Consider the following 48,467-nt stretch of genomic DNA (forward strand, 5'->3'; position numbering starts at 1 on the left):
TCACAGCGGTCCCCGGAAGAGCGCGCCTGGCGACCGACACGGTTTCCTGGCACATAGGACTGCCCAGCAGAGCTTAGCCCAGCCTCGGTCACAAGTTTTGCAATCCAACCTGAAGTAACCACCATTAAACCAACCACCTAAACCGACCTGTAAAGGTGAGTTGACAAGAGAGCCGGTTTACGGCAGCTTAGTCCTCCGGAAAGAGAACCGTACAGAGAAGGCGGCAACGGAGAACGGCATGCGGCTCAAGATTGAATGTGAAGAGCGCCTGGGCATATGCGCCGAGGTGCTGGATATTCTGGTCAACCATCAGATCGACCTGCGAGGGATCGAGATCGACCCCGTCGGGGAAATCTACCTGAACTTCCCCAACGTCGAATTCGACGAATTTCAGCATCTCATGCCCGAAATTCGCTTGATTCCCGGCATCCACGATGTCTCATTGATACCGTACATGCCCACCGAGCGTGAACAGCAGGAAATGCAGACCCTGTTGCGGACCTTGCCCGAACCGGTGATCTCCATCGACAGCAAAGGCTATGTCGTGATCGCCAACGAAGCGGCGCTGGACATTTTGCAATTGCCCGAAGACGAAGTGCACGGCAAGTTGCTGAAGAACTGGGTCAAGGGCTTCAATTTCAACAACTGGTTGCATGATGACAATCCCGGCACCCAGTCGACGCATTTGCAGCTCAAAGGGCGTACCTTCCTGGCGGATATCTATCCCATTCGGGTGCCGGACGAGACCGATACCGGAGACGGTGAATTGTTCGCCGGCGGGGTGATTACCTTCAAATCACCGGAACGATTGGGCCGGCAAATGACGGCGTATCACCAGCAGACCGGTGAATTCGAGATGCTGATCGCCGAAAGCCAGTCGATGAAACGGGTGATCCGTCAGGCCAAGCGCATGTCCGGTCTGGACGCGCCCTTGCTGATTACCGGCGAGACCGGTACCGGTAAGGAACTGTTGGCGAAGTCCTGCCATCAACATAGCCTGCGCAAGGACAAACCCTTTCTGGTGTTGAACTGCGCGGCCCTGCCGGACAACGTGGCGGAAAGCGAGTTGTTCGGTTACGCGGCCGGGGCTTTCGAGGGCGCGACACAGGACAAAAAAGGCATATTGGAACTGGCCGAAGGCGGGACTGTGTTCCTGGACGAAATCGGCGACATGTCGAAAGTGTTGCAGTCCAAGTTCCTGCGTTTGTTGCAGGACGGTACTTATCGCCGTGTCGGGGACGAGAAGGAGTACAAGTCGGATGTGCGCATCATCTGTTCCACCCAGAAAGATCTTCTGGCCCTGTGCCAGGACGGAACTTTCCGCGAAGATTTGTATTACCGCCTGAATGTACTGACATTGCATATCCCGGCGCTGCGGGATCGCAAGTCCGACATCCTGCCGATGGCCGAACGTTTCATCGCCCGGTTCGCCGAACCCCAGCGGCGGCGAATCAAGTTGTCCAAGGCCTGTCAGAATGCGCTGCAGCAATATCCCTGGCCGGGGAATGTCCGTCAGATGGAAAATGCGTTGTTGCGGGCCGTGTCCCTGGCCGAAGGCGATGTGTTGGAACCCGAGCATTTGCAACTGCCGAGTTACACCAGCGGTTGGGGCTATGTGGACGAGAATTTCGAAGGGTCTCTCGACGAGGCCATGAAGCGTTTCGAATCCGAGTTGCTGCGACGGCTGTATCCGGCCTATCCGAGCAGCCGCCAGTTGGGCAAAAAGCTGGGTGTTTCACATACGGCCATCGCCAACAAACTGAGGGAATACGGCATCGGCAAGCATTCGAAACGCTAGCGGGAACATCGCGAGTGTGCCCACCCTTGGCTCCGTAGGGTGGGCACGGCCCACCAGAGGTAATCCAATACACCCCCGGAACCAACGTTGATTGATCCGGTGCAACCTGCCTGTTCGTCCTACCCTGATGGGCCACCAACGTCTCGGACCGCCTCCACCTCAAGTTCCTATTCCAGTCGGTGTAATCCAACCGGGCCACAGAGTCTGAATTATCCCTCCAGAAAACCCCTAAGCTTATGATTTATAAGGGAAAATAGCCCTCCGTAAAGATGTCCCAGCAACTTTACGAATTGCCGTTGCAATCGGTGAAAAGAGAATCACACCCCCCTCTGGCGAAAACCGCCATCCCGGTTCAAAGTAATTCTTCACAAGACACGCCCCGCGAATAACAACAGGCATTCGGGGCCGACGTTTATGGCATTCAACACCCTCATTGAAGTGGCGTTCCGAACGCCGACGGGTGACTTACAACCGATAACAAATCGCCTTTTTGTGGAGAGAGAACCATGGCCAACTTGCAAATGCAGGGTACAGAGAACCCCCTCGCGACCGACGGTTTCGAGTTCGTCGAATACACCGCACCGGATGCCAAGGGCATCGAGGATCTGAAAGAGCTTTTCCGGGGTCTGGGTTTTGCCGAGGTGGCGAAACACCGCAACAAGAACGTCTGGTTGTATCGCCAGGGCGACATCAACTTCGTTGTCAATGCCGAACCCAATTCCCAGGCCGAGTCTTTCGCACACGCACACGGTGCGTCGGTGAACGGCATGGCCTGGCGGGTGAAGGATGCGGTTCACGCGCTGGATCACGCGGTCAAGCAAGGCGCCAAGCCGTTCAAGGGCGAAATCGGTCCGATGGAACTGAATATCCCGGGCGTGTTCGGCATCGGTGAAAGCACCCTGTATTTCGTCGATCGCTACGGTCAGGATTCGATCTACGACATCGATTTCGAATTCTATGACAGCTGGGAAGAGGAAGTGGCGAAGAACAGCGTCGGTCTGGAAGTCATCGACCACCTGACCCACAACGTCCATCGCGGCAATATGGGTGTCTGGGCCGATTTTTACGAGCGCATCGGCAACTTCCGTGAAATTCGTTATTTCGACATCGAAGGTAAATTGACCGGTCTGGTATCCAAGGCGATGACCTCGCCCTGTGGCAAGATTCGCATTCCGATCAACGAATCCAGCGACGACAAGTCCCAGATCGAGGAATACCTGAAAGAGTACAAAGGCGAGGGCATTCAGCACATCGCCCTGTCGACGTCCAATATTTATGAAACCGTACGCGCCATGCGCGAGCGCGGTATGACATTCATGAATACGCCGGACACCTATTACGAGAAAGTCGACGAGCGGGTGCCGGGCCACGGCGAAGACCTCGAGGCGCTGCGCGATTTGAGTATTCTGGTCGACGGGGCGCCGGAAGACTCCGGTATCCTGCTGCAGATCTTCACCAAAACGGTCATCGGCCCGGTGTTTTTCGAGATTATCCAACGCAAGGGCAATGAAGGATTCGGCGAAGGCAATTTCAAGGCCCTGTTCGAGTCCATCGAAGAAGATCAGATTCGCCGCGGAGTGATCGACAATGCGTAAATGGATCGCCTTTCCCCATCGGGAGGGGCTGACCTCCCGTCAGGCGCACGCGGACCTGCCGGAGAAAGCCCCCTACGAACGCGAAGTCGGACGCAACGGTTTTTTCGGTCCGGCGACGCACATTCATCATCGTCATGCTCCGACCGGCTGGTCGGAGTGGGAAGGGGAGTTGCGTCCACGCGCCTTCGATTTGAACGAGTTGCCGGACTCGCCCGACTGCCCCTGGGATGCGCCAACGCTGTTGCACAATGCCCATTGCCAGTATCGGCTGTGGACCTGCCGGGCCTCGATGAAAAATCTGGTGCGCAACAGCGATGGCGATGAACTGTTGTTCGTTCATACCGGTGCCGGCGCCCTGTATTGCGACTACGGTCATCTCGACATTCGGGACGGCGACTACGTCGTGATCCCGCGTGGTACCCAGTGGCGCCTGGAAGTCTCCGAACCGATGCAGTTGCTGATGATCGAAGCGACCAACGATTATTACCAACTGCCCGACAAAGGTCTGGTCGGCAACCACGCCATCTTCGATGCCACCGTGCTCGACACGCCGGCCATCGACGATGCCTTTCGCGCCCAATACAGTGAGGACCCGTGGCAGGTACGCGTCAAGCGCCACGACCAGCAGAGCGTGATTCACTACCCGTTCAATCCGCTCGATGCCGAAGGCTGGCACGGCGATCTGAGCGTTGTACGCGTCAATTGGCGGGATATCCGTCCGTTGATGAGCCATCGCGTACATTTGCCACCCAGTGCCCATTCGACCTTTGTCGCCAGTCGGTTCGTGGTATGCACCTTTGTGCCGCGTCCGATCGAAAGCGACCCGGGGGCCTTGAAAGTCCCTTTCTATCACTCCAACGATGACTTCGACGAAGTCATTTTCTATCACGCCGGAGACTTCTTCAGCCGCGACAACATCGATACCGGTATGGTGACCTTTCATCCGGCCGGTTTTCCGCACGGCCCGCACCCCAAGGCATTCGCGGCCGGTCAGGCGCACAAGAAGACGTTCACCGACGAAGTCGCCGTCATGATCGACACCCGGGATGCGCTGCACATGGGTGAAGCGATCCGGCAAGTGGAAAACCCGGACTACGTCTACAGTTGGCGTGAAACAGGAGACCCATCATGAAGCTGGCAACACTGAAAAACGGCACCCGGGACGGTCAACTGGTGGTGGTCAGCACCGATTTGAGCCAGTGTGTGGCGGTGGCTGACATCGCCCCGACCCTGCAGGCCGCACTGGATCAATGGCACCAGGTACACGGTGATCTGGAAGCGGTGTACCGGCGCTTGAATGCCGGTCAGGCCGAAGACGCTCGCGCATTCGACATGACTCAGGCCCATTCGCCTCTGCCACGCGCCTACCACTGGGCCGATGGCAGTGCCTATGTGAATCATGTGGAGTTGGTCCGCAAGGCTCGGGGCGCGGAAATGCCGGAATCGTTCTGGACCGACCCCTTGATGTATCAGGGCGGGTCGGACCGGTTTCTGGCACCGACCGATCCGATCCTGATGGGCAGCGAAGAGTGGGGCATCGATTTCGAAAGTGAGATCGCCGTCGTCACCGACGACGTTCCCATGGGGACTTCGGTCGAGCAGGCCGACTCCCACATCCAGCTGTTGATGCTGGTGAACGACGTGTCGTTGCGCAATCTGATCCCGGGGGAGCTGTCCAAGGGGTTCGGTTTCTACCAGAGCAAGCCATCCAGTGCCTTCTCTCCGGTCGCGATCACGCCCGATGAATTGGGTTCCGCCTGGCATGAGGCCAAGGTGCACCTGCCACTGCGAACCTGGTTGAACGGCGAAGTGTTCGGCGCGCCGGAAGCCGGCGTGGACATGACCTTCGATTTCGCACAGCTGGTCGCGCACGCCGCCAAGACCCGGCCATTGGGCACCGGCACCGTGATTGGCTCCGGCACGGTCTCCAACTATGACCGGTCCAAGGGGTCGAGTTGCCTGGCGGAGAAGCGAATGCTCGAAACCATCGACCAGGGGAAGCCCAGTACGCCTTTCCTTCGCTTTGGCGATCGGGTGCGAATCGAAATGACCGACGATCAGGGACAGTCCCTGTTCGGTGCCATTGATCAGGTTGTCCAGCACTATCCGGGCACCTGATCCTGGAAGCGCCGGCGTTTAGCCGGCGTATATTCTTCAAGGAGGCGATGATGAAACTCTACGACTACTGGCGATCCTCGGCCGCCTACCGGGTCCGCATTGCCCTGAACCTGAAACAGCTCGACGTCGAACAGATCCCGGTCGACCTGCGAACCGGTGAGCAGCAGGGCGATTACAAAAGCATCAACCCCAGCGGCCTGATCCCGGCGCTGGATCTTCAGCCGGGAATTTTGCACCAGTCTCTGGCGATCATAGAATACCTCGACGAACGGGTAGCCCAGCCCAGGCTGTTGCCATCCGAGCCGCTCGAACGGGCGCGAGTTCGGGCCTTGAGTCAGGACATCGCCAGCGATATCCATCCGGTCAATAACCTGCGGGTGCTCAACCGTCTGCGTGAGCAGTTCCAGGCCTCGGAGCAACAGATCCTGGAATGGTACCGCCACTGGATCGAGACCGGGTTCCGGGCACTGGAGAGCGAAGCCCGCCGCTACGGCAGCGACGACTGGTTCTTCCGCAATCGCCTGAGTCTGGTGGATGTGGTTTTGGTGCCGCAGGTGTATAACGCCTATCGGTTCGATGTGGACATGAGTCGCTACCCGAGACTGCGACACATTTATCACAGCGCCAACACCCTTGAGGCGTTCGCCAAAGCGGCTCCCGAGCAACAGGCACAGCCGTAATCCGGATCCCTCTCTCTCCGGGAGAGGGTCTTTTCGCTCCTCTACACCCGCACGGCCACTTCCGATATACTAGACGGTTAAAATATAACCAGTGTTGCCGTACGATCTCCATGCAGTTGAAAACCCGCCTCCGTAATGTTGAAGACATCCTGGTGTCCCGTCTGGACAAATTCACCGGCTATAGCCTGGAAAAACGGCGTTTTCAAAGGGCGCACGGCTACCCGCTGAATCTGGATAACCCGACCAGTTTCAATGAGAAGATCTGCTGGAAAAAGATCCACGACCGAAACCCCTTGCTGAAAGAGCTGGCGGATAAATACCGGATGCGGGAGTACGTGAAGTCGATCCTGGGCGAAGAAGCGGGAGAAGAGCTGCTGATCCCCATGCTCCACGTCACTGATCGGCCGGAATCCATTCCATTCGATGAACTGCCGACTTCGTTTGTCATCAAGTCCAATCACGGCTCCGGCAACAACTGGCTGGTACCCGATAAAGCGAAGCTGGATCGGGCGGCGGTCATCAGGGAGTGTCGCCGCTGGATGGCCATGGCGTATGGCTGGCGTGCTCATGAACGTGCCTATCGCGGAACCGAACGCAAGATTCTGATTGAGCCGATGCTGACGGATGAGCAAGGCCATGTACCGGCCGACTACAAGCTGAACCTAATCCACGGAAAATGCCAGTTCATTCAGGTGGACCAGGACCGACAGACTCAAATCACCCGCACGATTTACGATCCCGATTGGAACCGGCTGCCTTTCAGTTGGAAACGGCCTCCCGGTGACGATGTTCCTCGCCCCCGGCGATTGGATGAAATGGTGGCTCTGGCCGAACAACTGGCCGGTGATCTGGACTATGTGCGGGTTGATTTTTATCACACGCCCGAGAAACTGTATCTGGGCGAGCTGACGAATTATCCGGCTCGCGGCCGTGGCGCGATCAGGCCGGCTGAATTCGATTTCAAACTGGGGAAGGCCTGGCGCGTCCAGTCCGCCTGATCGCAACCGGTGTGTTAGTTGTCTTCCTTCCCGGCCGCTTTCTGGGCGGCGCTCAACACCCCTCTCAGTAACCGCAGTTCCTTCGACGTCGGCTGAGCGCGCCGAAACAGGCTGCGCAGGTGATCCAGTGTCTGGCCCGGATGGTCCGGGTTGAGGAAGTCGATGTCTTCGAGCGTCGTTTCCAGATGCTCGTAGAACCGATTCAGGTCCTGATGCAGGGGGTAGGCATCGGTCGATCCTTCCCGTGCGTGTTTATCGCTCACCGCCTTGAACACTTCGTAGCAGATTAACTGCACAGCCTGACTCAGATTCAGTACCGGATACTCCGGGTTGGCGTCGATGTTGACCTGGGCGTGGCATTGCTGGATGTCGTCGTTATGCAGACCCATGCGCTCGCGCCCGAAAACGATGGCGACGGGGGATTGTTGCTGGCGCTGAACGGCTTCGCGGCCACATTCCTCGGCGGTGAATCCGGGCAATTTAATGCTGCGTTCGCGGGCACTGGTACCGATGACCAGGTTGCAGTCGCCGATGGCTTCGGCCAGTGAACCGACGATTCGGGCGTTGTCCAGTACATCGGTGGCCTTGCCGGCGCGGTTATAGGCTTCGTCGGAGGGAAAGTCGACGGGGTTAACCAGAACCAATTGGTCCAGTCCCATGTTTTTCATGGCCCGGGCGGCCGCGCCGATGTTGCCCGGGTGCCAGGTTTGAATCAATACGATGCGAATATTCAGTGACATGTGATAAAGCCCCCTCGATGAGGGGGCGCAGTGTATCCAACTGTGCGCATGGGCTCCAGTCAGATTCCCGGTGGCTCGTAATCGTAGATCTGGCAGCCGGCGATCCGCCATTCGCCCTCATCGTTCCGGGCCATGGCGTAATAGGCGATGTATTGTTCGTCGTTCTCGTTTTGCAGCCAGACGGGTTGAATCCAGACGTCGTCGGCCTGTTCGGCGTCGCGGAAACGGACCAGGGTGAAGTCGATCAGGGGTCGGTAGCCACGATCTACCATCTGGTAGAAGCGCTCGGCTGTGCCGAACTGGCGTTTGATGCTGGGATGGGCGAAGGCCCAGGCGCCTTCGGCGTCGCCATTTTGCAGGGCACCGAGTTGGCTGGTGATGATCTGCCGGAACTCGGTCGGTGCGGAAGAGTCCTCGGCCCGGACCGGAAGGGTGAAGAGCAGGACCAGGAGGGTGAACGCTAAGGATCGCATGGTGGTTCCCCGGTTTGGGTTGGTCCTGCAGTATACGTCGGATTTCGGGGGTTGGTTTACCGGTGTCGGGTCACCCTTGCCGAACCGGCGCCATCTCCCGTACCCGGGCGGCGATGACGGCGTTGTCGCGGATCTGGAGAATCTCGATCAGGTATTGGTCGATCTTGATGCTGATGTTGGCGTCGGGGATGTCCTCGACGTGTTCGAGGATGAGACCGTTGAGGGTCTTGGGGCCGTCGGTGGGCAGTTCCCAAGCCAGGGCGCGGTTGATCTCGCGAATGTTGGCGGTGCCGTCGATGACGAAGGTGCCGTCCCGCTGGGGGTGGATTTCCTTGTTGTCGGCGAAGTCGGTGGTGAATTCGCCGACAATTTCCTCGAGCAGGTCTTCGAGGGTGACCAGGCCCTGGATGTCGCCGTATTCGTCGACGACCAGACCCATGCGCAATTGCTGGGCCTGGAAGTTGAGCAATTGGGTGTGCAGCGGTGTGTTCTCGGGGACGAAGTAGGGGTCTTTGGCGGCCTTGGTGAGCATGACCTTGCTGGGTTCATCGGAGTAAAGGAATTCGGCGGCGTCTCGGATATGGAGGATGCCGATGACCTTGTCGAGGTCGCCTTTGTAGAGCGGAAAGCGGGTGTATTCGGTCCGGCGAATCTGGTCGGCGATGGTGTCGACGTCTTCTTCCATGTCCACGCCGACGACTTCGTTGCGCGGAACCATGATGTCGTTGACGGTGACATTTTCCAGTTCGAGGATGCCGAGCAACATGTTCTGGCGCTGTTGGGGCAGGGTCTCGCCGGATTCGTTGACCAGTGTTTTCAGTTCCTCGGCGGACAGGGCGTCTTTCGATTCCGCGCTGTGGCCGATGCGCATCAACCAGAACAGCCCTTTGACGATAAGGTTGATCAGCCAGATGGCGGGGTAAAGGACGGTCATCAACGGTCGGAGTATAAAAGACGCGGGAAAGGCGATGCGTTCGGGGTGCCGTTGGGCCAGAGTCTTCGGGGTCACTTCCGAGAAGATCAGCACGACGAGCGTCAGCAGTATGGTCGACAGGCCGAGGGCCAGGTCCTGCTGGTCGGGCATCAAACGGATGGCGATGATGGTCGCCAGGGAGGCGGCGGCGATGTTGACCAGGTTGTTACCGATCAGGATCGCGCTGATCAGCCGGTCCGGCATGTCGAGCAGGCGACGGGCCCTGCCGGCACCACGGTGTCCCTCGTTGGCGAGGTGCTTCAGTCGATACCGGTTCAGAGACAGCATTCCGGTTTCGGAGCTCGAGAAAAAAGCGGAACAAAGCAGAAGCAGGCCTAATAGGACAAAGAGCAGGCCCAAGGGTAGCTCGTTCAAGGGGTTAAAACCTCTATCACCAACAGAATGTGCTTTTTAGCGGCGCACCCCCCCTAGTGTCAAGAAAAGTGCGTCATTCTTCACACTATTTATGGAACCGGGTCCACTTCCCGACTCAGGAGGGAATGCCGAGGATGTATTCCAATACGAATTTGGAACCGAAAAAGGCCAGCATCAGGCAAACAAATCCGATGATGGTGAGCCGGCTGGCCATGGAGCCGCGCCAGCCCAGGTAAAAATGGCCGAACAGCAGGGTCGCGAAGAAGAACCAGGCGATGATCGTCAGAACGGTCTTGTGGACCAGGTGCTGGGCAAACAGGTTTTCGACAAAGAGGCCGCCGGACACCATGGCCGCGGTCAGCAGCACGAAGCCAATCATCAGCCATTCGAAAAGCAGGCGTTCCATGGTTTGCAACGGAGGCAGGAAGCGGTTCAGCCGACTGTCCAGATGGTGACGGTGCAACTGCCGGTTTTGAATGTCGAGCAGAATGGCCAGCACGGTGGCGATGGTGATGACACTGTACGCCAGCATCGACAGGAAGACATGCAACACCAGGCCCGGCTGATAGAGCCGTGGGACATAGTCTTCCGGGGCCAGTACCGCCACCACCATGATCGCGGCGGCCGCCGGGAAAACGAAGGCGAACAGACTGTGCAGCGGCTTCGAGCGACCGCTGATCAGCAGCACCGACACAACAAAGAAGGTGATGACCGAGGCGGCATTCAAAAAACCGATCTGCAAGGCACCGGAGACAATCACTTCGGACGCCAGTGTCGACAGGTGCGCCAGCGCGCCGATGGTGGCCGGCCAGAACAGTGCCCGCCGGTCGGGGATTTGAACGCGATAGAGGCCATGCAGAGCCACCACACCGCTGACGAAGTAGCCGAGAATAGCGATCCAGATCAGCATTCAGCAGGATTCCTTGTAAGCCGGGTGCCGGTCGGGGCCGGACACAGGCTTGTACCTATTAATGGAAAGCGCATTAGTCTCTCATAAATGATAGCTATTCCCAATAGGGAGGTTCGGGGGTTGAGTTCGAGCCGCCGCGCCCATAGTACAGGATGCCCTTGCGCTGATATACTCCCGGCCATTGCCAACCCACGGAAGCAACGATGTTTAAGAGCCTTACCGAACGTCTGTCGCAGACACTGAAACAGATTTCCGGTCAGTCCAAACTGACCGAAGACAACATCAAGGCCACACTGCGCGAAGTTCGCATGGCCCTGCTGGAGGCCGACGTGGCGCTGCCCGTGGTCAAGGAATTCGTCGATCGGGTGCGTGAGCGTGCCGTCGGTACCGAAGTTTCCCAGGCCCTGAACCCCGGTCAGCAGTTCCTGAAGGTCGTCCACGCCGAACTGGTCCATGTCATGGGCGAGGAAGGCGTGCCGCTGAACCTCAGCACCCAACCCCCGGCCGTGATCATGATGGCCGGTCTGCAGGGTGCCGGTAAAACCACCACTGTCGCCAAGTTGGCCAAATATCTGGCCGAACGCGAAAAGAAAAAGGTGATGGTGGTCTCGGCGGACGTCTACCGCCCGGCCGCGATCAAGCAGTTGGAAACCCTGGCCAACGATGTGGGCGCGATTTTCCACCCGAGCGACGCGAACCAGAAACCGGTCGACATTGTAAACGGCGCCGTTGAGGCCGCCCGCAAGCAATACGCGGATGTCCTGCTGGTCGATACCGCCGGCCGCCTGGCCATCGACGACACCATGATGGCCGAGATCAAGACCCTGCATCAGGCCATCGATCCGGTCGAAACCCTGTTCGTAGTCGACGCCATGACCGGTCAGGACGCGGCCAACACGGCCCGGGCGTTTAACGAGGCCCTGCCACTGACCGGTGTTGTGCTGTCCAAGGCCGACGGCGACGCCCGGGGCGGTGCCGCCCTTTCGGTGCGCCACATCACCGGCAAGCCGATCAAGTTCCTCGGTATGGGCGAAAAGACCGACGCCCTGGAAAGTTTTTACCCGGACCGGATCGCCTCGCGCATTCTCGATATGGGCGACATGCTGTCGCTGATCGAGGAAGTTGAGCGCAAGGTCGACAAGAACCAGGCCGAGAAGCTCGCTAAAAAGCTCAAGAAAGGCAAGGGCTTCGATCTGGAAGACTTCCGCGAGCAATTGCGCCAGATGGACAACATGGGCGGCCTGATGGGCATGGTCGACAAGCTGCCCGGCATGGGGCAGATGGGTCAGGCGATGAACCAGATGCAGGGCGCGGAGAAGCAGTTCAAGCAGATGGGCGCCATCATCGATTCGATGACGCCACTCGAGCGCCGTTTCCCGGACAAGATCAACGGCTCGCGCAAGCGCCGCATCGCCACCGGCTCCGGCACCCAGATTCAGGACATCAACCGTTTGCTCAAGCAGCACAAGCAGATGTCCAAGATGATGAAGAAGGCCGGTAAGAAAGGTGGCATGCAGAAGATGATGCGCGGCATGGGCGGCATGATGGGCGGTGGCGGCGGTATGCCCGGCGGTGGTATGCCTCCGGGCGGCTTTCCGGGTGGTCGTGGGCCCTTCGGCTGATCGGCTTCTCCTACTTCAGTGCCTTGGGCGAGGTAGGGGTAACCCTGTTTAGGGTCGCCATAAACCCGTCCATGGGGGCTTGGCGGCAGCCATCCATGGCTGCCGACATCCCTGAATAGGCCAACCCCCACCCCTGCCTGAACGCTGGTAGCCAGCTCCCGTAGGGTGGGCACCGCCCACCAAAAAACCGAGCCGGTGGTTAGGCCAGTAGGTTGGATCGGTCCGACGGTTCGGTAGACGAAGTCGTAATCCAACATCAGACCTGCCCGGCCAGGGTGTTGGATTACGCTGCGCTAATCCAACCTACAGACTTACGAATACGCCTCTCACAAGCACTCGACTCAGCCCCGCCTTGCTTTCTCAGCCTCAATACGTATAATCCAGCGGCCTTGAAAACCGGGGTGGGCCCGGTTTTCGGTTCAACCTTGGGTTAGGGATTCCTTTGGGATTCCGCATTCGTGGGTAACCCCCGCGGAGATCCAAAACGGCAGGTGATTTCAAAGCTTGCCCAGACAGGAGGACGCGATGGTAGTCATTCGACTCGCACGTGGCGGTTCCAAGAAGCGCCCATTTTATTACATTTCCGTAGCCGATAGCCGTAACGCCCGCGATGGCCGTTTCATCGAGCGTGTTGGCTTCTTTAACCCCGTAGCCCGTGGTCAGGAAGAGCGCCTTCGCGTTTCCCTGGATCGCGTCGACTACTGGGTAGGCAAGGGTGCACAGACTTCTGATCGTGTCGCCCAGCTGGTTAAAGAGTACCGGAAAGCCCAAGCCTGATTCGTCCAGTCAAGGGTGGTGGTATGACGCCGTTTGATCCGGAAAAGATGATCGTTTTAGGCCGGGTGTCCTCGGTTTACGGTGTGAAAGGGTGGGTCAAGGTCTACTCCTACACCGAGCCGATGGATCGCATCCTCGACTACGGTCAGTGGATGCTCAACCAGAATGGCCAGTGGAATCTGGTGACCGTCGATAAGGGGCGCAGTCATGGCAAGGGGATGGTGGCGCACTTTGAAGGGTGCGACGACCGTGAAATCGCCAAGCAGTACTGCGGTGCCGAAATCGCCGTACCCAGGGACCGGTTGCCGGAACTGCCCGAAGGGGAGTTCTACTGGTTCGAACTGGAAGGTCTGACAGTCGTCAATCTGGACGGTGTCAACTTCGGTAAAGTGGATTACATGATGAGTGCGGGCCCCGGCAACGATGTGCTGGTGGTCAAGGGCGGTGCCGACAGCATCGATCGTCAGGAACGCCTGATCCCGTACGTGCCGGATGTCTATGTAATGGATGTGGATCTGGATATAGGCCGCATCCTTGTGGATTGGGATCCGGAGTTTTGACAATCGAGCAGTCTCGATCCGAGGCCCGGTTACGGGTCGGAGTGGTCACGCTCTTCCCGGAGATGTTCAGTGCTTTTATCGAGCAGGGCGTCATCGGACGGGCGATCAGGAAAGGGGTGATCGAGGTCGGGTTCTGGAACCCGCGCGATTATACCCATGACCGCCACCGGACGGTGGATGACCGGCCCTTCGGGGGCGGCCCCGGAATGCTGATGAAGGTGGAGCCGTTGCGCGACGCCATTCGTGCGGCCAAAGCCGCCAGCGCAGACCGGGCCAAGGTGATCTATCTGTCGCCCCAGGGGCGCAAGCTGGACCAGGCCGGGGTGCATACCCTCGCCGAAGACAGCGACCTGATCTTCGTCTGTGGCCGCTATGAGGGCATCGACGAGCGGGTGATCGAGACGGAAGTGGATGAAGAATGGTCGCTGGGCGATTTTGTGCTCAGCGGTGGCGAGTTGGCCGCCATGGCGTTTATCGATGCCATCGGTCGTCAGCAGCCGGATGTGCTGGGCCATGAGGCCTCGGCCGCCGAGGATTCGTTCATGGACGGTTTGTTGGACTGTCCGCATTACACACGACCCGAAGTTTTGGATGGATTGAGTGTGCCGGAAGTGCTGTTGAGCGGTCATCACGAGAACATTCGTCGATGGCGGTTGAAGCAAGCCCTGGGGCGCACTTGGCAACGTAGACCAGACCTGTTGGCTGACCGGGAAATGACCGCAGAACAGCAGGCGCTTTTGGACGAGTTTAGGCGTGAGCTGGACTCGCGCAATTGATCAGGAGCGGATTGATGAGCAACAACAACTTGATTATTCAGCAGCTTGAAGCTGAACAGATGAGCAAAGAAATCCCTGCCTTCGGCCCGGGTGACACCGTGGTTGTGCAGGTTAAAGTGAAAGAAGGCGAGCGTGAGCGTCTGCAGGCGTTCGAAGGCGTGGTGATCGGCAAGCGTAACCGCGGTCTGAACTCCGCGTTCACCGTACGCAAGATCTCCAGCGGCGTTGGCGTCGAGCGTACCTTCCAGACCTATTCCCCGCTGGTCGACAGCGTCTCTGTCAAGCGTCGTGGTGACGTTCGTCAGGCCAAGCTGTACTACCTGCGTGAGCGTTCTGGTAAGTCCGCGCGCATCAAAGAGAAGATCGATCACAAGAGCTGAGGCTCGCACTGATTCGATTAAAAAGGCAGCTTCGGCTGCCTTTTTTTGTTCATGGGCGAAATAATGTCGCATACTGCGTTCGCTCTTGCCGTAGGCGCGTACGAGGTGCGCGATCCCTGAAACAGCCCATTGCAAAATATTCACGGCCCAAATCCCGTCAAAACCCCGCCGTTCCGGCCTTTCACGTTGACACCCCGGCCCCCCCTCAGTATGTTTCGCAGAACACTTCCTCATCCGAACCCGACAGGGTTGGGCGTTTTATTTTCACTGGACTACTAAAGAGGCGAGCTTTGAAATCAGTCAACGTGGGTTTATGCGGTCTGGGTACGGTCGGTAGCGGTACCTTCAATGTCATGCAGCGCAACCTGGAAGATATTGCGCGTCGCGCTGGCAAGCCGGTTCGAATTACCCACATTGGCGCTCGTCGCGACAATCCCGCCTGCGAGGTCGGCGAGGATGTCAAAATATCCCGCGATATCTTCGATGTGGTCCGTGACCCGGACGTTCACATCGTCGTCGAACTGATTGGCGGCTATGACACCGCCAAGGCACTCGTGCTCGAGGCCATCAGCAATGGCAAGCACGTGGTCACCGCCAACAAGGCCCTGATCGCGGTACATGGCAACGAGATCTTCAAGGCGGCCGAAGCCAATGGCGTGGTCGTCGCCTACGAGGCTGCCGTTGCGGGCGGTATCCCGATCATCAAGGGCATCCGCGAGGGCCTGGTCGCCAACGACATCAAGTGGCTGGCCGGCATCATCAACGGCACCGGCAACTTCATCCTGACCGAGATGCGCGAGAAAGGCCGCGTCTTCGACGACGTTTTGAAGGAAGCCCAGGCGCTCGGCTATGCCGAAGCGGACCCGACCTTCGACGTGGAAGGCATCGACGCCGCGCACAAACTGACCATTCTGGCGTCCATCGCCTTCGGTATCCCGTTGCAGTTCGACAAGGTCTATACCGAGGGTATTTCGCGCATCACCCGCGAAGACGTCCAGTACGCCGAGGAACTCGGTTATCGCATCAAGCACCTGGGCTTCACCCGCAAAACCGCCGAGGGTGTCGAGCTGCGTGTGCACCCGACACTGGTGCCTGAAAAACGTCTGCTGGCCAACGTCAACGGTGTGCTGAACGCGGTTCTGGTCGAAGGCGATGCCGTCGGCCCGACCATGTACTACGGCCCGGGCGCCGGTTCGGAACAAACCGCTTCCTCGGTGATCGCCGACATCGTCGATATCGCCCGCGAGATCGACAACGCCGGCAATGTGCCGCACCTGGGGTACAGCACCGAGACCGAGAACCTGCCGGTGCTGCCGGTCAGCGAAATCGAGACCGCCTACTATCTGCGCATCACTGTGAAGGACGAAATCGGCCAGATGGCCCAGATCGCCAGCATCATGAGCGAGAACGGCATCAACATCGAAGCCATCCTGCAGAAAGAGCCGGAAGAGGACGCCTCCACGGTGCCGTTGATTCTGCTCACCCACCCGGTGCGCGAGAAGCACATGGACAAGGCGATCGAGGCTCTGCAGGGACTGGATTCCGTGATCAAACCGATCGTGCGGATTCGTGTCGAGCAGCTCGATGGTTGATAGATTACCGTAGGGCAGAAGAGCCGTAGGCGATATCTGCCTTCGTTCATAGCCGTTGGCAGCGACGATGTCAGTGCCCCGGCCGCAACGGCAGATAACGCCCTTCGGGCTCTTCTGCCCTACGATTGAAAAGCATAACTGGCACTTAATAACCGGCCCCAGGCCCGACAGAGACCAATCCCGTGAAATACATCAGCACCCGTGGTGAAGCCCCGTCCCTGAACTTCGAAGATGTCCTGCTGACCGGCCTGGCGTCGGACGGCGGGCTCTATGTCCCCGAGACACTGCCCGAGTATTCCCTGGACGAAATCCGCAGCTGGCGCGGTCTGCCGTACCACGAGCTGGCATTCCGCATTCTCAAGCCGTTCGTCGACGGTGCCATCCCGGACGACGAGTTCGCCACCATGCTGAAGGACACCTACGGCGTGTTCGGTCACAAGGCCGTCGCGCCGCTGGCGCAGATCGACCACAACGAATTCGTACTCGAACTCTTTCAGGGGCCGACGCTGGCCTTCAAGGATTTCGCGTTGCAATTGCTCGGCCGGCTGCTCGACCATGTGCTTGAAAAGCGCGGCGAGCGTGTCGTCATCATGGGGGCGACCTCGGGCGATACCGGCTCGGCCGCGATCGAAGGCTGCAAGCGCTGCAAGAACATCGATATATTCATCCTGCACCCGCACAACCGTGTGTCCGAGGTGCAGCGCCGCCAGATGACCACCATCGCCGGCGACAACATTCACAATCTGGCGATCGACGGCAATTTCGACGACTGCCAGAGCATGGTCAAGGCGAGCTTCGGCGACCAGAGTTTCCTGCGCGGCGAGCGTCGCCTGGTGGCCGTGAATTCCATCAACTGGGCGCGCATCATGGCCCAGATCGTCTATTACTTTTATGCGTCCCTGAATCTGGGCGGGCCGGATCGCGAAATGGCCTTCTCGGTGCCGACCGGTAACTTCGGCGACATTTTCGCCGGCTATCTGGCGCGCAAGATGGGACTGCCGATCGGCCAATTGATCGTCGCCACCAACCAGAACGACATCCTGCACCGGGTAATGAGCAACAATGTCTACGAGAAGCACCCACTGGCGCACACCCTGTCGCCGTCGATGGACATCGTTGTTTCCAGTAACTTCGAGCGGCTGCTGTTCGATCTGTACGATCGTGATGGTGCGGTATTGAACGATCTGATGCGGCGTCTGAATACCGACGCCGTGACGCTGGACGAGGCGCGTCTGGCGAAAGCGCGCGACGTGTTCGACAGCTATGCGGTCAATGACGACGTGACCGTCGAGACTATACGCACCGTCTTCGATGAGACCGGCTACCTGCTCGACCCGCACACCGCCATTGGCGTCAAGGCCGCACGCGAAACCCGTCGCAGCGCGATCAATCCCATGATCACGTTGGGCACGGCCCATCCGGTGAAATTCGCCCCGGCCGTGGAGCGGGCCGGTTTGAAGACGCCGGAGCTGCCGCATCACCTGACCGACCTGATGGAGCGCGAAGAGCGCTACACCGTGCTGCCGAACGAGTTGCAACGGGTGCAGGCCTACGTCACCGACGCGGTCTTTGGGTAAGTCGGAATGACCCGACCGCTGCCGGAGATCATCACCCGGCCAGTGGCCGGGGACGCCCCGCTTCACGACCACCCGTTGCTGGACCGGTTGTACCGGGCACGCGGTGTTCGACAGGCCGGCGACCTGGATACGGGCCTGGCGAGCCTTACGCCCTGGCAATCGCTGAAAGGGATCCAGGCCTCCGTCGCGCTGTTGGAAACGGCGCTCAAAACGGGGCAACGGGTCCTGATCGTCGGTGATTACGATGCCGACGGCGCCACCAGTACCGCCTTGACCTATCTGGCCCTGCGGTCGCTGGGCATGGATGTTCGCTTTCTGTTACCCAATCGCTTTGAATACGGTTACGGCCTGTCGCCGGAAATCGTCTCGCTTGCTCTGGAACAATCGCCGGATCTGATCATCACGGTCGACAACGGCATCGCCAGCATCGACGGTGTCCGCGCCGCGCGAGAAGCCGGCGTGGCGGTTCTGGTGACCGACCATCACCTGCCCGCGGACGAGTTGCCCGAGGCCGACGCCATTGTGAATCCCAATCAACCGGGATGCGACTTTCCGAGTAAAGCCGCTTGCGGCTGCACGGTTGTGTTCTACCTGCTGATCGCTCTGCGAGCGTCGCTGCGGGAGCAGGGTTGGTTTCAACACCAGGGCATTCCCGAGCTCAACCTGGGGCAATGGCTCGACCTGGTCGCGCTGGCCACTGTGGCGGACGTTGTTCCGCTGGATGCCAATAACCGCCGGCTGGTTCAGCAGGGGTTGCTTCGAATCCGTAACGGTCAGGCCCGGCCCGGTGTTCTGGCGCTGTTCGAGGCGGCCGGTCGCGACTGGCAACGCGCCCAGAGCCAGGATTTCGGCTTCGCCGTCGGCCCGCGCCTCAATGCGGCCGGCCGTCTGGACGACATGACCCTGGGCGTGCGCTGCCTGATCACCGACGACCCGATCGAAGCCCGCGCCCTGGCCACCCAACTGGAAGATCTGAACCGCGAGCGCCGCGCCATCGAGCGTTCGATGGTCGTCGACGCCGAGCGCCACCTGACCGACCTTGAGGGACTCGACAACCGCCTGGGTCACGTCTTGTTTCAGCCGGACTGGCACGAAGGTGTCATCGGTATTCTCGCTTCCCGCATCAAGGACAAGACCTATCGCCCGGTCATCGCCCTGGCGGAATCCGACAAGGGTCTGCTCAAGGGTTCGGCGCGGTCGATTCCCGGGTTTCACCTGAGAGACGGCCTGGACTGGATTGCCGGCCAGGCCCCGGGCCTGTTGCGCAAGTTCGGAGGCCACGCGATGGCTGCGGGCCTGTCCATCGAGCAGGGTCGGGAAGGGGAATTACAGACCTGGTTCGAGAAAGCCGTCGAGACACTGTGCGAACCCGAAGCCCTGGTGCCGCAACTGGTCACCGATGGGACCCTGGGCGCTTCGGACCTGACACTGACCAATGCCCTGGCGCTGGAACAGGCGGGTCCCTGGGGGCAGGGCTTTCCGGTGCCGAGCTTTCACGGTGAATGGCGCATCGAAAGTCAGCGCATCGTTGGCGAGCGCCATTTGAAACTGCAATTGGTCGATGAACAGGGAGTGGTTATCGACGGTATCGCCTTTAATATCGATGTATCGGAATGGCCGACGGATAAATCCCGGTTAAGGGGCGTTTATCAACTCAGTTGTAATCGATATCGTGGGCGGGAAACCTTGCAATTGATATTCGAGGCGATTGAAGCGATATAGAGCGAAGCCCGTAATGCGTATTCCCGGCGGCAGCCGTGCCACCGGGGAATACCCCGAATACCCAATGGGTTGATTCTTAACCTGTTAAATAGCCGTTTCCGAATACCGGACCCAGCCCCGATTACCCGAAATTATTCCCCCGGTCTCCGATAATATCACTACCTAACACTTTGAATTTTCGATAAAATGCGCGCCCCGCCGGGAATTCACACTTTATTTGAAATCAGGAGCGGTTAGTGGAAATCAATCCGATCAAAGAACAAATTAAAGACCTCCAGGCACGCACCGACGTGCTTAGGGGGTATCTTTGACTTCGATACCAAGAAAGAACGGTTAGACGAAGTCGAACGCGAACTGGCCCAACCCGATGTCTGGAATGATCCCGACCGGGCGCAAAAGCTGGGTCAGGAACGCAGCACCCTGGAAACCGTGGTCAATACCCTGAATCGGCTGGTTGATGGCGTCGGTGACGCCGGCGATCTGCTGGACATGGCCGCGGAAGAGGGCGACGAGAGCACCGTCAATGACATCATGGCGGATCTCGACGCGCTCGAAAAAGAGCTGGAAGGTTTGGAGTTCCGCCGGATGTTCAGCGGCGAAATGGACTCCAGCAACGCCTATCTCGACATCCAGGCCGGTTCGGGCGGCACCGAAGCCCAGGACTGGGCCGAGATGCTGCTGCGCATGTATCTGCGTTGGGGCGAAGAGAAAGGGTTCAAGACGGAGCTGATGGAAGCCTCCGACGGCGAAGTGGCCGGCATCAAATCCGCCACGGTGCGCTTCGAAGGCGAATACGCTTTCGGCTGGTTGCGTACCGAGACCGGTGTGCATCGTCTGGTGCGCAAGTCGCCGTTCGATTCCGGGAATCGCCGGCACACGTCGTTCTCGTCGGTGTTCGTGTCTCCGGAAGTGGACGACAACATCGCCATCGAGATCAATCCGGCCGATTTGCGGATCGACGTCTACCGGGCTTCCGGTGCCGGTGGTCAGCACGTCAACCGGACCGAATCGGCGGTGCGGATCACGCACAACCCGACCGGCATCGTCGTGCAATGCCAGAACGACCGGTCCCAGCACAAAAACAAAGACCAGGCCATGAAACAGCTGAAAGCCAAGCTGTACGAGCTGGAAATGATGAAGCGCAACGAAGCCGCCCAGGCTGTGGAGGACACCAAGTCCGATATCGGCTGGGGCAGCCAGATTCGCTCCTATGTGCTGGACGACTCGCGCATCAAGGATTTGCGCACCGGCGTCGAGACGCATAACACCCAGGCCGTGCTGGACGGTGGCCTGGACAAGTTCATCGAAGCCTCGCTGAAGAAAGGGCTTTAATCCATGCTCCCGGCGTCGGCCGGGCGCCTTGAACCGGAACCGGAACCAAGATGACGGACAAGCATCACTCTAGCGAAGAGAACCACATCATCGCTGAGCGTAAGCAGAAGCTGGCTCAGTTGGCCGACTCCCGGCCGCAGGCCTTTCCGAACGATTTTCGGCGTGAGCACCATGCCGGCGACCTGCAGAACGAGTACGGCGACCTGGAAAAGGAAGCCATTGTCGATCTCGGCATCAAGGTCAGCGTGGCCGGCCGGGTCATGCGTCGCGGCGGCCCCTTTGTCGGGTTGCGCGATTCAACCGGTCGCATTCAGTTCTACATGCCCAAACCCCTGCAGAAAGAAAGTCGGGATTGGGAGCTGCTCGATATAGGCGATATCGTCGGCGTTACCGGCACCCTGTCCAAATCCGGCAAGGGTGAGCTCTATGTGGCGGTGGATTCGGTCGATGACATGACCATCCTGACCAAATCGCTGCGGCCGCTGCCGGACAAGTTCCACGGCCTGGCCGATCAGGAGCTCAAATACCGCCAGCGCTACGTGGATCTGATCACCAGCGACGACACACGCCGTGTCTTCGAGGTGCGGGCCGGCGTTATCAACGGCATCCGTCGCTACCTGACCGAGCGTAACTTCATGGAGGTGGAAACCCCCATGTTGCAGGTGATACCGGGCGGTGCCGTGGCGCGGCCCTTCATCACCCACCACAATGCCATGGACATCGACATGTACCTGCGCATCGCGCCGGAACTGTATTTGAAGCGCCTGGTTGTGGGCGGTTTCGAGCGGGTTTTCGAGATCAACCGCAACTTCCGCAATGAAGGCGTGTCGACCCGACACAACCCCGAGTTCACCATGTTGGAGTGGTATCAGGCCTACGCCGACTACAACGACCTGATGGATCTGACCGAGGACATGCTGCGCACCCTGGCCAAGGATGTACTCGGCACCACGGAACTGCACTATCAGGGCGAGACCTTCGACCTGGGGCCGGCCTTTGAGCGGTTGTCGCTGTTCGACGCCATCCTCCGGTACAACCCGGACCTGACCGCCGATGACCTGAGTTCACTGGAGGCCGCCACGGCCGTGGCCCGGCGACTGGGCATCGATGTGCAAAACGGTTGGGGTCTGGGTCGGGTACAAACCGAAATCTTCGAGGAAACCGCCGAGGAGAAACTCAGGGGCCCCGTCTTTATTACCGCCTACCCGGCGGAAGTATCGCCTCTGGCGCGTCGCAACGACGACAACCCGGAAGTGACCGACCGATTCGAGTTTTTCCTCGGCGGTCGCGAAATCGCCAATGGCTTTTCGGAGCTGAACGACCCGATCGACCAGGCCGAGCGTTTCCAGGCCCAGGTGGCCGAGAAGGACGCCGGCGACGACGAAGCCATGTTCTACGACGAAGATTACATCAACGCCCTGGAGTATGGTCTGCCACCGACGGCGGGCGAGGGCATCGGTATCGATCGTCTGGTGATGTACTTCACCGATTCACCGTCCATCAAGGACGTTATTTTGTTCCCCCATATGAAACCTCGTCAACAGACGGATTAATCACAGGAGAGACCTTATGATAGACCAGGATCTGGACCAGAAGATCAAAGAACACGAAGCGAAGATCGAAGAGCTGCGTCAGCAGAAAGAAGCCCAGGCCAAGCGTATGGAAGGCTTCGAGAAGTACGACGACCAGATTCGCGACCTGTTCGACGAGTACGGCATTTCCGAGTACGACGTTTTCACCATGCGCGCCGGTGCCATCGTCGAATGGATCAAGGCCCAGGGCAAGAAGAGCGACAAGCCGGAGTTCTACGAAGAGCTGCAAACCTACTTCGCGCGGGTTAACGGTGCCAAGTCGGGCAAGCGCAAGGGCAAGTCGGCCAAGGCGTCCAGCGGCCCGAAACTGGCCATTGGCTGGTACGAGCACCCGCAGACCGGCGAGCGCATCGAGAAGAAGCGCCGTAACCCCAAGACTCTGGATCAGTGGGTCGAAGAGTTTGGTGCCGAGGAAGTCCAGAACTGGCTGGTGCGGGAAGAAGAAACCGCTGAAGCCTGATTCCGGATGGATGGTCAGACGAAAAGCCGGCTCAGCCGGCTTTTTTTTATGCGACGGCGGCTAAAGCCAACGTCGAAGCACATCGCCACTCTGTAATGCCCCCGGCCTTTTTAAACACCGGCCGAGCCGGTTCTTTACAAATTGATACATGATTCTCGGAATCTTCATCTTGAAGGGTTCAGAAAAAGAATATATACGATCTATCCCCAAAGCGGTCTAACCAATCGGCAGCGGGCCCGAACGACGATCAACCCACCTCAATGGCCGCTTCCTGGCAACCTGAAAACCTGTAACTCGTTGAAAAATAAAGAAAAATATTAATTGATCAAAAAATGATCAATCTGTAACGAGCGCCCTTGTTTCGGCGTCTTGCGCCCCTCTCCCGCTTCTTTTTCACAGAGATATCCACAGATTTTGTGGACACCCTTTGAGACCCCCGATTCCCACTGGGATGGGTATAACCCGGTGGGTTCCGTCAATGAACTGTCACATTGTTGTTGCTTGGCTTGAACTTTCATAGTCCTCTGCTTGGGTGGTCATGGGACGCTCAATCGCGTCAGCAGGCCTGGCATTCGGACCGGTGGTCGAACCGGCGATTGATTTGTCGGTGGACAGCCCCATTTTTTTCGCGACAATCTCCATGGAAGTGACTTCATGAATGATCAAGAAAAGCATCTGCCAGAAATCGTAACCCTGTCCGACCAGCGTTCCGCCCTGATGCGGTCCAGTGATCACCTTCCAGACAAACTGTATTTGATACCCGTTCAGAACCGCCCCTATTTCCCGGCGCAGATCATGCCGATCATGGTCAACGCCGATACCTGGCGTGAAACCTTGAAACGGGTGGAGAACACACCGCACAAAATGGTGTGCCTGTTTTATGTGGATGACTTCGACCCGGACAGCATCCGGCCGGACCAGGTGCCGGACACCGGCACGGTGGTCCGGGTTCATCATGTGAAGGAACGGGACGGTGCCATACACTTCCTGGCCGAGGGGCTGCGTCGCGGTTGCATCCGTTCCTGGCTGTCGCACAAACCGCCGTATCTGCTGGAAATGCGGTATCCGCAGGAACCGGAAGAAAACGAGAACGAAGTGCGGGCCTACGCCATGGCTGTGATCAACTCGATCAAGGAGTTGTTACCGATCAATCCCTTGTACTCCGAGGAACTGAAGCAGTACCTGAACCGTTTCAGCCCGAACGAACCCTCGCCGCTGGCCGATTTCGCGGCGGCCATCACCTCGGCGGAACCGAAGCAGCTGCAGGGGGTTCTCGATACCGTGCCACTGGTGCGGCGCATGGAGAAGGTGTTGCAGTTGCTCAAGCGGGAGCTGGAAGTCGCCCATTTGCACCTGGAGATCAACGAAGAGGTCAACAAGGGCATCAGCAAGCATCAGCGGGAATTCTTCCTGCGCGAGCAACTGAAGTACATCCAGAAAGAGCTCGGCATCAGCAAGGACGATCGGGAAAGCGATGCCGATGAGTTCCGCAAACGACTGGAAGGCAAGCGGTTGCCCGCTGAAGCGCAAAAACGCATCGACGAAGAGTTGCACAAGCTGACGTTGCTGGAGACGGGGTCGCCCGAATATGGGGTCACCCGGAACTACCTCGACTGGGCGACCCAGATTCCCTGGGGGGTCTACAGCCAGGACAAGATCGATCTGAAACAGGCGCGCAAGGTCCTGGACCGGCACCACAGCGGTCTCGACGACGTCAAGGACCGCATTCTGGAGTTCCTGGCCGTCGGAGCTTTCAAAGGAGAGATTTCCGGCTCGATTCTGTTGCTGGTCGGCCCGCCGGGGGTGGGTAAAACCTCCATTGGCCGATCCGTGGCCGAGTGCCTGGGGCGTCCTTTCTACCGTTTCAGTCTGGGCGGCATGCGGGACGAAGCCGAGATCAAGGGCCACCGGCGCACCTACATCGGCGCCATGCCGGGCAAATTCGTCCAGGCGCTGAAAGACGTGGACACCATGAATCCGGTCATCATGCTCGATGAGGTCGACAAGATCGGCGCGTCCTTCCAGGGCGATCCGGCCTCGGCCCTGCTGGAAACCCTGGATCCGGAACAGAACAGCGAATTCCTCGATCACTACCTGGACATGCGGGTGGATCTGTCCAAGGTCCTGTTCATCTGCACCGCCAACCAGCTGGACAGCATCCCGAGCCCATTGCTCGATCGGATGGACACCATCCGCCTGTCTGGCTACCTGGCCGAGGAAAAACTCGACATTGCCAGCAAACACCTCTGGCCGCGCCAACTGGAACGGGCCGGCGTCAAGAAGAGCCAGCTCAAGATCACCCGTAAAGCCTTGCGTCAGGTGATCGAGGGCTATGCCCGGGAAGCCGGGGTGCGCAATCTGGAAAAGCAACTGGCCAAAATCATCCGCAAATCGGTGGTCCGTTTCCTGGAGCAGCCCGAGGAGACGCTGACCATCAAGCCGGAAGACTTGCAAGGCTTGCTCGGTGCCCCGATATTCCGGCACGAGAAACGGCTCCGGGGCGTCGGCGTGGTCACCGGTCTCGCCTGGACCGCGATGGGCGGGGCGACCTTGCCGGTGGAAGCCAACAAGTTGCACGACCAGCAGCGTGGCCTGAAACTGACCGGCAAATTGGGTGACGTCATGCGCGAGTCCGCCGAGATCGCCTACAGCTATATCGTCGGCTCCGTCAAACGTTACGGCGGCGACCCGAAGTACTTCGATCGCGCCCAGTTCCACGTTCATGTCCCCGAAGGGGCGACGCCCAAGGACGGCCCCAGTGCCGGCGTCACCGTCTCCACGGCGTTGCTGAGCCTGGCGCTGAACAAATCGCCCAAGGCCAACCTGGCGATGACCGGCGAAATCACCCTGACCGGACAGGTGCTGGCGGTCGGTGGTATTCGGGAAAAAATCATCGCGGCCCGTCGGCAGAAGATCAGGAACCTGATCCTGCCCGAAGCCAATCGCGGCGACTTCGAGGAACTGCCCGAGTACCTGAAGAAAGGGCTGACCGTGACCTTCGCCGATCATTTCGACGATGTGGTGAAGGTGGCCTTCGGCCGGTGATTCAGTTTCGGTTCATGGCCCATGGGTATCCTGACACTTGTCAACTAAGATAACGCTCACAAGGACGACATTGGAGGATGCCCTTATGAAACGAACCCTGATCATCGCTATGGCCCTTGCGCTGGCGACCGGTGGCGCACTGGCGGATCATCGCGATTCGGATCGTTACGACGACCGGCACCGCGATAGCCAGCGCTTTTACGCCGAAGGCCGCGTCATCTACGCCGAGCCGATCTACGAAACCTACTACTACCGGGAAAGCCGCAGCTCACACGATCGCATCGAGATCTGTCGCACCCGGGACGTGGAAATCGAACGTCACAGCCGTGGCGGCAACCCCGGGGCCACCATCATCGGCGGTGCCATCGGTGCGACCGTTGGCTCGCACAGCGGCAATTCACCCGAATCCCAGGTGCTCGGCGCGATCGCCGGCGGCTTGATCGGCGGCGCTATTGGCCATGAACTGGGCGGTCGCGGTGAAACCACCATCCGCTACCGTACCGAACGCGAGTGCGAGGTCGAGTACCGACACCGGCGCCGCGAACTGATAGGCTATGAGGTTCGCTACCGTTACAATGGCCGCGAATTCATCACCTTTATGGACCGTCACCCGGGTCGCTATATCGAGCTTCAGGTGGAGGTGACGCCCAGATAATGAAGAGGCAACTCCATGTCGAGGCTGTTTGGGCCCCGTTGGCTGACACTTCTGTTCGGACTCACGCTGGCCGTGATGGTGCGAGCCGAAACAGCCGACCGGCCGGATACGCACCCCTGTACCGGGGCTCCCATTCCACTGTCCACCGAGCGAGCCGTCGTACAGGCGGCGGAATGCCTGTTCAAGGGGCGAGTGGTTAAAGTCGAGCGAGCCGGTGGCGGTGATGACTGGGTCTACCGGCTGCGCATCCTGTTGAACGAAGGACGGGTCAAAACGGTCGATCTTCATCCCCAGACCGGCCTGCCCACCGACCCGGTGGTATTGGAGGAAGTCTATGAGGCTCTTGGTCGTTGAAGACGAAAGCGGATTGCAAACCCATCTGTTGCAGGGGTTCAAAAAGGAAGGGTTCGCGGTGGACGTCGCCTCCGACGGTCGCGAAGGACTCTTCATGGGTAAAGAGCATGATTACGACGCCGCCATCGTCGACCTCGGCCTGCCCGAAGTGGACGGCATCGACCTGATCAAGCAGTTGCGCGCCGAGGGTCGGACCTACCCGATCCTTATTCTAACCGCGCGCGGCCACTGGCAGGACAAGGTGACCGGCCTCGAAGCCGGCGCCGACGATTACCTGGCCAAGCCCTTCATGTTCGCCGAATTGCTGGCGCGGGTGAAAGCCCTGCTGCGCCGCAGTGTCGGTATGGCCTCGCCGACGCTCGAGGTCGGCCTGTATCAGCTCGACACCGCCTCCAAGACGGTCCGGGTCGACGGCGCACCGGTCGAGTTGACCAGCTATGAATACAACACCCTCGAGTATCTGATGCTGCATCGGGACAAGGTCATCTCCAAAACCGAGTTGACCAACCATCTGTATGAGCAGGATTTCGACCGGGACAGCAATGTCATCGAAGTGTTTATCCGGCGACTGCGCAAAAAGCTGGATCCGGACGGTGTACGCAACCCCATCCTGACCCAGCGGGGCCTGGGCTACCGGTTCAACGCCGCCACCGACGCCTGAGAGGTCCCGAGTGAGATCGACCTTTTCACTGCGTCGACGCTTGTTGGTGTCGGCGACCATCGTCCTGCTGCTGTTCCTTGGTCTGACCGGTCTGGCGCTGGATCGGGCTTTCGAGCGCAGTCTGGTGTCCGGCCAGGCCGAGCGGTTGTTTCTGCGCGTGCTGAACCTGCTGGCCGAATCCGAACTGGAAGGCCAGACGCTCTGGTTACCGCGTTACTTGTCCGAGGAACGCTACAATTCCCCCGAATCCGGACTGGTGGCCCTGGTGCTGAACGGCGAAAGGCACATCGTCTGGGAGAGCCTCTCCAGCGAATGGCTGGATGTGCACGACTGGATACGGGCCCAGCCCGCCATCGAACCCGGCCAGGAACAATTCGGCGAACAGGGCGGCTATGTGTACGAGCGCTATGCCGTCGTCTGGGAAAACCGGGACGGCACCGACCAGTTGTTCGAATACTGGGTTCTGGAGGACGCCACCCCTCTGAACAGCACGCTGCAGACCTTTCGACGGCAGCTCTGGGGCGGCTTGTCCGGGGTCACCCTGGCGTTGCTTGTGGCGCTTTGGGCGGTCGCCCGCTGGGGGCTGAAACCGCTGCGCACCGTAGCGGAAAACCTGCGCCAGATCCGCGCCGGGGACAAGGCCCGGCTGGAAGGCCACTATCCCGACGAACTGCGTCCCCTGACCGACAACCTGAACCGACTGCTGGAAGCCGAACAGGGGCAACGCGAGCGCTACCGCCAGGCCATGGCCGATCTGGCGCACAGCCTGAAAACACCGCTGGCGGTCATGCGCACCCTCTCGCCCGGCGATGAGGCCGAGCTGAACGACCAGGTCAACCGCATGGATCAGATTGTCCGTTACCAGCTTCAGCGGGCGGTCACCGAGGCACGCACGGGACCGGTGCTGGGGCAGCGCAGCTCCCTGAACCTGGCGCTGGACCGGCTTGGTAAAGCCCTGGAAAAGGCCTTTCTGCATGAAGACAAGGTGCTCGACCTGCCGGAGACCGGAGAAGCCCAATGGGATGTTTCCCTGGATAACAACGACTTGCTGGAAGTGCTCGGTAATCTGCTGGAAAACGGCTTCAAGTACGGACGGTCGGTGATCAGTGTCAGTGTGGGCGAACTTGAGGGCGAGCCCGACCATTGGGTGGTCGACATCGACGACGATGGCCCGGGAATATCCCGAGAAAAACGCGAGCGGGTGCTGGCTCGCGGCCAGCGACTGGACACCTTGCAGCCGGGGCAGGGCATCGGCCTGAGCATGGTCAAGGATATCCTGGCCAGCTATGGCGTGAGCCTGAGAATCGACGACAGCCCGCTCGGCGGCGCCCGTTTTCGGCTGGTTTTACCCAAGGCCTAGGGTGGACGGTGTCCACCCTAGGGAACGTGGGCCAGATAAAACCACGTAGAACCCGCGATCAGCACCACCAACAGCCACAGATTCCAGCCGGGCCCGTCCAGTCGGCGTCTTGCCCGATAGTGGGTCAGCCACAACGCAAGTACCGAGAGCAGGGCGCACACGCCTAATGCCAGCGGCATCCAGGGGATAAAACGGAGAATCCAGTCGGTTCGGATGTCGATGCCCAGATAGCGGATCAGGCCGGTATCCATCTCCGGCATCGCCAGCCACCACAGTATCTGGAAACCGAGCAGCGACAACCAGGCCAGGGCGGTCAGGCTGTGCAGCAGTTTGAGCCAGATGTCGGGGCCGGTTCGGCGTCTCATGGTGGAGCCTCCCTGTTGCCCGGATGTCAGTGTAGTTCGGGGGCGCGGTTCGGGCCAGAGCGGTCAGTTGGCCGGCCGATTCACAGAAACAAACGATGCCCGTTCTCGTGCAGCCATTTTCGGTCCTGTCGCCACTGCGGGTGGCTGCGTTCGACCTCGGCCCAGAACTCGGCGCGGTGGTGCGGGTGCAGCAAGTGCGCCGTCTCGTGCGCCACCAGGTAGTCGACGATGCGCTCCGGTGCCTGCATCACCAACCAGTTGTACTGGATGCGACCGGCGCTGGTGCAGTGGCCCCATTTCGTCTTGGTACGACGAAACCGGATATCGGTCAGCCGACCCTCCCAACCCCGTTTCAGTACCAGTTGCAGCGTCTTCTCGGTCAGATAAAACCGGGCCTGGGCCTTGTAGAAGTCCGCCATGACGGCGTGGACCCAGTCTTTCTCGACCCGTTCCACGCTGACGTAGAGCCGGTCTTCGGTCAGTTGCCAGGCATTGCCGGGCCCCGGGTTGATCACCAGCTCCAGCTGTCTATCCATCAGCGGGCAATGACTGGCCCGGCTGAAATCCGGCTGTTCGCTTTGGTGTCGGGCCTGTTCCAGGCGAACCCGTGTCAGCCAGTCCTGACGGCTGCGAACGAATTCGAGCAAATCGGCCTGGGGGACGCGTGGCGGCACCCGCAGTTCCACCTGGCCGTCACGGACGTGCAGCGCCATCGTCTTGCGACGGGAGCGTTTGATCGGGATCTGTTCGCCCTGCCATTCGATCGCTTCAGTCACGAGAGGTGTCGTCCCATCAGTGGATGGATCAGCGATTCCAGGCCTTCCCGCCGGATCAACAACGCCAACGCCATCAATTGCCCGAGGCGGCCGTTCGGCCAGCCCTTGCCCTCGAACCAAAGTAAATACTCCTCGGGGAGGCGAATCAGCGGGCGTCCGCTATATTTACCAAAAGGCATGGTCGTATTGGCCAGTGCCACCAGATCTTCTTGCTGAAAGGACATGCTGTGTGAGTTCCTCTTCTCAAGCTATCCGCGAATTACCCGAATTCGTGCAAAAGCAGGCCCAGCAGGCGCTGCATCAGTTTCTGAATCACCGGCCGAATGCCGTTCAGCTGGACGGTAACCTTCACCGTTCGGCCATTGTCGTCTACGAAGTCACTCCCCATCCGCTCACCCGGGAGCAGGTGCGCTTGCCGATCGGCTTGCTCAATTGGCGGGACAATCGCTGGCGACTGTATTTTCGCGGCACGCGCGGTCGCTGGGTCGCCTATCCGGACACGCCCTCGGTGCAACGGCCGGACCCGTTGCTGGACTGCATCGCTCAGGACGAACTCGGCATCTTCTGGCGCCAATAGGCCTCAAGCTGGGTCAGAGCCCGCTCCAGAGTGCTGCGGTCCGTCCCGAAATTGAGACGAACGGCCGTCGGATCGCCAAACTCCTTGCCGTCGCTGGGCATCAGACCGGCCTTCACGAAATGCCGCATGGCGGCGCCGACCTCGAGATCCGATTCGATCCAGGCCAGAAACGTCGCCGGTTGGGGCCGGTACCGAAGGCCCGGCAGACTGTTGAACACCTGTGCCACATGCTCCCGGTTGGCCCGCAGGTGACCGCGCAGCGCCACCAGCCAATCCTTGCCATCGCGAAACGCCGCCTCCGCCGCGCAATACCCCAGGAAATTCGGATGCGGCACCAGATCGCGTCCTACCGCCTGAAAACGCAGGCGCAGATCGGCATCCGGAATAATTGCGAAAGAACAGCCCAGACCAGCTACATTGAACGTCTTGCTCGCCGCCATCAGTGTCAGGCTGTTGGCCGACAGAGTCGGTACCCGTCCGGCGGGAACGTGCTGACACTCCGGGTCCAGCCGCAAATCGCAATGAATCTCGTCCGAACACAAGACCACCTCATGCTGTTCGCACAGGGCGCCCAATCGCTCCAGATCGTCCGCCGTTAAAACCGTACCGTGCGGATTCATCGGATTGCACAGGATCATCAGGTGGCAATTCGGATCGGCCAGTTCGGACTCCAGATGAGCCCAATCCCAGATCCAGCGTTCACCATCGAACACCACCGGCAACCGGACCGGCACCGCGCCGCGATGGGCGGGTGCATGCCTCAAGGGTGGGTAATTCGGTTCCTGTACGATCACCCGACCACCACTGGCGAACGCCTGAATCGCCAGATTGAAACTCGGCACGACGCCGGGCAACCAGACGATCCAATCCGGCTCAATGGCCCAGTCGTACTCCCGGGCGCACCAGTCCACAACGGCCCGGTTCAACTCCGGCCAGGGGTGGGTATAGCCGTATACCGGGTGCGCCATTCGGTTGTTGAGGGCCTGTTGAACCACGGGCGCGGTGGCGAGGTCCATATCGGCGACCCAGAGTGGGATGACGTCCTGATCCCGGTAGCGGTCGATCTTGATGGCATGGGTGTTCTGGCGGTCGATGGCGTCAAACATACTGTTCGGTCGTTGCGTGATGTGCGGTGCATGCTGCCCCAGCTTCTTTGTTTGCGCAAGGCTCGCTACTAAGGTGGCAACTGGTATAATTCCGCGCTTTCGTTGGGTTGGCTTGGGTGCCAGGAACCCGCGGTCGTTGCCGGGTAAGGCCATCAGGGGTCGCTGTAAATACATCCATGTACGCTTGACGCCAGCCATCCATGGCTGCCGACATCCCCTGATGACCTCACCCGACACCGACCGCTCGTCTGCGGTGGTGCCCCTCCAAGTGCTGAGTTTTTGCGCGGATTGGACTTTTGCGGTTTGGTGGCCAAGGCGCTGCGCGTTCAACCCCGAGGTAGGGGGGGACACCCTCCAGGGACGTCTGCAGCCATGTAGGGTGGGCATTGCCCACCATGGAAGGATAATTGGCCTTGGTCTGTCTCCTGGTTGACCTTAGTCTCCCTTGGCCGAATGCAGCAGGCTGGGCTGGTGGGCGGTGCCCACCCTACTCGTTTCAGCGTTCGGAGGGAATTGGTGGCTGGATAAATTGGCACCGTAGGTTACCCAGCCAGGTTTAGCCGAGGCACATGATGATATTTAGGCAACATATAGAACCTGAGAGGTGATAGGCAGTACATGGTATCTGAACGATTTGGTGGGACCGAGCGACTCTATGGACGGGATGAGACGGCGTGGCTGGCCTCCCGGCATGTGGTCGTGGTGGGGCTCGGCGGGGTCGGTAGCTGGGCGGCCGAGGCGTTGGCGCGGACGGCCGTGGGTAAACTGACCCTGATCGATCTGGACGAGGTCTGTTTGTCCAACACCAATCGTCAGTTGCACGCCATGAACGGCACCGTCGGCCGGATGAAGGTCGAGGTGATGGCCGAGCGGATCCGCTCGATCAATCCCGATTGTGAGGTCGAGCCCGTGATGGACTTTCTGACCGCCGATAACCTCGACCGCTACCTCGACCCGAAGCCCGACATGGTTCTGGATGCCATCGACAGTGTGAATGTGAAGGCCGCGCTCATTTATTATTGCAAGCGCAACAAAATTCCTGTCGTGACCACCGGCGGGGCCGGCGGTCAGGTCGACCCGATGCAGATCACCGTCGCCGACCTGAGCAAGACCACTCAGGACCCGCTCGCCGCCCGCACGCGCAGTCTGTTGCGGTATCGGCACGGCTTCAGCCGCAACCCGAAACGGCGGTTCGGCATCGAATGCGTCTACTCCACCGAACAGTTGGTCTATCCTCAGTCGGATGGCACCGTCTGCGCCGCCAAGCCGGACGAGGAGGGCAGTACCCGACTGGATTGCGCCAGCGGTTTCGGCGCGTCCATGATGGTGACGGCCAGCTTCGGCATGATCGCGGCCAGTCGGGTGGTGGACAAACTGTTGAAGCGCAGACTACGAACTATCTGCGTTGCGTCACAGAGTGTGGCATCCAAGGGCTGACGTCCGGTCCGCCCGGCCGTACACTGATCCGAAACCCCATGCGTGAGGGAAACCATGCTGAGTCAATTGTTAAGCTTCTTCAAAGCCCTGAATTCGGACGCCGGTCCCTGGCAAATGGCCTTCGCCGGAGGATTCGCGTTGATTATCGGGCTGACACCGTTGTGGTCCGTACACAATCTCATCGTACTGCTGTTGGTGTTCGTTCTGCGCACCCACATTGGCACCTTTTTCGTGTTCTGGGCGATTTTCAGCGGCTTTGCCTATCTGCTGGATCCCTGGTTCGATCAACTGGGCTATGCCTGGCTGACCCAACCCGGTTGGCAGTCGTTCTGGACCTCGCTGTATCAAAACGACTGGTGGCAGGTGGCGCGCTTCAACCACACCATTACTCTGGGCAGCCTGGCGGTGTCCCTGGTGTTGTTTGTTCCCGTGGCGGTCGCGCTCCGGTTCTCGGTGGTGAAATACCGGGCGAAGTGGATGCCCATGATGAATAAACTGAAGGTGGTGCAGGCGCTTAAGGCAACCCGTTTGTACGACCTCTACTCCAAAGTGAACTAAGGACGCAGGGACATGAAAGCATTTCGTTGGAGCGGTTTGATCGGTTTCGCGGTGATTCTGGCCCTGGTCCTGGTCATCGGCCTGTTTTTTCTCGATAACTGGGCCAAATCGGGTCTCGAGGCCGGGGGCACCCGGGTCAATGGCGCCGAGGTGAACGTCGGCGATGTCGATCTGACCCTGAGCCCGGTGGGGTTCAACATCCGTAATGTCCAGATCACCAACGTTCAGCGGCCCGAACGCAATCTGTTCGAGATCGAGCAGGCGCGGCTGGACATTAATCTGGCTCAGCTCTTCCTCGGTCGGGTCAATATCGATCAGTTGGTGGTCGACGGCATGCGGGCCGATACCGAACGCGAACAGCCCGGTCGGGTGTTGGAGCGGAAGACGTCGGAGGACGATGGCCCCGGGTTGGGTGACCGGGCCCGCGCCGGTGCCGCCGAGCGCGTGGACGCCATCCGGACCGAGCTGCCGGATGCCGGAAGCGCCGCGAACGATGCCCTGACCCGGACCCGTGAGGCGGTCGAAGCGTCCGAAACGGAGCTGGCCGGAGCCCTGGAGCGCGCCCGGAACGCGGTCGATCAGTTGCCGAACCAGGCGTCGCTGGACGATTACGACCGCCGCATCGAATCCTTGCGTAACCGCGAGGTCAATTCCCTGGAGGCGGTGCGCCAATTACAGTCCGACGTCGAGGCTCTGCAAAAAGAGGTCGCGGCCGATCAGCTCAGCATCGCCGAAGCGCGCCAGGCCGCGGGCAACGCCGTCGACACCGGGCGGCAGTCCCTGCAACGGGTCAGCCGCGCACCAGCCGAAGACTGGGTGGCTCTGCGCGCGGCCTACCCGTTGAACCGGGCATCCGCCCTCAAGGCCGGCCGGCTGTTGCTGGGCGATGCGCTGTTCGATCGCATCGATCAGTATCAGAACTACTATCGCCAGGCCGCGCCCTGGTTGCGCCGACTGGCACCGTCGAGCGGCGATGAAGACGCCGGTCCCGAGCGTCTGGACGGTCGCTTCGTGCGCTTTGATCACCCGAACCCGGCGCCGGATTTCCTGCTGGATCAGGCCCGTGTCGGATTCGAGGCCGATGGTTGGCCCTGGACTCTGACCCTGGCCGATGTCACCGGCCAGCAGCGGCTCACCAACGAACCGGTGACGCTCGAATTGACACGTGGGGAAGGCGACAACGCAGCCCTGCGGGTCGAAGGAACACTGGATCGCCGGCAGGACGAAGCCCGGGACCGATTCCGGATCAGCGGCCGCGATCTGGGTCTGGGCCCGCGCCAGGTCACCATCGCCGGAACCGATCTCGATTGGCAGCCCGGCCAGGTCGATCTGGGCGGTGACATTACCGTGACCGGCGGTGAACTCGATGGGGGGCTGAACCTGACCTTCGCCGGGACCGATTTTCAGACCCAGGGCAGCGGTCGCACCGTCGAATTGCTGCAACGCGCGCTCGCCGATATCAGTGATTTCGAACTGGGCATCAAGCTGAGCGGCACCGTCGACAGCCCGGGCATCGAGATCACGTCCGATCTCGACAACCGTCTCAACGACGCGCTCGCCGCCGTTCTGCGCCAGGAATATGATCGCTGGCTCGCCGAGGCCCGGTCGGCGCTGGATGCCGAAGTCGACCGTCTGCGCGAACCGCTCGAAGCCGAACAGCAGCGCATTGTAGAACGCCGTGACGAGGTGCAACAGCGCGCCGATGAGTTCCAGCAAGAAGTCGTCGCTAAGTTGGAGGCGCTCAAAGACGACATTGCATCCGAACGGCAACGGCTGAACCGTGCCCTGGAAGAACAGAAGCAGAAGGCCGAGGACAAGGCACGGGAAGAAGCCGAAGACGCCATCGAAGGCTTGGATCTACCGAGTTTTTAAATCCGCAACCGGAATACCGCATGCAAATTGACGTAGTACTGGAAGCCGAGGCGGGGGACCGTCTCATCGCTATCGACTTCCTGGTCGATAACATCGACCTGTCCAAATCCAGGCTAAAGGACATGATGAACAAGGGCGCGGTCTGGCACATCGACGGCAAAGGCCGGCGTGTGCGCCTGAGACGCGCCATGAGTGATCTGAAAGTGGGCGATCGGCTGGAAATCTTTTACGACGACGAGCTGCTCGCCATCAAGCCGCCGTTGCCGCACCTGGTCGCGGACCTCACGCACTACAGCGTCTGGGACAAACCAGCCGGACTTTTAAGCGAAGGCACCGATTGGGGTGACCACTGCGCGCTTCCGCGCCTGGTGGAGCTGTATTTCAAGCCGCGCCGGGAGGTCTTTCTCGTCCACCGGCTGGATCGTGAAGCGTCCGGCCTGATGATGGTCGCCCACAGCCGTAAGGCCGCCGCTCTGCTGTCCGAACGGTTTGCCGACGGCGAGATCACCAAGCGCTACCGCGTCGAAGTCCTCGGCGAACCGACTGAGGAGGAGGGGGTTATCAACAGCCCCATCGAAGGCAAAACCGCTCACACCCGCTACAAGAAGTTGAAATACGACCCGCATCCCAACCGGTCCACACTGGATGTCTGGATTGACTCCGGGCGCAAACACCAGATTCGTCGCCATCTGGACAGCATTGGACACCCGGTGATCGGCGATCCCCGCTACGGTGAAGGCAACAAGAGCCACGAAGGCATGAAGCTCAAAGCGGTTGAAATGCGCTTCGAATGCCCAATTACTCATGAGACGCAGCATTTTACGTTGCTATAATGATCGCCCACCCAACCACAGGTAAGGAAAACAGCCGTCATGTTTGAACGAGTCTCAGCCGCCCCGGCCGACCCCATTCTGGGCCTCAACGAAGCTTTCGCCTCCGACCCGCGGACTGACAAGGTCAACCTGGGCGTCGGCGTCTTCATGAACGACGACGGAGTGACCCCGATCCTGGCAACCGTCAAGGAAGCCGAAGACCGGCTGTTGAAGGGCGAAACCACCAAGAGTTACCTGGCCATTTCCGGCGACCCGGAATACGACGCCCAGGTCCAGGGCTTGCTGTTCGGCAAGGACAGCGAAATCATCGCCAACAATCGTGCCCGGACGGCCCAGACACCGGGCGGCACCGGCGCTTTGCGCATCGCCGCCGATTTCATGCGGCGCGAACTCGGTGTCGAGCGCATTCATGTCAGCGACCCGACCTGGGCCAACCACGGCAACATCTTCAAGAGTGCCGGGCTGGAAGTCGTCAGCTACCGCTATTACGATTCTGACACCATGGGGCTTGATTTCGACGGCATGCTCGAGCACCTGGAGAACGTGCCCGAATCCGAGGCCGTCCTGTTCCATGGCTGCTGCCATAACCCGACCGGTATCGACCCCACATTCAATCAGTGGCAGCAACTGGCCGACCTGGCCAAACGCCGCAACTTCGTGGTCCTGTTCGACTTCGCCTATCAGGGTTTCGCCCGGGGTATGGATGAGGACGCCGCCGGGCTGCGCGCCTTCGCCGAACAGGTTCCCGAATTGCTGATCGCCAATTCCTTCTCCAAGAACTTCGGCCTCTACAATGAACGGGTCGGTGCCATGACGCTGGTCGCCAGCGACCGCCACACGGCCGACAACGCCTTCAGCCAGGTCAAGACCATCATTCGAGGCAACTACTCCAACCCGCCGGCGCATGGCGCGAAGATCGTTGCCACGATCCTGACCGACGACGCATTGCGTGCGGCCTGGATTCAGGAAGTGGCGGACATGCGCGACCACATTCAGGTTTTGCGCGATCAGATGGTGCAAAAACTGGCCGATCGAAACGCCAAACGTGACTTCGGATTCATCAGCCACCAGAACGGCATGTTCTCCTTCACCGGACTCACCCCCGATCAGGTGAAAAAACTGAAGGAAGATTACGGCATCTACATGGTCGGCAGTGGCCGGATCAACGTCGCCGGGATGTCGAAGAAGAACATCGACGCTGTGTGTGACGCGATCGCGGCGGTTGTGTAAATCGACGAGAGCCGATGAAAACATTCAAGGTTAAATCCAAGTACGAACCGGCGGGTGATCAACCCAAGGCCATCGACCAACTGGTGACCGGCCTGGAGGCCGGTCTGACCGCCCAGACCCTGCTCGGCGTGACGGGCTCGGGCAAAACCTACACCATGGCCAAGGTGGTCGAGTCCGTGCAGCGGCCGACCATCGTGATGGCCCACAACAAGACGCTCGCGGCCCAGCTGTATTCCGAATTTCGCGAGTTCTTCCCCGACAACGCCGTCGAGTACTTTGTTTCCTACTACGATTACTACCAGCCCGAGGCCTATGTCCCGTCATCGGACACCTTCATCGACAAGGACGCCTCGGTCAACGAACACATCGAACAGATGCGGCTCTCCGCCACCAAGGCCCTGCTGGAGCGTCGCGACACCCTCATCGTCGCGACGGTCTCCGCCATCTATGGTCTGGGCTCGCCGGAATCCTACCTGAAGATGATCCTGCACCTGAAAAAGGGCGATGAAGTCGACCAGCGCTACATCCTGCGTCGACTGGCCGAACTGCAATACAAACGCAACGACGTCGACTTCGGTCGCGGGACCTATCGGGTACGCGGTGACATCATCGATGTCTTCCCGGCCGAATCCGAACTCGAGGCCGTACGCATCGAGCTGTTCGATGACGAAGTCGAAAACCTCAGCCTGTTCGACCCGTTGACCGGTGAGGTGCTGCAAAAGCTGACTCGCTACACGATCTACCCCAAAACGCATTATGTCACCCCGCGTGAAACCATTCTCGGGGCGATCGATCAGATCGAAGTGGAACTCAAGGACCGGCTCAAGACACTGGAAGAGAACAATCGACTGGTCGAAGCCCAGCGGCTGGAGCAGCGTACCAAATACGATCTGGAAATGATGCGCGAGCTGGGGTACTGCAACGGCATCGAGAACTACTCCCGATACCTGTCCGGTCGACTGGCCGGCGAGCCACCGCCGACCCTGTACGAATACCTGCCGGACGACGCCTTGATGTTCATCGACGAGTCCCACGCGTCGATTCCGCAATTGGGCGCCATGTATCGCGGCGACCGGTCGCGCAAGGAAACCCTGGTGGAATACGGCTTCCGTCTGCCGTCGGCGTTGGACAACCGCCCGTTGAAATTCGAGGAATGGGAGCGTCTGGCGCCGCAGGCGATTTATGTATCCGCCACGCCGGGCCCGTACGAGGCGGAACATGCCCAGCAGGTCATCGAACAAGTGGTGCGTCCGACCGGTCTGGTCGACCCGCGGGTAGAGGTGCGACCGGCTTCGACCCAGGTGGACGATTTGCTGCATGAAATCCATCAGCGACTGCAGGTCAATGAACGGGTCCTGGTCACGACGTTGACCAAACGGATGGCCGAGGACTTGACCGATTATCTGGCTGAAAACGGCATCAAGGTGCGGTATCTGCATTCGGACATCGACACGGTCGAGCGGGTCGAGATCATTCGCGATCTACGGCTCGGTGAATTCGATGTGCTGGTGGGCATCAACCTGTTGCGGGAAGGTCTCGACATGCCGGAAGTGTCTCTGGTGGCCATTCTTGATGCCGATAAAGAAGGGTTTCTGCGCAGCGACCGGTCATTGATCCAGACCATTGGTCGTGCCGCCCGAAACCTGAACGGTACGGCCATACTCTATGGCGACAGGATCACCGGGTCCATGCAACGCGCCATCGATGAAACCAATCGACGTCGCGAGAAACAGGTCGCTTTCAACGAGGAAAACGGCATTACGCCAACGGCCTTGAAGCAAGATGTACAGGACATTCTGGAAGGTGCTGTCGCGCCGGGCCGCAAGGGCAAGATCGCCAGCCGTCGCCAGAAGGTGGAACGCATCGAAGCCGAGGCGAGAGACTTCGCCCACATGACACCGTCCGAGTTGTCCAAGGCCATCATCAAACTCGAAGACGATATGCACCGGGCCGCCAAGAACATGGAATTCGAAAAAGCAGCCGCCCTGCGCGACGAAATGCTGGAAGCCAGAACCATATTGAAAGCCCGATAAAGCCACAGCAGTAACGGAGAGCCAAGATGACTTTGCCCGTCGTCAGGGTCGACGCCTTGATGGGAAACCGTAACGAAGACGCCTTCCGGCAAGAGGCCGAACGTCTGGGAGAGGCTTGTGCCCGTTGGGGTTTTGTGCGATTGCAGGGCTTACCGCGAGATCTGAATCTCGATCGCATGCTCGACGACGTCCGGTCCTTCTTCAGCCTGGACGAAAACATCAAGCATCGCCTGGCTACCCGACACTTTCGAGCGGACAGTTTGAACCGTTATCGCGGTTTTTTCCCGGCCGAGCCGGGCGAACACGCCTTGAAAGAAGGGTTCGAACTCGGCTGGAGTGATTTCGAACCCACCGACAGCCTGGATTTTCTGCAGGAAAGCAATGTCTGGCCCGACGTGCAACCCTATGACGGCTGGCAGTCGTCGGTGTCTTTGTATTTCGACCAGATGCTGGAAGTCGGACAAGTATTGCTCGACGGCCTGGAAACCTATTTCGGCCTAACGCCCGGTCGACTGACACGGCATTTCAATAATAGCCTGTCCACACTTCGCATGGCGTACTACCCGGCTATCGATGGACGGACAAATACCGGCAAGCTGGAACGGGACGGCGATCAGGTCTTCACGACACCCACTCATACCGACTCCGGCATACTGACGCTTCTGCTGCAAGACAGAACCGGCGGCCTGCAGGTGCGAAATCGGCAAGGGGAGTGGATGGAAGTGGAACCCGAGCCCGATACCCTGATCATGAACATCGGCGCTTTGCTGGAGCAGTGGACCGGACACCAGTTGGTCGCCACGGAACACCGCGTTCGGGCGCCCGATCGATCTCGCTACTCCGTTCCGTTTTTCCTTGAACCGGCACCCAATGCCGAAGTCGCACCCCTGACGGATAAAGCGGATTTCACGCCGTTTCTATACGAGCAGTACCTCAAGCGTAAACTGAGTCAATTCGTGGAATACCAAGGGCTCGCAGGTGCTTGACCGGGTAGGGTTTCGTTTCGATCTGATGGGGTGATTCCTCGTCCGTTCCATGATATTCGTATCCTGTTTTCCTCGCGTGCCCGCGCATGAAATCCCAATGTGATGTCGGATGCAACCCTCCGAATTCAAAACCATTTTTCTGTTGAAATTCTTGTGATTGCAATCGCAAAAAGTGATTGCTGTTGTCGACGCCATGGACCCTCATCGTTAGTCTTCGCGCCGCCTCACGAAGAGGCGGCGGGAATCGGATGGACGTGTCTGAACGATTCCCGGGATGATCATTCAAGTAAGGAGATACACGATGAAAAAAGTACTGCTGACCGCCGGTTTGACCATTGCTCTGTCCGGTACCGCCATGGCGCAATCCGGTCCGGGTTGTGGTCTGGGCTCCATGCTTTTCAAGGGTAAGAGCGGCACCGTAAACCACGTACTGGCCAGCATCACCAACGGCATCTATTCCAACCAGGCGTTCGGCATGTCGACCGGTACTCTGGGTTGCGATACCAGCCAGCCGATCGAATACACCGAAGTCGCCGCTTACATGGACGCCAACCTGGATCAGGTCGCGGTGGACATGGCTCGTGGTGAAGGCGAGTCCCTGGACGGTCTGGCCACACTGCTGGACGTACCGGCGAGCGAGCGCGCCGCTTTCGCAGCGACCGCGCAAGCCAACTTCACCCGCATTTTCCCGTCCGCGGAAACCACTCGTGAAACCGCCGTCGAAGAACTGATGGCCGTTCTGCGTGAAGATGAGGCACTGGCGGAATACGCTCTGAACGCCTGATTGTCTTTCGAGGGTGAACGTTCGTTCACCCTCTATTTTCAAGATTTTTCCCTCATGAACATTAAGGCACAGTGATCGTGAACCTTAACTTCGGACGGACGCTGATGCGTTGTACGGCCATCATGGTTGCCGGGTCGTCATGGGTGTGTGCATCCATCACCACCGCTCAGCCGGACTGGATGGCCTGGGTAGAGTGGCATCGACTGTACGAACAGGATGAGTGGCACAAGATTCTCTACTACGAATCGACCCGGGGCGGTGTCCGCAGTCAGGCGGATGACCCGGCCTTTTTCCTCGCCAGGGAAGGGGCCACGCAACCGAAATCCGAACTGATCGCCAGTATCGAGCATTTCTTGGCCGAACCCTCGGGGAGTGATAACCCCGTTCATTGTCGTTTTCCACGTCGCTATGACTGGCTCAAATCACAGTTACCTCGGACGTTGACCTGGCCGGACGTTGAATGCCCCGAATTGTCCGCTTTTATCGAACAGGCCGCACCCAAGGGCATGACCTTGGTCTATCCGGCGTCCTATTTGAACAATCCCGCTTCCATGTTCGGGCATACGTTCATACGGGTCGATGCGGAAGAAGAAGGCGGGCAACGCAATGACTTGCTGGCGTTGACCGTCAGTTATGGCGCTGATGTCAAACCCAACGAGAACGGATTTGTCTATGCGTTCAAGGGGCTGACCGGGCTTTATCCGGGCTCCGTTCGGTCCCATCCGTACTATCTGCAAGTGCAGAACTACAACGAGCTGGAATCCCGGGATATCTGGGAATACCCGTTGCACTTGACGGCCGACCAGACCGAGACCTTCATCAAGGCCGCCTGGGAGCTGAAAGACATTAATTTCCACTACGCCTATTTGTTGAAGAACTGCTCCTACCGTTTGCTCAGCGTTTTGGAAGCGGCCTTTCCGGAATTGGATCTGGTATCGGAATACGACGCCTACGCGGTACCCATCGATACCTTACGCACCCTGGAACGGGCCGATTTGCTGGATGAACCCCACTACCGGCCGGCCATCGCCAGTCGCATTGCGTACTTGCGGCACCGTGTGCCGACGCCCGGCAATAAACTGGCCCGTCGACTGGTGGATGACGGTGTGTCAGATGCCAGGCAACAAGCATTGACGGACTATTCGCAGGATCAACAAGGTAATGTCATCGATCTGGCGTATGAGTATTCCCGGTTCAAGGCAAAACGGGACGAGGGAGACCTGGCGGAAGTCTCCTACGACCTGCTTCGATTGCGATCGCGTTATCCCAGCGGCGAATTGAAGATTGAACCGGAAGACTGGCCCGCCGAGCCCCTGGCCGGTCACGGCATTCGGCGGATTGGACTGGGTGGAGGAGTCTGGCGCGACCGACCCTACGGCCTGCTCAGTTTCCGACCGGTCTATCATGACCGTTATGATCGCCAGGCGGGATTCCTCAAGCATTCGCAAATCAATGCGCTGAACAGTGAATGGCGTCTGGTGGATGGCTCGGATTCACCTTTCGGCATTAAACTGGACCGATTCGACCTGGTCGATTTCAGTTCCCTGGTGCCTTATAACCCCATGACCCCGGCGATGGCCTGGACCGGGCGCCTGGGCTGGCAACGGTCATCGCCAGCGGACGCGCAATTGCCGTTCGGGGCGAGCCTGGGCCTGGGCCGGAGTCGACAACTGACGGAAAACAGCACTGTCTTTCTTATGGCGGCATTCGAGGCAAGCAGCCGCCCGGAATTCAGCTATGGCATACAGGCCGGTTGGCTGGCCAGCCTCGGTGACGATAAACGACTGGGTGTCGAGCTGCGTTCAACGGACAGTCTTCTCACCGACGACAGTCGCCTGCGTGTTGATGCCACCTACAACCATCCGCTTTCCCGGAATCAGGCGATTCGTACCCGTATAGGCTATCATCGCGACGATGACACCGAAGGGTGGAATACTCGATTGCAATATCTGCGGTACTTCTGAGTGCTCGGCACGTCGCCTTTGATAAACTTCGGGGTGGCGTGCCGTTATTGCAGCTCAGAGCTGTCGCTGGGAGTTTCGGAACCGACGCATTCCACACTGGAGTCTTGCTCTTCCTCGCATACGTAGACTGGGTGCTCCGTATTACCGGACAGTTCGACACCGACCTGTGCTTTCACTCCTGTGTTGACCGATCGACAATCACCGGGAGCCCAGTCTTCGCAACTGGAGTTTTCCCACAGTAGGATCGGCTTGAACCAGATCAAACGTGCCAGTTCATCGTCCTCCAGGGATTCATATACGCTGTAGTCCGGGTTGAATTCGTTTAGTGTCATATCTGTCGGGCTGGTATCGTCATCATCGTGTACGAACAGGCTGTTGGAGAAATCCAGGTCGATGAACAGATACATTTCGCTGCCTTTCTTGTTGGAATCCAGGTCGTTGGCGTATTGGAATTCGTAGATCTTGGAATCCCGATCGATATCCGCACTGAATTGAATGTCTTTGTAGAGCGCCGCGTGAATGTCAAAGCCACCCAGGTCAACGCTGAACCCCGGGCCATCGTGCTGGCTTTCACAGGTGATTTTATGGTTGGCCATGCGGGTAAACCGGAATACGTCCTCGTTTTTGGCAGGACGGTTATCGACGAACTGACCGCTTGTTATATCGAGCCATTTGAAGTCATCCGGGGTGCAGGAATCGGTCGCTGAAGTTTTGCGACAAATGAGAATGTCACCGGTTTTCACACCGGTTGCACCCGCCAGCAACTGTGCATTGTTGGCATCCGCCATCTCACCCGCCTCGGGGAAGTCCGTCGCCAGACAATCCGCAAGCGTATTGCCCGTTTCCGTATAGGTCACATCGCCGGGTGTTGGTTCGCTGCGTGTATATACCGGTTCCTGCGAAAAAGGGTAGGGCACGAACGCGTACCGATATGTCCAGTACTCGGCGGTGCTTTCCTGGGTCGCCTCATCGGTTCGGGGTACCGCGAATTGAACATCCAGATAGTTGAAGACGGTACTGACTCTGGAGTTGTGGTGAGCGAAATCGGTGTCCTGAGCATTGTCCTCACCACCCAGGGATAAGGGATCGGCCAGGTCGATCACGGAACCTTCCAGAATGTAGTCCTGCCCGAAACCGGAGCCACCGCCCAACAGGCGAATGCCGCCGCCGAAATAGTCTCCTCCCAGGTTGATGCTGTCGACATGGCCGGTCACACTGACCGGTGTAATGCAACTGCCCGAGCGCGGTCCGGCGTCATCGTAGTTACCATTCTCCAGAGGTCCCGGCAGGAAGAAGTCGTTACAGGCCATTGGCAGATCGGCGGCTTCGGTATCCGAAACCGCTCGGGCCGTTTGCGGTTTTTTACCGGATTGAGCATCCGTCAGGTTGCTGGCCCGCAGGGTGATGGACAATGTACTGTCACTGCCACCGGAATCGCCACCACCTCCTTCCATGCCCTCGCAACCCAATAACATCACGACCGATAGGGAAAGAATAGGAAGAAGCGGCTTTTTAAGCATGACAGAATCCTCGCGGGCGGATAATGTGAATCTAGACAAGGATCTGGAATTGATCAATTTCTGACCCTCAACGAATTAAATAAGGGGTATAAATGTCAACACTGCGGCACTTGGTGTTTTTTGAATTCAAGGCGGAAACCGACGAACTTGCCATCCAAGAGGTGTGTGACGCTTTCGGCGCACTGCCGGGCAACATCTCCGAGATCCAGGCGTACGAATTCGGCCTCAACAACTCACCGGAGGGGCTGGCTGGCGGATTCACGCACTGTTTTCAGCTTACGTTCCGTTCCGAAGCCGATCGGGATGCCTATCTGGTCCATCCGGAGCACAAAGCCTTTCAACGGATCGCGGATCCGCGAGTGAAACAGGTGATGGTCTTTGATTATTGGACGGAACAGAAATCGAAAGGGTAAGAAGTTGAAAAGTACTCCCCCGATACGAGAACGGTTGCTCGAAAAGGGCTTTATTGGCATTGTTAGGCGCTCTTAAAGTCCAAAAGGTATTTGGCAATGAGCGAATTAATGGAGCATTTCAGCAATCTATTGGCAGATGAGGAACAGATAAACGCTCAGATTGCCATCGCCATGAAGCAGATTTGTGAGAGTGCTAGAATAGGCCGGTCCGAATTTGAGAGCACCTTTACAGGAATTACCTATGCCACATGGCGCAACTATCTAAATCCTGCATATAAGAACAGTCGTTCCGTAGCTGTACTGGCGGCGCTAAGTTGGTATACCGGTGTCTCAATGAACAGCTTCTATTTGGGCGAGAAACTGTGCGCTTTCTTGGGGGTCAGCCAGGAAGGTCTCAGATTGCTGACTCTGATAAGCCAACTCCATGACGAATCTTTTGAAATAGCCTGTCAAATGGCTTTTGGCCTGATTGACGAAGACAAGAAAGACTTAGTAAGGGAGTCTTACCTCAAAGCTCGATTGTTGCATCGAGAGATAGCGGGTATATGTCGTTTCCCACGCCCTCTGGATCTCAACTCGTTTTCTCAGGATTACAAACGATCATGCGCTGTAGGTATCTGCCGCTTGCAAAACAAGCTGGGATATAGCGATGCCCAAATGGCAGACATTTTGGGAGTATCGGAACACCGCTATATTCGATTGAGCGATCCTGAGGATGAATTGCCTATTCCTGTCTTCGTCGCGGTGCGGTTTAAGGTCAAATTTCAGTTGAAAGAAACCTCATTTATCCTTGACGACATGAGTGAATATCCCGACTTCGCGCATTTGCGGCGTTTTCAAGACGCTAGAGACCGTATAATCCGTCCTCTCCTGGAGCATCTTTCGTCAGAAGCAGCGGCCCGGCTACACCGGGCACTGCTTAATCTTTTTTGGTAGCGTTTGACAAAATGAACAAATTTATCAAACGGTGACTATGCGATCTTTTTAGTGGTTATACTCCGGCTATAAGAATGATAGGCAGATAGCATCAATTGGATGGTCTGCTCAGGTTCACGTAGGTGGAAGAGATGATCGCAAGCGTCTATCAGAGCAAAGTCAGCACCGATTTTTCGGGCGAGTTCAAAACATCGCTCCGGCGTGACATAAGGATCCAGCCCCCCCGTAAAGCAGACGCTGTGCGGTATGTTGATCTGTTCCGGTTTTTCAAAGCTGTACGAACAAATGCGCAATGTATTCTCTATGAAACACCATATCTGGTCTTCCGTGTACCTTTGACACTTGCGTTTGGCTGCCCTGCGAATAATTTCCGATTTACGACCAGCACACTGCGAACTGGTCAGGGTATCAATGAAGCTTTCGGCAAATTTCGACCGATCCGCCAATACATCGCCCACCAGAGAAAGCGTATGCCTACGTTGTTCAGGCGTAATACTCGACATAGAACCCCCCAATGCTAAGGATCGAACCTGATTACCGTAGGCGCGACAAAATTCAAGTGCGATGGGGGTGGAATATGAGAATACCATTAAATGCAACGCTGAAATTCCAAGCCAATCGATTAGAGTTTTCAACAAATAAGAGTGATCCTGGATTCGATAGGATGCATGCAGTGGCGGGTTTAAACCGCATCCCGGCAGTTCAACACAATAAACGTCCAATTCTTTCTGCGCGGCTTTTGAGAACTGGTCCACACTTTCTATCTCTTGGAGATTGCCGATTAATAGAATAGCTGGTTCGGCTCCAGGATTTGGGTAGTGCGCGAAACGGTAACTGTGGTTTTCCAATGTGATTTTTGTTGGAAGGGCTTTATACGTCATTTTTCGAGGCCTTTGTTGAGGGTGGCACATTTATTATGTCAGCGATTAGATGGAAGGGAATAATTGATGCTGAATACGAAGCAGATGGGTCCTTGGCGGCCGCTTTAGCCCGCTATGCACGGTATATCTGTGAACAAGAGTATTCGCTGGATATGCTGGAGCTTTATAAGAATTTGGATGTTAATGACCCGCTGCATCAACATTTGAACGATATTCGAATGCGGGATATTCCCACACTCCCTCATGTTCAGCCATTGGCCGACATTGCCTTGGCTTATGAGGCTCTATGCCGATTTAGTGGCGAGCGTTTGTGATGATAGCCAAAAGAGTTGTGGAGGTGTCTTAGTAATCGTCGAGTATTATGCGGATAGGGAAATTAAACGGATCATTGCCGTCGGTGAATAAATACATCGGAATTGGATTTCCGGTTTGTCGTAACGGGGATTCAGAGAAAAGGAGGAGGAAATCTATGGATGAAAAATTTAAAGAGCTATTATCGGAAATTTACAGAACCGAAGACGAGAAACGTCGTTTTGTTAGAGGCAATCCTCGAGGTTCTGGGGATCGCAGGGAACGGCGTTTTTTATACGATGAAGTCGAAAGAGCACGTAAAGCGCTACGTGACTATAAACGGATGAATCCTCATTTGTATTAGGACACCGGATAGCCGGTTGATGGGAGTATCAATCATTACGACGTCTGTGCAATGTCAGCGTGCCGCTCGAAGAATGCAGACGTTTAGGATAGACAGTTCTGAGGGGATCTCATGCAACGGATTAGATACTACAGGGAACTGGCCGGCTTAACCCAATGGGAACTGGGGAAAAAATGTGGTTTTAAATCGACCCAATCTCGTATCGCCCAGTATGAAAGGGGAGGGCGGATACCCCCTTTGCCAATTGCCCGAATCATCGTGAAAGCGCTTAATCAGTCGGGAGTGAAGTGCTCCTTGGATGACGTTTTTCCTGCGGATAAGGTGCTGGCGAGGCGCTGAATATTGTTTTCAGGTTACGGCCGATTATATACCTTGAACTGGCGCATTCATTGGTAAAGCGATACGCGGGGGGGGGG

Annotated in this window: 48 protein-coding genes; 37 read left to right on the forward strand and 11 right to left on the reverse strand. The window is 58.4% G+C overall.

Annotated features, from left to right (window positions below):
- Nucleotides 1-238 precede the first annotated feature (238 nt).
- From tyrR to IE111_RS17620, 6 genes are all read left to right on the forward strand, one after another.
- Nucleotides 239-1,798 carry a transcriptional regulator TyrR gene (tyrR, locus tag IE111_RS17595; RefSeq protein WP_189611166.1) on the forward strand — a complete coding sequence of 520 codons (1,560 nt, stop codon included), beginning with the start codon at nucleotides 239-241 and terminating at the stop codon, nucleotides 1,796-1,798.
- 506 nt (nucleotides 1,799-2,304) lie between these two features.
- Nucleotides 2,305-3,393 carry a 4-hydroxyphenylpyruvate dioxygenase gene (gene hppD / locus IE111_RS17600; protein WP_229805419.1) on the forward strand — a complete coding sequence of 363 codons (1,089 nt, stop codon included), beginning with the start codon at nucleotides 2,305-2,307 and terminating at the stop codon, nucleotides 3,391-3,393.
- Nucleotides 3,386-4,525 carry a homogentisate 1,2-dioxygenase gene (locus IE111_RS17605; RefSeq protein WP_189611169.1) on the forward strand — a complete coding sequence of 380 codons (1,140 nt, stop codon included), beginning with the start codon at nucleotides 3,386-3,388 and terminating at the stop codon, nucleotides 4,523-4,525. Before hppD ends, IE111_RS17605 begins: the two co-directional genes overlap by 8 nt.
- Nucleotides 4,522-5,511, forward strand: coding sequence for a fumarylacetoacetate hydrolase family protein (locus IE111_RS17610; protein ID WP_189611171.1), 990 nt, complete (start codon nucleotides 4,522-4,524; stop codon nucleotides 5,509-5,511). Before IE111_RS17605 ends, IE111_RS17610 begins: the two co-directional genes overlap by 4 nt.
- Before the next feature lie 50 nt (nucleotides 5,512-5,561).
- Nucleotides 5,562-6,191 (forward strand): maleylacetoacetate isomerase, encoded by a 630-nt coding sequence (gene maiA / locus IE111_RS17615; RefSeq protein WP_308427553.1) that lies wholly within the window; start codon nucleotides 5,562-5,564, stop codon nucleotides 6,189-6,191.
- 110 nt (nucleotides 6,192-6,301) lie between these two features.
- A complete protein-coding gene (locus IE111_RS17620; protein ID WP_194523972.1) occupies nucleotides 6,302-7,189 on the forward strand; it encodes an ATP-grasp fold amidoligase family protein in 888 nt (295 codons plus the stop codon).
- 14 nt (nucleotides 7,190-7,203) lie between these two features.
- Here the strand turns inward: IE111_RS17620 and IE111_RS17625 are convergent, their stop codons facing one another.
- The 4 genes from IE111_RS17625 to IE111_RS17640 all read right to left on the reverse strand — a co-directional run bounded on the left by IE111_RS17625 (nucleotide 7,204) and on the right by IE111_RS17640 (nucleotide 10,660).
- Nucleotides 7,204-7,929, reverse strand: a complete 726-nt coding sequence (locus IE111_RS17625) for an RNA methyltransferase (RefSeq protein ID WP_189611177.1) — start codon at nucleotides 7,927-7,929, stop codon at nucleotides 7,204-7,206.
- Nucleotides 7,930-7,988: 59 nt separating this feature from the next.
- Nucleotides 7,989-8,402, reverse strand: a complete 414-nt coding sequence (locus tag IE111_RS17630) for a DUF4864 domain-containing protein (protein WP_189611179.1) — start codon at nucleotides 8,400-8,402, stop codon at nucleotides 7,989-7,991.
- Nucleotides 8,403-8,472: 70 nt separating this feature from the next.
- On the reverse strand, nucleotides 8,473-9,750 hold the full coding sequence (locus IE111_RS17635) for an HlyC/CorC family transporter (protein ID WP_189611181.1): 1,278 nt from the start codon (nucleotides 9,748-9,750) through the stop codon (nucleotides 8,473-8,475).
- Between the two features lie 115 nt (nucleotides 9,751-9,865).
- A complete protein-coding gene (locus tag IE111_RS17640) occupies nucleotides 9,866-10,660 on the reverse strand; it encodes a cytochrome C assembly family protein (protein WP_189611183.1) in 795 nt (264 codons plus the stop codon).
- A 203-nt stretch (nucleotides 10,661-10,863) separates the two neighbouring features.
- Here IE111_RS17640 and ffh point away from each other — a divergent pair, with 203 nt between their 5' ends.
- The 11 genes from ffh to IE111_RS17695 all read left to right on the forward strand — a co-directional run bounded on the left by ffh (nucleotide 10,864) and on the right by IE111_RS17695 (nucleotide 23,050).
- Complete coding sequence (gene ffh / locus IE111_RS17645; RefSeq protein ID WP_189611186.1) at nucleotides 10,864-12,282, forward strand: signal recognition particle protein; 1,419 nt, start codon at nucleotides 10,864-10,866, stop codon at nucleotides 12,280-12,282.
- Nucleotides 12,283-12,807: 525 nt separating this feature from the next.
- Nucleotides 12,808-13,059 (forward strand): 30S ribosomal protein S16, encoded by a 252-nt coding sequence (gene rpsP, locus IE111_RS17650; RefSeq protein WP_189611188.1) that lies wholly within the window; start codon nucleotides 12,808-12,810, stop codon nucleotides 13,057-13,059.
- A 23-nt stretch (nucleotides 13,060-13,082) separates the two neighbouring features.
- On the forward strand, nucleotides 13,083-13,619 hold the full coding sequence (gene rimM / locus IE111_RS17655) for a ribosome maturation factor RimM (protein WP_189611190.1): 537 nt from the start codon (nucleotides 13,083-13,085) through the stop codon (nucleotides 13,617-13,619).
- A 2-nt stretch (nucleotides 13,620-13,621) separates the two neighbouring features.
- Nucleotides 13,622-14,395, forward strand: coding sequence for a tRNA (guanosine(37)-N1)-methyltransferase TrmD (trmD, locus tag IE111_RS17660; protein ID WP_268245040.1), 774 nt, complete (start codon nucleotides 13,622-13,624; stop codon nucleotides 14,393-14,395).
- A 14-nt stretch (nucleotides 14,396-14,409) separates the two neighbouring features.
- Nucleotides 14,410-14,775 carry a 50S ribosomal protein L19 gene (gene rplS, locus IE111_RS17665; RefSeq protein WP_189611194.1) on the forward strand — a complete coding sequence of 122 codons (366 nt, stop codon included), beginning with the start codon at nucleotides 14,410-14,412 and terminating at the stop codon, nucleotides 14,773-14,775.
- 290 nt (nucleotides 14,776-15,065) lie between these two features.
- Nucleotides 15,066-16,367 (forward strand): homoserine dehydrogenase, encoded by a 1,302-nt coding sequence (locus IE111_RS17670; RefSeq protein ID WP_189611196.1) that lies wholly within the window; start codon nucleotides 15,066-15,068, stop codon nucleotides 16,365-16,367.
- A 182-nt stretch (nucleotides 16,368-16,549) separates the two neighbouring features.
- Complete coding sequence (thrC, locus tag IE111_RS17675) at nucleotides 16,550-17,944, forward strand: threonine synthase (RefSeq protein ID WP_189611198.1); 1,395 nt, start codon at nucleotides 16,550-16,552, stop codon at nucleotides 17,942-17,944.
- Nucleotides 17,945-17,950: 6 nt separating this feature from the next.
- Entirely contained in the window at nucleotides 17,951-19,666 is a 1,716-nt protein-coding gene (recJ, locus tag IE111_RS17680) for a single-stranded-DNA-specific exonuclease RecJ (RefSeq protein ID WP_189611200.1), read from the forward strand.
- Nucleotides 19,667-19,902: 236 nt separating this feature from the next.
- A protein-coding gene (gene prfB, locus IE111_RS17685; RefSeq protein WP_189611202.1) for a peptide chain release factor 2 occupies nucleotides 19,903-20,998 on the forward strand; the annotation gives its coding sequence in 2 pieces (ribosomal slippage) (nucleotides 19,903-19,974 and nucleotides 19,976-20,998; 1,095 coding nt in all).
- Nucleotides 20,999-21,048: 50 nt separating this feature from the next.
- Nucleotides 21,049-22,551, forward strand: coding sequence for a lysine--tRNA ligase (gene lysS, locus IE111_RS17690; RefSeq protein ID WP_189611204.1), 1,503 nt, complete (start codon nucleotides 21,049-21,051; stop codon nucleotides 22,549-22,551).
- A 16-nt stretch (nucleotides 22,552-22,567) separates the two neighbouring features.
- Entirely contained in the window at nucleotides 22,568-23,050 is a 483-nt protein-coding gene (locus IE111_RS17695) for a hypothetical protein (protein ID WP_189611206.1), read from the forward strand.
- A gap of 486 nt (nucleotides 23,051-23,536) precedes the next feature.
- Here IE111_RS17695 and IE111_RS17700 read toward each other — a convergent pair whose 3' ends face one another.
- Nucleotides 23,537-23,725 (reverse strand): hypothetical protein, encoded by a 189-nt coding sequence (locus IE111_RS17700; RefSeq protein ID WP_189611208.1) that lies wholly within the window; start codon nucleotides 23,723-23,725, stop codon nucleotides 23,537-23,539.
- Between IE111_RS17700 and lon the strand changes: the two genes are divergently transcribed.
- The 5 genes from lon to IE111_RS17725 all read left to right on the forward strand — a co-directional run bounded on the left by lon (nucleotide 23,705) and on the right by IE111_RS17725 (nucleotide 29,125).
- Entirely contained in the window at nucleotides 23,705-26,095 is a 2,391-nt protein-coding gene (gene lon / locus IE111_RS17705; RefSeq protein ID WP_189611210.1) for an endopeptidase La, read from the forward strand. The genes IE111_RS17700 and lon overlap by 21 nt on opposite strands.
- An 85-nt stretch (nucleotides 26,096-26,180) precedes the next feature.
- On the forward strand, nucleotides 26,181-26,750 hold the full coding sequence (locus IE111_RS17710) for a glycine zipper 2TM domain-containing protein (RefSeq protein WP_189611213.1): 570 nt from the start codon (nucleotides 26,181-26,183) through the stop codon (nucleotides 26,748-26,750).
- A gap of 15 nt (nucleotides 26,751-26,765) precedes the next feature.
- A complete protein-coding gene (locus IE111_RS17715) occupies nucleotides 26,766-27,104 on the forward strand; it encodes a PepSY domain-containing protein (RefSeq protein ID WP_189611216.1) in 339 nt (112 codons plus the stop codon).
- The gene (locus IE111_RS17720) at nucleotides 27,085-27,765 is read left to right on the forward strand and encodes a response regulator transcription factor (RefSeq protein WP_189611218.1); all 681 of its coding nucleotides are present in this window, start codon (nucleotides 27,085-27,087) and stop codon (nucleotides 27,763-27,765) included. The genes IE111_RS17715 and IE111_RS17720 overlap by 20 nt, the downstream gene beginning before the upstream one ends.
- A gap of 10 nt (nucleotides 27,766-27,775) precedes the next feature.
- Nucleotides 27,776-29,125 (forward strand): ATP-binding protein, encoded by a 1,350-nt coding sequence (locus tag IE111_RS17725; RefSeq protein ID WP_189611220.1) that lies wholly within the window; start codon nucleotides 27,776-27,778, stop codon nucleotides 29,123-29,125.
- Nucleotides 29,126-29,142: 17 nt separating this feature from the next.
- Here IE111_RS17725 and IE111_RS17730 read toward each other — a convergent pair whose 3' ends face one another.
- From IE111_RS17730 to IE111_RS17740, 3 genes are all read right to left on the reverse strand, one after another.
- Nucleotides 29,143-29,490: an Asp23/Gls24 family envelope stress response protein gene (locus IE111_RS17730; protein ID WP_189611222.1), complete on the reverse strand. Its 348-nt coding sequence runs from the start codon at nucleotides 29,488-29,490 to the stop codon at nucleotides 29,143-29,145.
- An 80-nt stretch (nucleotides 29,491-29,570) separates the two neighbouring features.
- Nucleotides 29,571-30,266 carry a M48 family metallopeptidase gene (locus IE111_RS17735; RefSeq protein ID WP_189611223.1) on the reverse strand — a complete coding sequence of 232 codons (696 nt, stop codon included), beginning with the start codon at nucleotides 30,264-30,266 and terminating at the stop codon, nucleotides 29,571-29,573.
- Nucleotides 30,263-30,490, reverse strand: coding sequence for a DUF3820 family protein (locus tag IE111_RS17740; protein ID WP_189611226.1), 228 nt, complete (start codon nucleotides 30,488-30,490; stop codon nucleotides 30,263-30,265). The genes IE111_RS17735 and IE111_RS17740 overlap by 4 nt, the downstream gene beginning before the upstream one ends.
- A 5-nt stretch (nucleotides 30,491-30,495) precedes the next feature.
- Between IE111_RS17740 and IE111_RS17745 the strand changes: the two genes are divergently transcribed.
- Nucleotides 30,496-30,843: a DUF3024 domain-containing protein gene (locus IE111_RS17745; protein ID WP_189611228.1), complete on the forward strand. Its 348-nt coding sequence runs from the start codon at nucleotides 30,496-30,498 to the stop codon at nucleotides 30,841-30,843.
- Here the strand turns inward: IE111_RS17745 and IE111_RS17750 are convergent.
- Nucleotides 30,810-31,949 carry a MalY/PatB family protein gene (locus IE111_RS17750; protein ID WP_189611231.1) on the reverse strand — a complete coding sequence of 380 codons (1,140 nt, stop codon included), beginning with the start codon at nucleotides 31,947-31,949 and terminating at the stop codon, nucleotides 30,810-30,812. The two genes, IE111_RS17745 and IE111_RS17750, sit on opposite strands and share 34 nt — an antisense overlap.
- Nucleotides 31,950-32,567: 618 nt before the next feature.
- Between IE111_RS17750 and tcdA the strand changes: the two genes are divergently transcribed.
- The 9 genes from tcdA to IE111_RS17795 all read left to right on the forward strand — a co-directional run bounded on the left by tcdA (nucleotide 32,568) and on the right by IE111_RS17795 (nucleotide 43,646).
- Nucleotides 32,568-33,386 (forward strand): tRNA cyclic N6-threonylcarbamoyladenosine(37) synthase TcdA, encoded by an 819-nt coding sequence (tcdA, locus tag IE111_RS17755; protein ID WP_189611233.1) that lies wholly within the window; start codon nucleotides 32,568-32,570, stop codon nucleotides 33,384-33,386.
- 54 nt (nucleotides 33,387-33,440) lie between these two features.
- Nucleotides 33,441-33,944, forward strand: a complete 504-nt coding sequence (locus tag IE111_RS17760) for a TIGR03546 family protein (protein ID WP_189611235.1) — start codon at nucleotides 33,441-33,443, stop codon at nucleotides 33,942-33,944.
- Nucleotides 33,945-33,956: 12 nt separating this feature from the next.
- Nucleotides 33,957-35,816: a TIGR03545 family protein gene (locus tag IE111_RS17765; RefSeq protein WP_189611237.1), complete on the forward strand. Its 1,860-nt coding sequence runs from the start codon at nucleotides 33,957-33,959 to the stop codon at nucleotides 35,814-35,816.
- A gap of 20 nt (nucleotides 35,817-35,836) precedes the next feature.
- On the forward strand, nucleotides 35,837-36,649 hold the full coding sequence (locus IE111_RS17770) for an RluA family pseudouridine synthase (RefSeq protein WP_189611239.1): 813 nt from the start codon (nucleotides 35,837-35,839) through the stop codon (nucleotides 36,647-36,649).
- Between the two features lie 39 nt (nucleotides 36,650-36,688).
- On the forward strand, nucleotides 36,689-37,879 hold the full coding sequence (locus IE111_RS17775; RefSeq protein ID WP_189611241.1) for an amino acid aminotransferase: 1,191 nt from the start codon (nucleotides 36,689-36,691) through the stop codon (nucleotides 37,877-37,879).
- A 14-nt stretch (nucleotides 37,880-37,893) separates the two neighbouring features.
- The gene (uvrB, locus tag IE111_RS17780; RefSeq protein WP_189611242.1) at nucleotides 37,894-39,912 is read left to right on the forward strand and encodes an excinuclease ABC subunit UvrB; all 2,019 of its coding nucleotides are present in this window, start codon (nucleotides 37,894-37,896) and stop codon (nucleotides 39,910-39,912) included.
- 26 nt (nucleotides 39,913-39,938) lie between these two features.
- On the forward strand, nucleotides 39,939-40,898 hold the full coding sequence (locus tag IE111_RS17785) for an isopenicillin N synthase family dioxygenase (protein ID WP_189611244.1): 960 nt from the start codon (nucleotides 39,939-39,941) through the stop codon (nucleotides 40,896-40,898).
- 301 nt (nucleotides 40,899-41,199) lie between these two features.
- Nucleotides 41,200-41,682, forward strand: a complete 483-nt coding sequence (locus tag IE111_RS17790) for a DUF3015 family protein (RefSeq protein ID WP_189611246.1) — start codon at nucleotides 41,200-41,202, stop codon at nucleotides 41,680-41,682.
- 104 nt (nucleotides 41,683-41,786) lie between these two features.
- Nucleotides 41,787-43,646 (forward strand): Lnb N-terminal periplasmic domain-containing protein, encoded by a 1,860-nt coding sequence (locus IE111_RS17795; RefSeq protein ID WP_189611248.1) that lies wholly within the window; start codon nucleotides 41,787-41,789, stop codon nucleotides 43,644-43,646.
- Nucleotides 43,647-43,690: 44 nt separating this feature from the next.
- Here IE111_RS17795 and IE111_RS17800 read toward each other — a convergent pair whose 3' ends face one another.
- The gene (locus IE111_RS17800; RefSeq protein WP_189611250.1) at nucleotides 43,691-45,166 is read right to left on the reverse strand and encodes a hypothetical protein; all 1,476 of its coding nucleotides are present in this window, start codon (nucleotides 45,164-45,166) and stop codon (nucleotides 43,691-43,693) included.
- A 92-nt stretch (nucleotides 45,167-45,258) separates the two neighbouring features.
- Here IE111_RS17800 and IE111_RS17805 point away from each other — a divergent pair, with 92 nt between their 5' ends.
- Together IE111_RS17805 and IE111_RS17810 are read left to right on the forward strand one after the other, a co-directional pair.
- Nucleotides 45,259-45,579: a Dabb family protein gene (locus tag IE111_RS17805; RefSeq protein WP_189611252.1), complete on the forward strand. Its 321-nt coding sequence runs from the start codon at nucleotides 45,259-45,261 to the stop codon at nucleotides 45,577-45,579.
- A 96-nt stretch (nucleotides 45,580-45,675) separates the two neighbouring features.
- Nucleotides 45,676-46,515, forward strand: a complete 840-nt coding sequence (locus IE111_RS17810) for a hypothetical protein (protein ID WP_189611254.1) — start codon at nucleotides 45,676-45,678, stop codon at nucleotides 46,513-46,515.
- Between the two features lie 35 nt (nucleotides 46,516-46,550).
- On the opposite strand, the gene IE111_RS17815 is transcribed toward IE111_RS17810, so the two are convergent.
- Complete coding sequence (locus tag IE111_RS17815) at nucleotides 46,551-47,396, reverse strand: alpha/beta fold hydrolase (protein WP_189611257.1); 846 nt, start codon at nucleotides 47,394-47,396, stop codon at nucleotides 46,551-46,553.
- 35 nt (nucleotides 47,397-47,431) lie between these two features.
- On the opposite strand from IE111_RS17815, the gene IE111_RS17820 reads away from it, so the two are divergent.
- The 3 genes from IE111_RS17820 (at nucleotide 47,432) to IE111_RS24820 (ending at nucleotide 48,390) form a co-directional block, all read left to right on the forward strand.
- Nucleotides 47,432-47,710: a hypothetical protein gene (locus IE111_RS17820; RefSeq protein ID WP_189611258.1), complete on the forward strand. Its 279-nt coding sequence runs from the start codon at nucleotides 47,432-47,434 to the stop codon at nucleotides 47,708-47,710.
- Nucleotides 47,711-47,865: 155 nt separating this feature from the next.
- Nucleotides 47,866-48,051, forward strand: a complete 186-nt coding sequence (locus tag IE111_RS17825) for a hypothetical protein (protein WP_189611260.1) — start codon at nucleotides 47,866-47,868, stop codon at nucleotides 48,049-48,051.
- A 111-nt stretch (nucleotides 48,052-48,162) separates the two neighbouring features.
- Nucleotides 48,163-48,390: a helix-turn-helix transcriptional regulator gene (locus tag IE111_RS24820; RefSeq protein ID WP_189611262.1), complete on the forward strand. Its 228-nt coding sequence runs from the start codon at nucleotides 48,163-48,165 to the stop codon at nucleotides 48,388-48,390.
- Nucleotides 48,391-48,467: the final 77 nt, after the last annotated feature.

The organism is Saccharospirillum salsuginis, from assembly GCF_014651855.1.
Lineage (GTDB): Bacteria > Pseudomonadota > Gammaproteobacteria > Pseudomonadales > Natronospirillaceae > Saccharospirillum > Saccharospirillum salsuginis.

What these genes read in the sequence shown, in the direction of transcription:
- IE111_RS17800 (WP_189611250.1), bottom strand. Translation starts at nt 45,166, where the DNA reads ATGCTTAAAAAGCCGCTTCTTCCTATTCTTTCCCTATCGGTCGTGATG.
- IE111_RS17805 (WP_189611252.1), top strand. Translation starts at nt 45,259, where the DNA reads ATGTCAACACTGCGGCACTTGGTGTTTTTTGAATTCAAGGCGGAAACC.
- tyrR (WP_189611166.1), top strand. Translation starts at nt 239, where the DNA reads ATGCGGCTCAAGATTGAATGTGAAGAGCGCCTGGGCATATGCGCCGAG.
- IE111_RS17795 (WP_189611248.1), top strand. Translation starts at nt 41,787, where the DNA reads ATGCGTTGTACGGCCATCATGGTTGCCGGGTCGTCATGGGTGTGTGCA.
- lon (WP_189611210.1), top strand. Translation starts at nt 23,705, where the DNA reads ATGAATGATCAAGAAAAGCATCTGCCAGAAATCGTAACCCTGTCCGAC.
- IE111_RS17640 (WP_189611183.1), bottom strand. Translation starts at nt 10,660, where the DNA reads ATGCTGATCTGGATCGCTATTCTCGGCTACTTCGTCAGCGGTGTGGTG.
- uvrB (WP_189611242.1), top strand. Translation starts at nt 37,894, where the DNA reads ATGAAAACATTCAAGGTTAAATCCAAGTACGAACCGGCGGGTGATCAA.
- rimM (WP_189611190.1), top strand. Translation starts at nt 13,083, where the DNA reads ATGACGCCGTTTGATCCGGAAAAGATGATCGTTTTAGGCCGGGTGTCC.
- IE111_RS17715 (WP_189611216.1), top strand. Translation starts at nt 26,766, where the DNA reads ATGTCGAGGCTGTTTGGGCCCCGTTGGCTGACACTTCTGTTCGGACTC.
- IE111_RS17610 (WP_189611171.1), top strand. Translation starts at nt 4,522, where the DNA reads ATGAAGCTGGCAACACTGAAAAACGGCACCCGGGACGGTCAACTGGTG.
- IE111_RS17765 (WP_189611237.1), top strand. Translation starts at nt 33,957, where the DNA reads ATGAAAGCATTTCGTTGGAGCGGTTTGATCGGTTTCGCGGTGATTCTG.
- IE111_RS17815 (WP_189611257.1), bottom strand. Translation starts at nt 47,396, where the DNA reads ATGACGTATAAAGCCCTTCCAACAAAAATCACATTGGAAAACCACAGT.
- IE111_RS17720 (WP_189611218.1), top strand. Translation starts at nt 27,085, where the DNA reads ATGAGGCTCTTGGTCGTTGAAGACGAAAGCGGATTGCAAACCCATCTG.
- maiA (WP_308427553.1), top strand. Translation starts at nt 5,562, where the DNA reads ATGAAACTCTACGACTACTGGCGATCCTCGGCCGCCTACCGGGTCCGC.
- IE111_RS17630 (WP_189611179.1), bottom strand. Translation starts at nt 8,402, where the DNA reads ATGCGATCCTTAGCGTTCACCCTCCTGGTCCTGCTCTTCACCCTTCCG.
- lysS (WP_189611204.1), top strand. Translation starts at nt 21,049, where the DNA reads ATGACGGACAAGCATCACTCTAGCGAAGAGAACCACATCATCGCTGAG.
- IE111_RS17825 (WP_189611260.1), top strand. Translation starts at nt 47,866, where the DNA reads ATGGATGAAAAATTTAAAGAGCTATTATCGGAAATTTACAGAACCGAA.
- IE111_RS17740 (WP_189611226.1), bottom strand. Translation starts at nt 30,490, where the DNA reads ATGTCCTTTCAGCAAGAAGATCTGGTGGCACTGGCCAATACGACCATG.
- rplS (WP_189611194.1), top strand. Translation starts at nt 14,410, where the DNA reads ATGAGCAACAACAACTTGATTATTCAGCAGCTTGAAGCTGAACAGATG.
- recJ (WP_189611200.1), top strand. Translation starts at nt 17,951, where the DNA reads ATGACCCGACCGCTGCCGGAGATCATCACCCGGCCAGTGGCCGGGGAC.
- IE111_RS17810 (WP_189611254.1), top strand. Translation starts at nt 45,676, where the DNA reads ATGAGCGAATTAATGGAGCATTTCAGCAATCTATTGGCAGATGAGGAA.
- IE111_RS17620 (WP_194523972.1), top strand. Translation starts at nt 6,302, where the DNA reads ATGCAGTTGAAAACCCGCCTCCGTAATGTTGAAGACATCCTGGTGTCC.
- IE111_RS17790 (WP_189611246.1), top strand. Translation starts at nt 41,200, where the DNA reads ATGAAAAAAGTACTGCTGACCGCCGGTTTGACCATTGCTCTGTCCGGT.
- IE111_RS17775 (WP_189611241.1), top strand. Translation starts at nt 36,689, where the DNA reads ATGTTTGAACGAGTCTCAGCCGCCCCGGCCGACCCCATTCTGGGCCTC.
- IE111_RS17770 (WP_189611239.1), top strand. Translation starts at nt 35,837, where the DNA reads ATGCAAATTGACGTAGTACTGGAAGCCGAGGCGGGGGACCGTCTCATC.
- IE111_RS17625 (WP_189611177.1), bottom strand. Translation starts at nt 7,929, where the DNA reads ATGTCACTGAATATTCGCATCGTATTGATTCAAACCTGGCACCCGGGC.
- IE111_RS17785 (WP_189611244.1), top strand. Translation starts at nt 39,939, where the DNA reads ATGACTTTGCCCGTCGTCAGGGTCGACGCCTTGATGGGAAACCGTAAC.
- IE111_RS17695 (WP_189611206.1), top strand. Translation starts at nt 22,568, where the DNA reads ATGATAGACCAGGATCTGGACCAGAAGATCAAAGAACACGAAGCGAAG.
- IE111_RS17700 (WP_189611208.1), bottom strand. Translation starts at nt 23,725, where the DNA reads ATGCTTTTCTTGATCATTCATGAAGTCACTTCCATGGAGATTGTCGCG.
- IE111_RS17760 (WP_189611235.1), top strand. Translation starts at nt 33,441, where the DNA reads ATGCTGAGTCAATTGTTAAGCTTCTTCAAAGCCCTGAATTCGGACGCC.
- IE111_RS17710 (WP_189611213.1), top strand. Translation starts at nt 26,181, where the DNA reads ATGAAACGAACCCTGATCATCGCTATGGCCCTTGCGCTGGCGACCGGT.
- hppD (WP_229805419.1), top strand. Translation starts at nt 2,305, where the DNA reads ATGGCCAACTTGCAAATGCAGGGTACAGAGAACCCCCTCGCGACCGAC.
- rpsP (WP_189611188.1), top strand. Translation starts at nt 12,808, where the DNA reads ATGGTAGTCATTCGACTCGCACGTGGCGGTTCCAAGAAGCGCCCATTT.
- IE111_RS17750 (WP_189611231.1), bottom strand. Translation starts at nt 31,949, where the DNA reads ATGTTTGACGCCATCGACCGCCAGAACACCCATGCCATCAAGATCGAC.
- IE111_RS17730 (WP_189611222.1), bottom strand. Translation starts at nt 29,490, where the DNA reads ATGAGACGCCGAACCGGCCCCGACATCTGGCTCAAACTGCTGCACAGC.
- IE111_RS24820 (WP_189611262.1), top strand. Translation starts at nt 48,163, where the DNA reads ATGCAACGGATTAGATACTACAGGGAACTGGCCGGCTTAACCCAATGG.
- IE111_RS17820 (WP_189611258.1), top strand. Translation starts at nt 47,432, where the DNA reads ATGTCAGCGATTAGATGGAAGGGAATAATTGATGCTGAATACGAAGCA.
- ffh (WP_189611186.1), top strand. Translation starts at nt 10,864, where the DNA reads ATGTTTAAGAGCCTTACCGAACGTCTGTCGCAGACACTGAAACAGATT.
- IE111_RS17605 (WP_189611169.1), top strand. Translation starts at nt 3,386, where the DNA reads ATGCGTAAATGGATCGCCTTTCCCCATCGGGAGGGGCTGACCTCCCGT.
- tcdA (WP_189611233.1), top strand. Translation starts at nt 32,568, where the DNA reads ATGGTATCTGAACGATTTGGTGGGACCGAGCGACTCTATGGACGGGAT.